Source organism: Nocardia sp. NBC_01730 (assembly GCF_035920445.1).
Classification (GTDB): Bacteria; Actinomycetota; Actinomycetes; order Mycobacteriales; family Mycobacteriaceae; genus Nocardia.
In genome coordinates this window covers 633,903-691,573 of sequence record NZ_CP109162.1, presented here as the reverse complement: position 1 = coordinate 691,573, position 57,671 = coordinate 633,903, and the positions used below count along the sequence as shown (strand labels likewise).

Sequence of the window (57,671 nt, the reverse complement as noted above, 5' to 3'; positions counted from 1 at the left end):
TTCGACTTCGATGGCACCCTGCTGCAGGGATTCCGTCGGGGCCTTTCCGGTCCGTTGATGCCGTCGCGAACCATGAGATCCCGGACTCTGATCTGGTCGCTGCTGGCCGGACTTTCGGGTGGGAAGACCTCCGCATACCTCGACCGCATCCACCGACTGATATCCCAGGTATGGCGTGGCCGCACGGAGCAAGATTTCGAGGAGATCGAGGATCGACTGTTCACCCGTTTCATTGCCGGGCACCTGTATCCGGAAGTCTTGCAATTGATTCGGGCACACCACGCGGCCGGCCACACACTCGTGATCGCGACGGCAGCGGTGCGTTTTCAGATTCGTTCCACGGCACGGGAACTCGGCATCGATCGGGTTCTATGCACCGAAACGGCTGTTTCCGACGGGATGCTGACCGGCGCTGTCGACGGCGAACTGTTAGCGGGCCAGCGCAAGGCCGACGCTGTGCGGAGGTTCGCGACCGCCAATGGCATAGAACTCGCACACAGCTACGGCTACTCCAACGGAGAGTCGGATATTCCGCTGCTGTCGCTCGTCGGCAATTCGATCGCGGTGAATCCCGACCGCCGACTGTCCGCCGTAGCGGGCCGTCGAGGCTGGCGAGTACTGCGATTGCGTCCACGCTGTACCGCAGAACCCCACCGCATAGCACGAACTGCCCTCGGGCTGCTCGCTATCCTTGGTGCGGCAGCTGCCGCGGCGGTATGCTCGCTTCGTCGTGACCGACAGTCTGCGATCGACAGAATGTATGTATGGGTATCAACCGCTGCGCTCGGCTGTGCCGGAGTGCGAGTGCGAATAGCCGGCTCCGAGCATACCCGTGCGCACCGGCCAGCGGTCTTCATTTTCAACCATCAAAGCCAAATCGACGCCCTGATCGTCCCCTATGTGCTCCGGGCTGCGTTCACCGGGGTCGTCGCAATGAAGGCTCGCCGCTACCCAATATTCGGTCCCCTGCTGCGATTCGTCGGAGTCATCTTTGTCGACCGGTCCGCACCCAACCGAGCCAAGCGGACACTGGAACCCCTCGTTGCTGACCTGCAGTCGGGTAGATCGGTCGCGATAGCGCCCGAAGGCCGCGTGTCACCCACCCCGCACCTGCTGCCCTTCAAGAAGGGAGCATTCCAACTCGCAGCCCGATCAGGCGCTCCTATCGTCCCGATCGTCATCCGAAATTCCGGTGAAATCCTTTGGCGCAGTTCGGCATTTGTCCATCCCGGAACCATCGACGTAGCCATACTCGAACCAATCGACGTCAGCTCATGGAAACCGGACACCTACAACCAGAACATCGAAGAGATCCGCCACCTGTACGACGAAACGCTCACCCACTGGCAAGCCAGAGTGGACCACCAAGACTCCACCGGGGTGCCGGAATACCCTCAGGCGCTGAGGCATTTCGGGTAGCAGAACCTGAATCCGGCCTTTCCACTGACATTATGGGGCAACGTCGAATTTCCGGATTGAACCGCGGTCATGTCGGCCGTGATGTATACAGTCGGTGAAGGTGAGGACATGTTGGACTCGAAAGCGGGAGTGCGGTGCCCTTGATACTCGGTGGCACCCTCGTGGTGGTGGTCGTTATCCGGCAACGCCGCACCGTCCTGGAACACTGGCATCTCTCAGTCGGCGGGCGTGAAAGCCCGGACTCGTGCGCAGCGTTGATCACCGAAGCATCGAACTGACCGAATGCATCAGACCGTATAGCGTCTACAGCACTTTCAGTTGCGGGAAGGCGAGCATGTCGTCGAAGATGTTGAACGCGATCGGGTCCACGGTCACGGTGCCGGCGTCTCCCGTGAAGTATTCGGATATCTCGTTCTGCAGTGCGTGTACTTCGTCGAGTTCGGACGGCAGCGGCTTCACCAGCCGATAGCCCATTGTCGAATGAAAGCGGTAGGCGCCGAATCCTGTGCGGCTGAGCCCAAGCAGATCGGTGACCTGGTTCCGGAACCGGTTCAGTGCATCGGCGGTGGTGATGTCGATCGGTGCGAGAGCCACGATGAATCCCGTGGCCATGTCGCGCAGACCGTCGGCTCGCATCGTCACGGTGCGCGGAACGTCCAGCCGCGCGGACTCGAGGCGCCGCAGAAACGGGATACTCGTGTCAACCGTCGACGTCGCGCGTGCCATCCACGTCGGCCAGACGGCCGTACCCAGTTGGTTTTGGTTGACGCCGTCGAGCACTGTCATGTGGAAGCTGTCGTGCGGAGTGAGAACGTAATGCCGGGCGAATCGGCTGGCCCGCAACCGATCCTGCGCCCGAATCTGAGCGCGGAGGAACGCCGAGTTTCGCGGAATCGGTGATGCGAAGGTGTTGCCGGTAAACCGTTGCGCGTTGCCGTGGATGTCCCATTTCTCGCCGGGACCGGCGGCAGTCAACGGCTCGCGCCCGTCGACCGGCAACGGCGCAGCGGGCAACGTAGGGACGATCCCTGAGCCGGCTCCATGCAGCACCCCGCGACGACGGCAGCCATCGCGGACACACCAGCCACGCTCAAAACCGCCCGGCGTTTCATGTATTCGCTCCTGATTATCTGCTCGAGCCGAACTCGATCTACCGGTGACCGGTCCGCCCCGATGGGCTGGATTCAACTGGCCGCGACAGTTTCATCCGGCAGACCGAAAACATGCGAGCCGACTACGTTGCGAAGTTGCTCATCGGTCCGGGAATCAATCCAGGACGTCGCGATCTCGTAACCACAGTCGAAGAGTTGTCCCGGCTGCCGCGCGGTGGCCTGGAGTGCGGAGCCGTACGGTTGGTGGGCGAAAATGGTCGACTCGCGCAAGGACCTGTCATGGAACGGGCGCGGGCGATTGGGAATCGGAGGCAGGGACGGGTGGAGGAGCGGAAAGATCAATCCACCCCGGCTGTTGTATGGTTGCGGTCCGTAGAGGTCCATAACCAATGCGGGATGCGGGGAGAAGACTTCGTGCGGAACGCGGTACTGGCAACCGCCGTCGAAGACGTCCTCGAGCCCCGCGGCCGCGGGCAGAGCTCCCGGGATGCGAGTCGCAGCAACCAGCACGTCGGCAACCGGCAGGTCGGTCAGGCCCAACGTCGGTAGGTCGCGCGGCAGCAGCAGTGTGCCGTGTTTTGCCGAGTAGACGGGAATGATCAACGACGATGCCGTCTCATGCGGTCGCAGTCCGGGCGGCTGCGATGTGAGAGCGAAGTCGGCGAATGTGCGGTCGCCGACGACGGCATAGGCGAGTTCGCGAACTCGAGCTTCGGGGTATAGCGCACGCCGTGTCAGCAGCGCACGAAAGCTTTTCTTGCCCAGCACATTCTCTTCGGGGTAATCGACCGCAATCCGCCGTGCCTCGTCGCGAGTCATACCCAGAGCCGCTGCCGCACCGCCGATCGCGCCTCCGCTCACACCTACCACAACCGGCTGCAACGGGGCGACCGCCAACTCTTGCCGACTGCCCTGCACTCGCCGGGCAGCGAGGGCATCCACTGCACCGATGGTCATCCCCGCCATCAAGCTGAGGCTGCGACCGGCCACTCCGGCGACAATCCGCACCACCGGACCTTGCTGAGTCAATGACTTACCTTCCGCTGTTCGGTCAATGCAGGCCCACGGCCGACTTGATCCAGTGCCAGCCGAACCGGTCCTGCTCCGCATGCCGCTGCGATGAACGGGCCGCTGCCAGGGCGGTTCGAAGACCGTGCCGCTCGCCGACGATCGGTCGGACCCGTGCCAGCCGGACACATCCCGCGTCGAAGGGAGCGAGAACGCGAGGAATTTTCGTTCCGAGCTCGTCTCCGGTGCGTCGTCGGAGGTGCGACGTAGGAACCGGTCCGGCAGCGCGAGCTTGTAGATGGTGCGGGAGGTCAGCCAGAACTGTTTGGGCAGTGAGCCGGTCGTATAGGGAATGTCGTACTTGTCGCACAGCGCGCGAACACGATCGGCGATCTCGGCGTAGCGATTGCTGGGCAGGTCGAGGAACAAGTGATGCTCGATTTGGTAGCATAGGTTTCCGCTCATGAACGCCAGCGCCGGCCCGGCCTCGAAGTTCGCGGTCCCGAGCAACTGCCGTAGATACCACTGGCCGCGAGTCTCGCCCACGAGCTCTCCGGACGTGAATTTCTCGGCTCCGTCGGGGAAGTGGCCGCACATGATCACTACAAAGGACCACAGATTCCGGGCCAGAAGCGCCGCCGCGTTGGCCGAGAGCGTGCGCCGGAAGGCCCTACCCGTCAGCGCGGGATAGATCAGTAGATCTTTACCGATCTGACGGCCGAACTTCCGCGCCAGCTCCCTGTTCGGTGTCGACAGCTGATGTCGGCCTGGCGTGTCGGAGAGTCTTCGGGTGATAGCCCAGTCGTGCACGGCGATCGCCCATTCGAGGAATGCTGCGATGCCTATAGCCGTCACAGGTTGGACGAGATGAACCGGGCGCCATGGTTCGTCGCGGGTCATTCGCAGGACAGCGAAACCCAGATCTTCATCCATGCCGTACACATTGGTGTACTTGTGATGGATGTGATTGTGTGCATTCTTCCATTGCGACGAAGGGCTGGCAAAATCCCACTCCCATGAGCTGGAATGGATTTCCGGATCGTTCATCCAGTCCCACTGGCCGTGGCTGATATTGTGCCCTAGCTCCATCATCTCGATGATCTTGGCAACGGCCAGCAGCGCTGTGCCCACCAGCCATGCCGGTCTGCGCTTGCTCGCGGAAAGCATGGCACGTGCAGCCACTTCGAGGATCCGCTGCGCCTTGATGACGCGCGTTACGTAGGCGGCGTCCTGCGCCCCGAGCGATCGTTCGACGTCTCGACGGACCGCATCCAGCTCGGCGGCAAAAGATTCGACATCCGACTCGGCCAGGTGAGCAAACGTCTTGATATCGGTTATCGCCACGAGTGTCCTTGTTCGGCTCTCTTACAAAGCATTTGAATACCCATAAACTTGATCCAGCATCGACCACTCACCGACACCGAGCAAGTCGGCTGGAGATCTTTTACACGCACCTGAGAAATACCTCCGCCGAAATCCGGGAGAGCCTTTTCGGCGTAGCACGCTACGGAGCGCGCACCCAGGACGAGAGCCTCCGTGGAGTCGAGCTCACGCAGCAGCATTGCGATCTCGTAATTGCCAGCGCAGGCAGTCGGCCGATTCTGGCCGATGCAGTCGTTATCGCCACCCCGGTATCGCCCAGCGGGCGCGGGCACCGTGCGACAAATACGACCTGCCCCACACCGCCGCGCTATTTGCCAAACACGCACGTGCGCACGCTGTCACGAACACCGTCGACGTTTCGGTCCGCCTTGCGCAGCAGCCGCTGCATGCCGTCCGGGGCAAACCTACCGGTGTGTTCGGCCGTGTCCATCCGATCTGCGTCGAGACCCGGCAGACGTCCCTGCATGAACTCACGCGCCCGAGCCCGTGGCTCGGAACGCGTGATATTGCATTACTACTTGCCGCAGGTCTTCGTGATGTGGTCCCCGATGTTCTTCGCGGACTGGGCCATTTTGGCGGTGCTGTCCTGAGCGGAGGTCTGCTTCTTCTGCATCTGCTCGAGGGACGATGACGGATCAGAGGGGTCGATACCGAAGTTCAGCGCATCGAGGGCGGCCTCGTGAGAATCGGCGAAAGTCTCCCAATCCGCTTTGATGTCAGCGGGGGCGACTTCGGCGATCTCCCGCGCCTTGATGACAAGCTCATCCGAGCCCTGCTGCGCGGTGAGATCGCCCAGATCCTTGACCGCGGCGCAATATGCGGAGATATCCGAACCGGCGCTCTCGGACGATGCCGAATTCCCACTTCCGGACGACGGCGAGTCCTGGCCGCATCCGGACAGCGCTCCGATACCGATGACAAGGGCGGCGAGAATGGTGACAGTATGACGCATGAATGCGAATCCTTCCGATTACCTGTCGTATTTCTTCATCACGGCGTCGTACGCCTGCGCGACCGTCGCGCCGGCGCCGAGTTTGTTGCATTCACCGTCCACCAGTGCCGCCGCGGTGTTGAACCGGCCGTCGAATTTGCTACCGGGCTGCACCAGGTGCTGTTGCAACAGCGCCGCCTGCTCCGGGCGCTTCATCTTCAACCACACCGAGCACTTGGTGCTCGCGTCACCGGATGCCGACGTGTCACTCGGCGAGGAGTCACTGGACGGCGGCCTGTCGGTGGACGAGTTGCCCCGGTTCAGTTCATCCACGAGCTTGGCGACCCGCACCGTATCGCCCGCGTTCCTCTTCTTGGCCACCTTGCAGCCGGCGTCGACTTTGCGCACAACCGTGGTGGGCTTCGCCCCGTACTTGTGCCCGGGCCGTTCCGCCAGCAGATCCTTGATGGTGGACACCCTGTCACTCAGCTTCTGGCTCGAATACTCCGCGCAGCTGATGCTCTCCACAGCGGACGGCGCTGCTGTGGCCGGCGCCGTATACACGAGCATCGACAGCACGCCCCCCGCGAACATGGCGGCCGCGATCGTACGTTTCATTGAGAATTCCTTCCGATGAGAATTGGCAAGAGCCCATGGATCACGCTCTTTTCCGTCTTCCTCCCTGCGACGGCCCTGGCAGGCTAACCCGGAAAAGGCCTGATGACATCCCTGGATCACATAATTTACAGTCGTTTGAGATATCGCGGCGAATCCGAGGCGGATTGAGACCCCTCGAAGGTTCGGACCACGCTGAGCATTTTCGCTGGCCCACCACCAGATTGCTGACCGCCGCCGCATGAATATCAGCCCCTTTCTCCCTTCCCCGGGCCACATCCCGGGCACCGGAGCCGGCGCCGAGCCGAGCCGAGCCGAGCCGAGCCGACGTATCCGATCGGACAACGGAAACCCACAGAATGTCACGCCCAGTCGTCATATTTGACGATCGCTTGAGATTTCTCCCATCGGATCCGGCGCGTGCCCCGAGTCGCGATAGCGAATGCGCATGTTCAAAAGGCTGTAAATAAATTCTTCCACCCTTGCTGCGGCAGATGCGGAAACGCCATAATCCCAGAAGCGGACGCAGGTCGGCAGGAACTTCCGGTTCGAATGCGAGCCGATGCCCTCCGACCGCGAGGATGAAACGGGCGTACAAGAATCCGCCGGTGCCGGTGACCGCCCACGACGAGTCGGCGACGCTGGTGTTTGATGATGACTGCGCGTGCGGTCCCCGCCACGTCGTAGATGGTGTAGCTGAGGCGGAAGCCGGGTTTACGGTCGGACTCGATCCGCCCGCCGGTGAGCCGTCGGGTTGATCGAGGTGGAGGACGCCGGTCTCGACCAGGACCCCGCTGTCCGCAGCGGCAAAGGCAATCAGGTGGCGCTGCGCCTTGCTACCCAACCAGACACGATGAGTTGAAGACCACATTCAAAGCCCTGCGTCGAATCAGCCTGTACCACTGGAGAACCGGAGCCATCGTCGCCACCGCGCTCGTGCTGCTCCACATCGAACACAGCCGAGCCACATGGATCCGTTCCATCGACGCAACCACCGCCACCCGGCTTCCTAAAACCGGACCATCGGCAACCAAATGACCACATGCAGTCCATGCGGAACCGCGGCCGTAACCGTGAGTCGCCCCTGATGCCGCTGCGCCAAGGCCGCCGCGATCGGCAGACCGAGTCCGGACCCGCCCGGCAGCGCCGACTTACCACGGAAGAACCGGGTGGTGAGTTTGTCGATTTCGTCTTCCGCGACACCGACCCCGTTGTCGAACACCGATATGGTCGCCCCCTCGGGATCCGCCCATACCGACACCCACGTCCGGGCGCCCTCGCCGGCATAGCGGCACGAATTGCTCAGCACCACATCGAGAATCCGCACCATCGCATCCTCGGGCACCGCCACCACGACCGACGGCGGCGGCGTGTTCGCGGACAGGCTCATGCCGGCACGCTCATAGGCCGCCTCCCATACCTCTACCTGTTCCGCGAGGATCTGCCCCACATTGCTGCGACTCGGCCAATCCCCATCGGCACGGACCGGGTTGAAGCCATCAGACGTCTCCGCGGCTGCCAGCCGCAGCAGGCCGTCGAGGATCGCGGCGAGGCGGTCGACCTGGGAACTGGCCCGCCGGAACGAATTCTCGGCCTTCGCCGGAATCACGGCATGCAGCGCCTCCAATCGAATGGAGAGCACTGCCAGCGGATTCCGGATCGCATGCGAGGTATCCGCGACCAGCTGGCGCTGCGACTCCACGGAATCGGATACCGTCTGTGCCATCGTGTCGAACGACTCCGCCAGATCGCGTATCTCCGGCGGCCCACCATACCTCGGCGTCATCGATGTGGGGGGTGTGCGCACATCCGATCTCGGCAGAGTTTCGGTCAGCGCCACAACCGCCCGCGACAACCTCCCCAGTGGACGCAGAATCCAACGGCTCAGCACCAGCGCCAGACCGGCGCACAGTGCCAACGACGTCCAGGCAGCGACCGCGATCAACGACCACCGGTCGGCGACATCCTGTTGCGCGCGCCGCGCCGACGCCTCGACCAGCACCGCGCCCTCGATGTCCATGCCGACCCCGATCGGGCGGGCGATCAGCATCGTCTTCGGATCCCACGTCAGCAGGCGCTGCGGCGGCTGTGTCGAATACTGGTTGCTGCGCGCCTCGGCCAGTAGGCCGACCGTCTCTGGATCATCGGCGTCCACTCCGGTGTTGGCGTACACGACACCGCCGGCGTCGACCACAAGCACGCTCTCGTCGTATAGGCGGTGGCGGCGCTGCAACTCGGCATCCAGATACTGCCGGTCACCGGTCGCCATGGCCTGGCTGGCGAGCTCGGCGAACCATTCGGCGTCCATGTAGCGGCTGAACCACAGTTGCTGAGTACGCGATGTGGATACGGCAGCTCCCAATGGCACCGCGAATCCGAACACCGCCAGCCCCGCGAATACCAGCAGGATCACCAGCAGCCGTCGTCGCAAAACTCACCCCGCACTCATCGTTCTCACCGATACCCGAAACCCCGGCGTTTGCGCTCCGCATGGAACCCCTGGTCGGTGAGCACTTCGACCAGTGCATCGCCGACCTCGTCATCGTCGTCGACTATGGCAAGTCGCACCCGCTGATCTTCCCGCACCACATGAGCGGAATGCGAGTCTTCCGGGAAATCGTTTGCCTGATGTTTACTCACCTGGAATCCACCGCCGAGTTGGTACGAAATCGGAGCGCCCAACCCCCGACTGGCCTCTAGAGGCACGTTTTCGACCATTGCTCTTAAATATTTCCCGGCGGCTGATTTCGCAATGAAATTGCGAAGACTTTACAGCCACTTGATATTTCCAACTCATCGCGATACGACCGATCGAGCTATTTTTACCGGCCGAATCCGAAATCCAGGACAGGGTTTACCTTGACCAACCGGCACTCGATGGTCTGTCGTGTCCGGCGACGGACATCGTGACGTTGAAGGTGCCCTTGCCACGGTCGACATCGACTGCGCCGAGGGTCGCCCTGACATCGGGCATGTCCGCGGGCCTCTCCCTGGGCGTCTCGGGTACGTCGGTGGGCGCCGCTTCGGTCGCGACCTGCTTGTCCTCCGCGCAGAGCAGGTCCGCGCACGGAACACCACCGTTCATGGCATCGACGAACTCATGTGCCACCGCATCGGCGGCGAAACCCCCGGCGTTTGGGGGTTTCCTGCTGCGACGCCGGTTGGCCCGCAAATTCGATCGCCGAAGGTGACAGCCCAGAGCCCTACGGTCAATCTGCATGAGCCGCCGAACGGCACCAACAGGGCATCCGTAGCCCCGCCCTCCGACACCCCCTTCCGCCGCCGATATGAAGTGCTCCGTCTACCTGAAGATGGAGCACAAGGAACAGGCGGGACTGCTGAAGCAGCTCATTACGCCGTCCACCAAGTTCTACAGTCTGTTCAACACCGCCGCGGTGCTGAACGACGGCGAGTCCGGCAAGAACGAAACCGTCAGCGCAGTAAGGCAGGACGTGCCGGTAGGCACGGCCGGCAATCAGCGGCACGGGACACCTCGAACAGGCTCCGCACACCGCGACGTGCGGAGCCTGTTCGACGTCCGTGACTCAGACCCGGCGCACACGGTCACGGTAGCCACTTTCATTCCGAAACTCGTTGTGTTCCCGGGATTTTGCCCCAGCAGTACTGGACTGCACAGCGAAAATCAACGAGTAACCGCACGCGCAATCTCAAAGGAATGTAAAACTGCAGCCGCGGGGTAATCGTTCCGCGATCGGCATGATTGAATCGCGATGGCGGACACCGCGATCTGTCGTCGGCGAAGAGAAGGACTTGCAGGACTCCGAATATGACTGGCCCACAACACTCCACCCCCCACAACCAACCCGGCGGATTTCCGCCGCAGCAACCCTACGGCGCGCAACCCCCGCCGCAGCCATATGGCGCCGCACAGCAGTACCCACCGCAGTACGGCGCGCCGCAAGCCTACGGACAGCCCCCGTACCCGCCGGCGCCCGGCGGGCACTACCCACCGCAGCCTGGCAAGAGCGGGGGTGCCGCAGTGCCACTGATTCTCGGCGGCGGCTTCGTGCTCATGGTCGTCATCGGCATCGTTGCCTACTTCCTGTTCTCCGGTGGCGGCATCCCCGGCACATCCAGCTCCCCACGTGAGGTGGCCGAGGCGTTCGTCAATGGCGGTGAGAACAAGAAGGACCTGATCTGCAAAGCCGATCTGGCGAAGGCCGAGGGCGCGCCGAAGCCGAGTTCCGCGCCGACCGGGGTGCCGAAGGTCGACGCGAAATCCACACTGAAGAGTGTCGATGTGCCTGAAGGAAGCGACAAGGGCACCTTCACCGTCAGCGTCTCGGTGAAAGTCGGCGGCCGCACCAACAACCAGAACGTGACCTACGACCTCGTCAAGGAGGATGGCGAATGGAAGGTATGCGGCCTGCTCAAGGGACTGAACACCGGTATCAGGTGATGGCCGGCTAACCATTCACCCGATCCCACGGTCGGTTTCGTATTCGCGCGGTTCGGCAAGCCGCACATACCATCGCCAGATGCTCGGCACCTTCGAATATTTCCGCAGTAACCCGGATTCGCCAAAGTTGACGGTTCAGTACGTCGATACGCTGATCAGCCTCGGCTACGACGATGATCGCCTCGAATTCATCGAGATCGTCGATTCGACGCTGTCGTCTATGTCGTGGATGTGCCGTCCGCGCCCACGAAGCCGCACCACCCCGGAGCAGTCGTATGTCCCGTGTGAGCCCCTGGACCAATGATTTCGGCACGGCCAACGCCATCAACGACCTCGACGACGAGCTTGCCGCCGAGCGGGCGGCGCGCCGCCGCGAGGCCAGCCGCTTCGTCTCCGAACAAGCCAAGGTCCAGCACCAGCTCGAACAGGTCGGCTCCCGGATCGACTCGGTCACCGACCAGATCAGCACCGTCCTCGAATGGACCGAACTGCGCTTCCAGCTGCTCGAATTCGACGAATACCAGGCGCGCAAGGAGATCCGCAAGGCCTTCAGGGCCCTCGCCCAGGGCCGCCCGGCCGTCCTGCCCGAGGTCGATGACGTCCCCGGCTACTGGATGCCGCCAGCCGCGCTGGCGGTCCTACCGCTGATCCTGCGCGAGCGCCACCCCGCCGCCGTCCCGGCCCGCCGTCCCGGCGCGAACCCGTTCGAGGACTTGAAGTCCGGTCTCGAGTCCGCCCGCGAGCGCGACGCGGTCCGCGCCCAGCTGTTCCACCTCGCCGTGGGCCTGTGCTTCGACCAGCCCGCGTTCATCGACGCGACCGTGCTGCGGCTGCTGTCCGAACCGGTCGGCCTCGGCCAGACCGAAGCGGGCCAAGTGGCCAAGGGATGGCGGGCCCTGTGGGAGCATGTGGCCCTCGGCGGCTTCGGCCCAGCCGCCGTCGAGCAGCTGTCCGGCCGTCTCGCCGCCCTCTTCGACCCGCCACCGTCGGCGAGGATGAGCTCGAGGTCTGGGACCGGGCGATCGAGGCGTTCGGTTCCGACGACGACGCACCGACGAAGGCCGAGGCATTCACAGCACTGCGCGCCCACCTCGCGATCGAACCCGATCACACCGAAGCCTTCGCGGCGCAGGACGACCTGTATTGGCGCACCCACCTCCAGGAGCTCATCGAGGAGCCCAGCCCCGCCGAGCGACCGCTGGTGCGGGCCATGGAGGACCTGCACATGCCTGCAGGGGAGGCGCGGCGCTCGGCTCCGAGCTGGGGCGAGGTCGCCGGGACGGTCGTGGCGCTTGTCCGCGGTGACCTGTATTGAATGCCAACGCCCCCAACGCGGACCGTGTGGTCACCTGCAACGCCTGCAGGCATCGCGCACCGTCCAATGAATGGACCGACGGTATTTCGATCACTACCGGAGCGTCCGCGAACTCCTCACGAATATACGGCCACGCCGGATCATCGACATCGGCCAGCTCCGCCAATGTTCGCATGGGACTGCCCCGACTTTGGTTGACTCGGGGGCATTCCCCGCTTGATTGGGGTGCGCACCGGGTCGTGCTCAGGGGGACTGAACTCACTGACATTCTCGTGCGGTTTAGCCACTGACATTTTCGGGTTCTGGCACGGGAAGCGTGATACCCAGGTGACGCGTCGTGCCAGATCAGATCGGGAGCAGGATGCGGCGGCGGAGTAAATCGAGTTCGGCTAGCCCGAACATGCTGTTCTCCTGAGATCGGCTCATTACTGCCACTCGCGTGCCGGCAGCGGCGAATCCCTCGACAATTCCGAGGTTGATTCCGCTCGTGCCGCCGGCGACGAATACATTCGTATCGCTGAGGTCAATAGCTACTGAGGTTTCGCCCGAAGGCGTGGACGGGGCCGGCTGGTGTGGCAGATGTCTGGTTCTGAGGGCTCGGTGCACGGTTGTGTCCGCGTGGCATGTCGCCACCGATGGGGCCGACCGTGGTTGCCTCCGGACTGGGGGCGGCGGCAACTTCCGCCGCCGCAGTGGACCTGCGGTGTCCACGGTGGAGAACCGCGGCTGGTTCAGTAGCAGTGTGTGCATGGTTGGTACCCCGACCCAGATCGTGAGCTGCGCTGTGTGGAACAGGTCGGCGGCGGCAGCGGCCTCGAACGTCGGCAGCAGCACGGTGCGGGCGCAGGTGACCAGAGCGGCGACTACGCAACAGGTGATGCCACTGACGTGGTTGAGCGGTACGGCGACCCGCAGCGTGTCGCCTGGGCCGAGCCGCGGCGACCCGGTCCGACCATGCATCCATCTCCGCGAACCCGATCTTCCGGTCATCCGCGATCCAGCCCACAGCATCTGCGGCAGTGGTCGCCGCCCTGCGGAGGACGTCGTGAATACGCTCCACGGAAGCACTCCTCTCGTTACGCGTTCGACACGAGGTGGGCGGTCAGAAAGTCGATCTGATCGGCAACGATCTGCTCGACGGCCGGTGGATGGTAGACCGTGAAGTGGTCGGCGTCGTAATGCTTCAGGACGGCCCGTGGTGCAGTGGCGGCCACCCGCCCCGCGATGGCGGGGTCGATCAGATTCTCTTGCTCGCAGGCGCACACCAGCAGCGGGCAGCGCACGCGTGGTGCGGAGGATGCGGCGTTGTAGAACAACATGCCCAGTCCCGAGGCCGCCGTGATCCGGTTGTCGAAGCGGTAACCGGGTGGTGTCACCGACTGCCACCCTTCAAGGGCGCCGGGCTGGTTCACGAACGCCAGATCCCCGGGCTTTCCGACCAATGGGACGTAACGGCGCGCCCGACCGAGGGCGGCGCGGACCAGGTCGGAGGCGATCGGCACCGTGAACCGCAGCAGGTGCCGTATCCCCGCCCGTGACACGACGGCACGCCCGCTGAAGACCGGACACTGAACCACCGCGGCACGAAGGTCATCGTGGCGTGCGGCTGCCGCCAGGACGTGGCTGGCACCGAAGGAGGTGGCCCACAGCGCGATCCGGTGTGAGTCCAGTTCGGGGCGGGAGCGAGCGAAGGCCAGGGCGGCGTCGACATCCTCGGCGTAACGTCGCTGACTCACCAGCTGGCGCGGCCGGCCACCCGATTCTCCGAGGTGGCGGAAGTCGAAGGCCACCACGGCAAGACCCGCTTCGGAGAACCACTTCTCGTACTGGGCGAGCATCATTTCGTGGGTTGCGCCACCGCCGTGGACGAGCACCACAACCGGATGCGGACCTGGGCCGTCCGGCAGGGTCAGCCACACCGCGCACTGGTCGCGGCCGGAAGTGAAGGTGGTGTGAATGGTCATGACACCTCGATATAGGTACATTGTACGTGAACGAACTCAGTTAAACACGTACCTTGTACTTAATCAAGGAGGAGTATGCCCGCCCCCAGAAAGTTCACGCGCGAGCAGCTACAGGTCGCCGCACTGGCCTTGGTCGACGACCAAGGCCTGTCCGGCTTGACCATGCGCAGCCTCGCGGCGGCACTGGGCACCGGTCCGATGACGATCTACAACTACGTCGATGGACGTGAGGGTTTGGAGCAGCTCGTCACCGAGGCCGTGATGGCCGAAGCACTCTGGGACGCCGCTCCCTCCAGTGACTGGGGTGACGAGGTTCTCACCGTCGCCGAGGGAATGTGGCGCGCCGTGCGCGCACACCCCCACGCGATCCCACTGATTCTCACCCGGCGCAGCCTCGACCTGGCGACACTCCGGCCGACCGAAGCCCTATTGCAGGCACTCGCGCGTAGCGGTAGATCCGGGACTGAATTGCTGGTGGCGTTCCGCGTGGTGTCCGGCTTCATCACCGGATACTCGCAAGCCGAACTCGTAGGCCCCCTCTCCGTGGCGCGCGATGAGAACCTCACGACGATCACCGACCGGATCGCGGCTTTGCCGTCCGAGCAGTTCCCCAAGCTCATCGAGATCGCGCTGGCCGCCGTCTCGAGCGACCCAGCCGCAGAATTCCGCGCCGGGGTGCGCATAATCCTGACAGGACTCAGGGCGTAGGCGTCGCGCCCGCCAACGGTTGCGGTACCAGGATCCTGCCGGACCTACGTTCCGATATGTATCGGGTGGATTTGGTTGGGGTCTTGTTTCCACATCTTGCCGGTGTGCGGATGGAGGGTGTTCGGGATGAGGACGGTGGCGTCGGTATCTACGCCAGAGTGCGAGCGGGCTGGGCCGAGTGTTCTGGTTGCGGCGGGGTGTCGGCATCGGTACATAGTCGCTACGAGCGGCGGTTGGCTGATTTGCCGGTCGGTGGGCGGCCGATGTGGGCGGACCCGGGCACGCGCATGCGCTCGAACTCGTAGGTGTCGAAGGCTTGAACCACAAGGAAATCCAGCGGCACCACCCGTTGACGCCGGACTTGGCCCAAGCGTCGTTCGGGTTGTCCTCACAGCGCACCGCCCCTGAGCGGGATACGAGCGCATAGTTCCAGCATGCAAGCCGAAGGACGAGCGCCATCGAACGCGGTGCTCGAGAGGTGATGTCGGAGGAACCGGAAAGGTGCTGGCGGGTCGGTTTCGAGACGAACGTATTCCTCGGCTCCAGCGGAAAGTCCGACCTCCTCACCCCCGACTTCCTGGTGATTCGTTGCCTCGATTCGCCGTACCAAGACGTTCGCGGCGAGGACGTGCTGCTGGCCGGAGAGGTCTTGTCCCCGTCGAACACCCAGACCGATATCGAGGCGAAGAAAGGGCGCTACGCCAGCGCCGACATCCCCTGGTACTGGGAGGTCACCCTGGCCCGTGAGGAGAGCGCCATCGCCATCGTCCGCGAGTACGCGCTCGAGACCGCTCCCGGACTGCTCCCGGCAGGGGTTCATCCGCTGCGCCCGGCCAATTACCTGCTTACTGGCGAATGGACACCCGACAACCTGAACGGCGTCGAAACCGAGTTTCCCTTCCCCCTCCACATTCCGTGGGCCGAACTCGAATTCTGAACTGGGCGCTGACCATCACCCTCGACCACCTGACCGCCGCCTTCCACGACACCGTCGCGAAACACGGGCGGCTGTCGACCGCGGGGCCTGAAATCCTGAATTCCTCTCACGGCTGGTGGATGAACGATGGCTCAGCCACCAGCGGTCGATCATCACCCAACTCCAGCATACCGACCCACGGCGGACTGCCCTCGATTCGGCCGGCCGCACGCAACTTTGCCAACGTCTACGTCTATTGGGAATGCCATTGAGCGAGCCGCCCAATCGGCAAGTAGCAGGCTCAGGCGATCGGCAAATTCGTTGGGTGACAACAGATGTTGATCATATTCGCCAGGTGGGGGCGCGTCCGGATTTCTCACCGATTGGCGAGTAGTTCGTCGCGGCGGCGGATGACACGCAGGCCATTCACCTCACCGATACCGTCGACGTCCTCCGCCAAAATCATGATGGCGATCAGCACGAACCCGATCAACCAACGCCCCACAGTCCGCCAAAATCCCGGGCGGCCACCGTCGCTGACCCGGACGACCCGCAAACCAAACAGCAGTTTGCCAAAACTACCGCGCAGCAGACGCGTTCCGACCACATGATTGACGAACGATATCGGTAGCAGGAAGCCCAGAAGGAGCGGAAGGCCTACCAGCTCGCGCGGGGAGTAGTCGAACAGCCCCCACACCACACCGAGACTTGCGAGCGGTACCAGCAGCAGATCCACTGTCGCAGCCAGTACCAGCCGCCCCTCCCCCACCTCCTCGGGCACCCACACCGGCTGCGGTGTGTATTGGTGGGGGTTCGGGTACGCCCCATGGCCATAGGCATTCACGCTGTCAGATTCTGGCACAACAGCAAACCGCGAACTCTTCCCTCCCCGAATTGTTTACACTCCCTTGAGATTCGGAACTGGGGTATGAGACCCGGCGGCAGTCGGCCAACGGGTTTACCGATGGATCAACCCGATCTCGCACAGGTACAGATACCAGGAGTCGCGTTCCCACCAGGGCGACTTCTGCCGCTCCGGTGGACCGAAGGTCAGTGGATATTTCGGCCCCAACGCCACTGTATCGATCAGTTCGGGTATGTCGGCGCATTCGAATACGACGCCGGAATCCCAGCGATGTTTGAAGTACAGGTACCAGTAAATCATCACTGTGCCGGAGTCCGCATCCATGACCAATGCCTGTTCGTCGACTGAACCGATACTGAGCCAGTTCCGATCGTCGATCGGTTCGCCGAGTGAGTCGACCACCGACGTAGGACGGATCTGGCCCTGTCGGTGGATCCACAGGCTCCCGAAGGTGGCGCCGTTCGTCAGTCGCCAGAAGTCGCCGAGACCCCCGGCCCACTCGCCGTCCGGCTCCACACAGTCATCGAGCGAGAGCGGCCCATCGGCGGAGAACTCGCCGTACTCTTCGTTGCCGTCCTCCCACTCGTCCCAGCGCCGCTCCATCTCCCCGACGGCGTCGAGCTCTCGTAACAAGGCGATCTTGCCGACCATCCCCTCGAGGTGACTCACCATTCGCATCCTTTCACCCGGCTTCGAGTTCACAGCTTCACGCTTCGAGCCGAGGCCGAACCCGAAAACTTGAGAATCGTACCCCCGCTTCGGCTGGAATCGCGAGATCAAGCGACTGTAAAAGATCGGCCAGAAATTGAAGGGCTGGCGACCTCATAGCCCGCCCCGGCGAGGCCGTAGTAGCTGCGCCCATAAAACACTCCGACCGGGTTCCTGGAAATATTTTACAGTCCCTTTGGCACAGGGCGGGCGCAATCGGACTGACTGTAATGGCTTTGAAGAAACGGGGGGCTCGTGCAATGCTCAACGAATGGTAGATTCCGGCGGCCGCCGGCGCAGTGATTCAAGGTGTGCCGTCAAGGATCCCTAACACGCTATATGAAGGAGAAGAATGAGCGACCTCGACGATATCCGCGACATTCTCGGATTCGAACCATATCGCGGCGCGCCGATCGACTGGGAGGCAGCCAGTCAGGCTCTCGGAGCAAGAATACCCAGCGACTTCCGTGAATTGATCAACGCCACAGGTGCAGGCAAGATCGGCTACGACACACTCTTGTTGCAGCCGTTCGCCATCAACACGAACTACGATCAGATACGCCGCCACCACGAATGGATTCGTGATCTGGAGATCATCTGGGAAGAAGAAAAAGACTTCGACCCCGAAGACCAGACCAAACCCTTGATCTTCAACGAACCCGACATCCGTCCCATCCTGTGGGGTGCCTCGGGTTTGGGTTTCAACCTGTATTGGGTCGCCCGGAACGACACCGACCCCTCCACGTGGCAGATCGCGGTGGAACCGGCGCGCGGCGGGCAGTGGGAATTCCACCCAGGGACGGCGACAAACCTGCTGCTACGCCTGTTGCGCGGAGAGGCGGCCTCCCTGTACTTGCGTAGCTTGTGCACTGCCGAACAGCATTTCTTCACTCCTGACATGTGACGACAGTCACGACCGCTCGGGGCCGGAACAGGCATCCCGGTCACCTGATCAGCGACTACACCACATCCGCCCGATTCTCGACGACCCCGCCCACGCACCAACGGCCATCCAGCATGCCGTCAAAATTCGCGGACACTCGATCTTGAAACAAGCCACCATTGCCATAGATATCAACGGACAAGCGCCGACCATATCTATCTTTCGATCATCGATCATGAAGTCCGGGTCAAGAATTGGGTCACAGCGCACGATGCCGGTATCATCAGGCATAGTGACGCGCATGTTTGCCGGACTTTTCGACATCGATTGGTCGTCGATGCATCACGCCTACGGCTCGGCCGAAGAGGTCCCCGCGCTGCTGATGGCGCTCGGCTCTGCGAAGGCGAAAGAACGACACGAAGCCTTGAACAGGTTCTACGGCGCCGTTCACCATCAGGGCGATGTGTACCGGTGTACAACGGCGAGTCTGCCGTTCCTGTTCGAGTTGGCCGTAGAAGTTGCGGCTCCCGATCATGCTCCGATCGTCGTGTTGCTGGTCAGCATCGGGGCCGCACCCGTCGAACAGTGCGACGTCGCTTACATCGATTGTGCCGGAGATTTTCTGGATTACCCCGCTGCGGCAGCAGCGATCCGTGAGCGCGCCGAGGTGTTCGTTGCATCGCTGCCGAGACCGACCTTCGGATGCGTCAGGCGGCGATACCGGGGCTGGCGCTGTTCGTCGATGATGTACACCGCGCCCTGGCACAAATGCGCGACCGGCGTGCCGCCGAGCCCGGGCTGGCGGAGCGCCTGCCAGTCGTAGAGGCAATGGCCACGCTGGCCCTTTGCCTGCCGACGGTGGCGACCGAGGCGTCAGCCTGGTTCGACGCGCTCATCACCGACGCCTCCGCAAACCCGGCTCGCTGCTCTGGCCCAGCGGTCCCGCTGTGCCCCCGAGCAGATCGGCCCGGACCTCGCCGCCGCCGCGATCGGCCTGCTGCGCCAAATCGCCTGCGCCACCGCGGCGACTGAGGCTGGGCCAGGCGGGATCGTCGGCCTCGATTGCGGCCATCGAATTCGGCGGCCGCGCGATCGATGAATTGTCACGGTCTGCCGAACTGGATCGGGTAACGCACCTGCCCCACCTGGTGGACAAGTTACGTGCACAAGCGCGTCGGCTGGACAACGCCGGCCGGCGCGACGAGGCCGTCGAGGTGGCCGAGGAGGCCGTGGCCCGGGCCCAGGATCTGCTGGCCCTCGATCCAGACCAGTACCGGCCGAACCTGAGCTGGGCACTGACCTGCGCCGCCAGCATCCACTTCAGTTCCCGGCGGGCCGAGGCGGCGGATCTGCGATCACGGCAGGCGTTGGACCTGATCGAGGATCTCGCGGGAACCGGCGGATACACCGCGGCCCTGGCCAATGCCCTGCACAATCGGGCCCTGGCCCTCAATCTCCGCGACGACTACGCGCTGTCCATGGAGTCGTCCGCACGGGCGGCAACGTTATACGAGGAACTGGCCGCCGGTAAGGTCGACCATCGGGCCTCCTGGGCCAATGTACTGTGCACGCGCGCTATCAGTGCCGAAAAACTGCGCGATTTCGATACCGCGCTCGACTGTGTCACCAGGGCCGAGCAGATCTACTCACGACTGGCCGAACGGAATCCGGCGAAGTATTCGGCCGATCTCGCCTACGCGCTGAATCGGCTGGCCTCGATTCACCAGAGTATGGGTACCGCGCAGATAGCGGCGCTGGCCGCCCGGTCGCTGGAGATCTGCGCCTCGCTGCCTGAGGGTCAGGAACGTGACGATCTGCAGACCTCGGCGCTGAATGCCCTGATCCGGAACCTGACCGGCACCGGACAACCACGGGAGGCACTCACCCATTCGACGGTGCTGCTCGAAGTGCAGGAGCGGATGGTGGCGCGCGATCCGGCAGAAACCATCGAACTCGTCATCGCGCTTGGCAATCACACTCTGTGCCTGTCGCAGCTTGGCCGTAAACACGAGGCGCTCGAATATGCCCGCCGCGCCGTCGATCTCGTCCGGCCGCTGGCCGAATCCGAGCCGGGCCCAAACCTGGTCACGATGGCCTCGGCACTGGGCCGGCACGCGACGCAACTCGCCGAGACCGGCCGGGCCGACCGGGCGATCGAGGTGTCGGCCGAGGCCGTCGCCTGCTACGAGCAACTACTGACCGACCACCGCGACCTGCACCTGCGCTCCGCCGCCATGTGCTTGGACAATTACGCGCTGTGGCTGGACAGGGCCGGCCGCACCGAGGAGGGGTTCGCGGCGGCCACGCGCAGTCTGGCAATGTTCGAGGAACTACTCGAGCGCGGTGGCGATCGCGCCCATCTCGGCACCTGCTTGCTGAACCATGCCAGCCGTCTCCAGCATCAGGAGCGCAATACCGAAGCCCTCGGTTACGCCACGCGCGCGCTCGAGCTGTTCGAAGTGTTGGCGCCCGAGAACCCGGGCGCCCATGCCCCCAGCCTGGCCCGGGCACTGCACCTGCAGTCCACCGCACTCGACGGCCTCGGTCGCCACGACGAAGCGCTACCACCGCAGCAGCGGGCCGTACGAATCTGCGCGGCACGAGCCGCGCACGATCGACAGCCCAACCTGACCTTCCTGGCCAAGACCACCTGCGGGCTCGGGAAACGACTCGCCCAAGCCGGACAGTGGCCGCGAGCGCGCGACCAGCTGCGCACCGGGGTGTGGCTGTGGGAGCAACTGACCGAATTCGACACCCGGCTACACTTGAACGGACTCGCCTCGGTACTGAGCGACAACGCCCGACTCTGCCTCGATCACGACGAATGGGCCGAGGCGGCCGCATATTTCGAGCGCGCGGCAACCGCATACCAGGAGTTGGTCACCCGTGATCAGCACGCGCACCTGGCGGATCTGGGCTGGGCGGTCGAGGGCCATGCGTACGCCCTACAGAAGCTCGGACGGCGCCGCCACGCCTCGGCGCAAGCCGATCGCACACTGTCCATCTGGCGGCGGGCCGTAGCGGAGTTTCCCGCGGAGCTCCTGCCGAGACTGGCCGCCGGTGAAGCATGGGCAGCGCGGTTCCGGCTCGACAACGACGAATTCGAACGCGCGGCTGGACATATGGAACACGCTGTCCGCCACTACTGTTCACTCATCGATGCCGAGCGCGACGACCTGGTGGTGACGTTGAAGATCGCGCTGCACCGGTACGCACGAACCCTGCACCGGGTGCGGCTGTGCGCGCGGGCCGCCACAGCAATGGAGGACGCGGTGTACTTGGCACGTCAGCTGTTCGAAACCGACGCTGCTCAACACCATTTCCGCTTGGCCGATACCCTGCGTGATCAAACGTGGCTGTATTCGGAATGCCGGCCGGCGCCGCGACGCGGTCGCCGCGGGCCGCGAGGCGCTCGACGTATTGACCGATCTCATCGCCTCCGACGACGACGATCGCCGCTGGACCCTGGCCGACTATCTCGACTCCCAGGCCGACAGCCTCGCCGAGGTGGGGAAGCTGACCGAATGCCTGGAACTCAACGCTCGCGCAGTGGCGCTCTGGGAGCAGCTTGCGATCGAAAGGGAGGCGGCGGCAGTCGAGTTGGCGTGGTCGCTGTGGCACCGAGCCCGCTGGCTGGCCGCACGCGACGGGGACGCCGCGACACTACCCATCTCGCAGCGCGCCATCGAAATACTTCAGCGAACGTCCGAGAATCGACCGGGCAACGCCAAGTACCTGGCGGACGCACTAGTGGATCACGGCCTGCACCTCGCTCGCGCCGGATGGCACCCGCAGGCACTCGACCACAACAGCCGGGCGCTGGTGTTGTGGGAGGCTTTGGCCGCGGACAAACCCCGGGAACACATTCCGGGACTCGCCGTTTGTCTGCGGCGGCGCTCCACCCATCTGGTCGAATCGTTCGATATCGAAGCCGCTCTCGAAGCTTCATCGCGCGCAATAGCATTGACCGAGCAGGCGGTCGAATGGACCCGACGGCGCCACCTACCGGACCTGGCGGCCTGCTGCCACGAGGCCGCACTGCTGTGGCGCGACCGCGACTCCAATCGGGCACGCACCCTGGCGTTGCGCGCCGTCGGGCTGTACTCGGAATCTATCCGGAACGAGCCGGATATCCTCGACGATCGGCTGGCACAGGCGCGGACCACGGCAGCGCTGATCGAGAACGATGATCGACCGTGATCATTCGGGGATAGGAAAGGACGCCCTCGTCGGCATCGGCATCGGCATCGGCATCGGCATCGGCATCGGCATCGGCATCGGCATCGATGGGCAGCCATACCGACTTCGGCAGCGGCCGATTCGGCGTACAGCGCCGCAGCTCGCTGTGCCAGGGAGCGGGACTCGTTCGGATCGCAGTCACGCAGCAATTGTGCGGTCTCGTCGCAGAGCGCCACCAGGTCCGACAGGTTGGCCGCACACGCAGTTGATTTGTAACTCCGATCGGCGAAATGCTGTCACGAGCGCGGTTTCAGCTTCGTGGTCGGCAGATTCGATGAACGGTGTCCTCGGCGTCGGCCTGGCGGTCGGCAAACGCATCCGGCTCCGCGGCAGCCAATTCCGCGTACAGCGTGACTGCACGCCCGGCAAGGTCACGGGCTTCCGCGGGATCGCGATCACGCAGCAACAGCGCCGCCTCGCGAGATGTGGCGGCCAACTCCGGCAGGTAACGCAGGCGCATCCACGCGACGGCTTCCTCCGCCAATCCCAGTGCCCGCCGGGAACAGTCGATGGCGGCATCATCCGCACCGGCCGCCATCAGGTGAGTAGCGTGCCAGCGCAGGCAATCGCCGAGGCCGGGCCCGTGCTGGCGGGGTTCGTCCTCGACGAGGCTCTCCCACAACCGCAGCGCACGGGAACTGTGGTCCAGCGCATCGGCGTTGCGCCCGGCACGCGCGAGATGGCGGGCGTGATCTACCAGTGATCCGGCGAAGTCGGCACCGTTGTGCGGCTGTTGCTCCCACGCCTGTTCGTATAGGTCGACAGCCTGCCGCGACAGTGTCAGCACAGTGCGATCGTCGACTCCGAGCTCGGCCTCCCAGCGTGCCCGATGCCACAGTGCCCATGCCAGCTCGCGGGATGCGTCGTCGTACTCCTCGACCAACTCCGCCCACAGCGGTACGGCCTCGTCGAGGTTGTGCAGAGCATCGGCCAGCAGACCCATATCCGCGAGGGCATCGGCGAGGGCAACGCGGAATTCGGCGAGCTGCCAATACGGGTCCTCGGCACTGGACTCGGGATTGTCCGCCACCTCTTCCTCCAGCAGCTCCAGCGCCTCCCGCGCCGCGGCGAAGGCCTCCGGGCGCCGACCAGCTTCCGAGCAGCACGATGCCAGATCACGCAGTAGATCGGCCATACGGAATCGGTATGCGGCACGATCGCTTTCGAATAGTGCGCGCATCAGTCGAACCGGTTCCGCCAACCGCGTCACCGCCTGCTCCCAATATCCCGTTTCGCACAGAGTCGTCGCGTACCGGTGGTGCGCATCGATCAAGTCCGGCACCAGGTCATCAGCTCCGCCCGAGATGAGCGAATGGTACTGGCCGACACTGCATTCCAGCTGTTCATGCGCGGCCTCGGGTTCACCGTTGTGCAGCCGAATCCGCGCCGCCCACGCCGCGCAGGCGGCCAGCGACGGCAACGACCACTGCGGATCCTTCGCGACCGCATTACGCCAAATCGACAGGGCACGTTGGATTTCCGCCGCAGTCCGGTCGCGCTGACCGAGTTGACACCGCGCCCACGCATGCTGCTGTACCGCCTCCACCCATCGGGAGCGGTACTGCTCGGGATCGCGGGTGATCAGCTCCTCGCAGGCCGATACGGCGCGTTCGAGGTACGCGGCGGCCTCCTCCCATTCGTGCTCCGCACCGCAGAAACGGGCATGTTCGCCGAGGACGTGCACCAGATCCGGTAGGTGCAATTCGGCATCACCGTCGACAAGTTCCTGCCACAGTCGCACGCCGGCCCGCGAATGGTCGCGCGCCCGCGGCCAGTCGCCGGCGTTGATCAGCCGGCAGGCGAGATTGTATGTGGTCGTGGCCAACTGCTCCAGTACCGACCGCCGATCGTATGCCGCCTCGGCGGCAAAGATGCGGACGGCTCGCTCCTGAGCCACGACCGCATCGTCGTGACGGCCGAGATGATCCAGGGCGTACGACCGATTGTGCAGTGCCCGGGCCAGATCCAGCGCTCGGGAATCCGGTGGCTCGCAAGCCAATTGCTCGAATATCGCGACCGCGCGATCGGCCTGTTCGAGTGCCTCCGCACTGCGTCCGAAATCGGTGAGCAGTCCGGCGCTGTTGAGCAGGCTTGCACCCAGAGACGGCCGATGGGTGCGCCCGTCGATCGCTGCCAGTTCTTCGAGCATGGCTATGCCGCGCCCCGCGATGTCGATACCGTCCGCGCCGCGGCCCACCGCGTCCAGCCGCTGGGCGTGATGGTCCAGGCACCGGGCGGCAGCCTCGAGATACCGGGCTCGATCGTCCTCCAGTAGCCGATCGAACCGGCCGACGGCGTCGGCAGACACCTCGACGGCGTGCTCGTGCCGACGTGTGTCTGCCAGACATTGCGCGTATCGGTCCAAGGCGGACGCGAGATGCTCCCGATAGGGGACGGGATTCGACTCCGACAGCTGTCGAAACAGCTCGAGCGACCGCCGCGCGTACTCGACGGCCTCGAGTGGTCGAGCGCTATCGGCAAGGTACACAGCGTGATTGCCCAGCGCGACCGCGAGCTCAGCGGATTCGCCCGCTGGGTCGCGGGCGGCCATCCGCTCCCGCAACTCCAGCAGCAATGTCGAATGGTCGAGGGCCTCCGACGGCCGGCCATCCTGCATCAGCGACCGCGCCAACGCGTGCAATGCCGCCGCCCGATGCTCATCCTGGTCGGGTCCGGATGCCAATCGGTCGCAGATCTCCAGGGCCGCCATGGCCGCGGCCCGCGCATGATGGCGATTGCCGATATCGATCTGGATCGCCGCCACCTTGCCGAGCGCATACGCGAGCTCCGCGGTGTGCACTTCCGGATCGCGCTCGGCAAGCTCCGCGTAGATCGTCTCCGCGCGAGTGGCGTATCCCAGCGCTGCATCGAGATCGCCGAGACGCGCCAGTGTGGTGGCACGCGTACACAGTATGTTGGCCAATGATGCGCGATCGCTGTCGTCGTCACCGGATTCGACCAGCTCCTCGCATAGTGCGACGGCCCGAGCCAACAGCGCTGTCGATTGCCGATAGTCGTCGAGCTGGTTGAGTACCAGGGCGCGGTTGTGCAGTGCGTCGGCCAGCGCCGCGGTCGCGTTGTCCGGTACTGCCGCGGCGACCTGCTCGATCACCTCGATCGCCGCGCGGGAACTGGAATCCGCGCGCTCGTCGTACACGTGCAGATGTGCCAGAGTGGCGCAGGTCAGCGCCCAGCCCAGCCACGGCCGGTACTGCTCCGGGTCGATCGCGACCAGTTTCCCGGCCTGCTCGACCGCTCGTTCCCAGAGATCGGACGCCTCGACGCCGCGACCGGCCGCACTCAGCCGATCCGCTTGGGCGCGAAGCGCATTCACCGACTCCGGCAGATGCCGCTGGTACTGCCGGGCCAGCCGGGACCATTCGTGAACCGCTCCTGCACCGAACTCGATGGCTGCGTCCGGATCGTCGAACTCATCCGCCGCCGCGGCAATCCCGTCGAAGCCGTTCGCCACGGCGGTCGCACACTTCGTGCCCGGCCGATCGCGGATGCGCTGCCGAAGCTCGACGAAACGCCACCACGCCGCCACCGCCTCGGGACGGCGACCGACACAGTGCAAATCGCAGCCGTACCCGCGCATCGCCTCGGCCAGGTGGGCAATCACGGACTCATCCGTCGCGGCGGCCGCCTCTGCCATCGACACGACCCGCTCGGATACGGTCACCGCCTCGGTATACAGGGTGTGCCGCCGTAGCAGCCGAGTGAGATCCGACAGCGCATACAAGGTGGCGGCAGGAGCGATCGCGGTGGCGTACTGGCGCAGCCGCTCTCCGCGATGCTGTTCCCATTTCCGCACCACGGACTCGAATCCACCGCGTTCAGCCAGGGCGATATGTTCCGACCACGATCGGTCCAGAGCGCCGAGCTCCGAGAGACCCCTGACCTCCGCCAACTCTTCGTAGAGACGAACGCCGCGCTCGGACAGCTCGGCGGCGGCCGCATACCCATCCACCGACTCCACGAAACCGGCGGCCGTCATATGAGCCTCGGCAAGCGCGGCTAGGTAGGCGACCCGGTCGACCGTGACCAGTTCGGTGTAGATCTCGATCAGCCGCCGGCCCGCCGCCGCACCGCGGGTGGTCACCTCGGCCTCGTCGTCCGGATCATGCAGCGCGGCCTCGGCAAGGACAGCCACCAGCTCCCCCAGCACCTCGGCCACCCGCGACAGACCCTGAACCCGATCGATGGCCTGGTCGTCGCAGAGCGCTATGGCCGCGGTAAGCAGATCCGCGGCGACCAGGGAGCATTCCTCCTCGTGTTCGCGCGCCGCTCGCCGTCGCAGCCTCTGGACACGTTGCGAAGGCCGTGGATCTTTGGCCCATTCGCCCTGCGCGGCCCGTACGAGTGCCCGGTGCAGCGGTTGCAGCTCCGGCTCGAATGCGGCGGTATCGATTACCATTGCCGCCGCGCGCGCCACCAGCGGATGGTCCGCCCAGAGATCCAGCGCGGCAACCAGATCCGAGACCACGGTGGTGTCCGCATCCCGCGACACCTCCCACACCGCATCAGCCACCAGCAGGCGCAGCTCGTCGGCGAATTCTTCGGGCGACTGGGGAAAGCCCGCCGCCGGGACAGCAACCACAGGTTGCCTCAACGTCCGGTCGAAGGCACGACAGCGCCTCGATCCGCTCGGCGTCGCTCGTCGCAGCGGTGCACAGTGCGCGGAGCCAGCCGACGCAACCCAGCCAATCCTGCCCTCTTCACCCGATGCATTGTGCCAGGAGGCGCACTCGACGGTTCGGTCGTGGACGGTGAAATATCGACCGCCACAGGAGTTTACCTGCAGCTGACATTCGTGACCCCCGATATTCGAGAACGGTGCGCTGCTGCAGATCGGGCGAGAATCGCGACAGCCGCGCGGCATACCGGCTCGCTGCGAGGTTGATCGCTGACAGCTCAACGGATCGTAAAATCGACCTTCGGTGGGTGCGTGGGTCAGAACCGATCGGCAATGATCTCTTCGGATCTGATCAAAGCGATGAAGAATGAGGTAGTTTCGTGCGAAACACTGTGCGGCGCACCGCAGCCGCGACGGCCGCAGTGGCGGGAATGGTGCTGGCCGGAGGGATGCTCACATTCACCACCCCAGCCGTGGCTCATGCCGAGGACTGCGTGGAGAAGGCGGAGAACAAGCCTGCGGGTCACCTGGTCTCGCCGATCAACGACGGCTGGTTCGAGACGACCGCCGCGTGCGGAGGCAGCATCAAGGTAAATTCTTTGTCGAAGAGCGCCACGAATGCCAAGGTTCAGGTGTGTTATCGGGACGACAACTCCGGTGACAAGAAACTGCGCCCCGGCAGCAAGTGCGGTGAATTCACGACGCTCGAGAAGGATAAATGGCTCACGGTGGCGGAAGGCGTCAAACCGGGCACTAAGTACCGCTTCGAAGTCAGAAGTGTCAACAACAATGACGATTCCGTGCGTAACGCCGACGCCCCGTACTTGCGTAAGGGGTAACGACCCAAAGGCCGCGGCTGACCGAGGTAGCACGCAACTACGCCTCCGTGGCCGGGTGGCAGTACCCGGCCACGGAAGCGTGATCCGCTCGAGGGTTTTTGCCAGCGAGTCGCCGGACCATGTCGGGTCTCCCGAGCAGCCTGTCTCTGACCATTCCGGCAATTCCCTGGTGATTTGAGCTTCTCGACGACGGGAGCCAGGACGAATCCGGCGTGATTCGATATTTGACGATTCCTTGAGCTCTTCTGTGCAGCCTGCAACGTACTTGTACCGATAGCCTTTGCCGAGTTCGATCATCGCCTCGTAAGGAGACCAACCGTGCCTGGACCATTGTCGCGTCGTGATCTCCTCAGGATCGGCAGTGGCGCGATGGTCACGGGCGCTGTCATGCCCTTGGTTCGCAATACGATCGCACCGGATCTCGCTCACGCGGCCGGATGGCACTCGCAGCTTGTATACCCGGATGCCGGCGGTCGGCTCGTCTACAAAGAGGATTCGCGGGGTAAGACGATCCCCGACTTCAGCTGGGCCGGGTATCGCAATGGTGAAGTGCCGCTGCCTTCCGTGCCGGTCGTCAAGGAGATCGGCCCGATCAGCGGTGACAACACCGCACACATTCAGGACGCTCTCAACGAGGTCGGCGCGATGCCGCTGGGCGCGAACGGTTTCCGGGGTGCGCTTCGCCTCGCAGCCGGCCATTACAAGGTCGCCGGCACAATCGTAATGCAGCACGACGGGGTGGTGCTGCGTGGAGCCGGTCAATGGGACGACGACTCGGCGAACACGGTGATCACCGGGACTGGCGGAGGCTCGGCCACCGAGGTCCTACGGGTGGGCGGCGCGGACGCCGGATGGCGGTCGAAGGTGCCCGGCACCGAAACCGGCATCACGTCCAGTCTCGTCGAGGCGGGGGAGAACCGGATGACCCTGGCATCGACGGCCAACCTGAAGGTCGGTGACAACATCATCATCGACCATCCCCACACTCAGGAGTGGACCGACGCGATCAAGGGTGGGGGCGTGATAAAGGATCCGCCTTGGGAACCCAATACCTTGCCCATCATGTACAACAGGTACATCAAGGAGATCGTCGGCAATGACATTGTCATCTGCGCCCCTGTCTTCAATAACCTCCGGCGGTCTCAGTCGCAATGCTCCGTCTGGGTCTGGAACAGGAAGGGGTTGGTCCGCAATGTCGGAGTGGAGAATCTCCGTATCGACATGAACGATCCATCGGAGTTCAGCGAGGATCATCCGCAGAACTGCGTCCACATCAACTGGACCGAGGACGCATGGGTCAAGGACGCCACACTGCTGCACTTCTCGAGGGCGGCGGTTGCAGTAACGCATAGTTCTCGGGTCACCGTCCAGGGCGTTCGGGCTCGCGAACCGCGCTCAGTGATCGAAGGCAGGAAGCGATACAGTTTCAGCGCGAATATCTACGCCCAGCAGGTCCTTTTCCGCGACGTGGAGGCCAATAAGGCCCGGCATGCCTTCATTGCTGCCGGAATGAGTACGTGCTCAGGAAACGTGTGGCTCAATGGGACCAGCGAGGATGGCCTCAACGAGTCCGGCGGCCATAACCGATGGAGCCAGGGGCTGCTGTACGACAACGTGAAGGAACTGCGCAGCCGGAGCGAGTGGGATTGGGTTCTCTCTCTGCACAATCGAGGCGACAAGGGCAATGGCGATGGCCATGGTTGGTCCTCGGTGCTCAGTGTGGCGTGGAATTGCACGGTGGACAATGGCAAAAAGGTGTGTGTACAGGCTCCGCCGACCTCCCAGAACTTCGCGATCGGCACAACGGGCGCAGTCACCGGCGAGAACTGGTACACCGGCTATGAAACCGGGTATGAGGAAGGGACCAATAGGCCAGGGCTGTTACCCGGCTCCCTATACGAGGCGCAACTCGCCGATCGGCTTCGAAACACGTAGCTGAACGATCACGGTGTCGGCCACGCACGGCCGATGAACGCCACAATCCGCGTCGCCGGTCGCGCCGCAACCGGTATGTGGTGATTTGTCAGGCCGCGGCGGGAATGGTGTGCAGTGCGCGAATCGGTGACAGCAGGACGGGCACCACGGCCAGGGTTCCTCCCGCCGCCGCCAGCCACAGCACACCGCGCAGTCCGATAGGCCCGGCCAGTACCCCACCGAGAGCGGCGCCGAGTGCGATGGCACCATAATTCACGACACGAAAGGTCGCCGTCATCCGGCCGAGCACCTGGGGTTCGGTCACCGACTGACGGAGGCTGACCTGATTGATATTGGCCACGGCTACACCCGCTCCCACCAGCGCGAGACCGGTGGCAAGCACCGGTGGAGCCATCGGCCCGGCAGGTGCCACCGCCAGAATCGACAGAGCGGCACCGGCCAGGAGTACTCCACCCACTATGACCCGCCCGATCCCGGCGCGGTTCGTCACCCGGCGGTTGAGCAGCGAGCCGGCGAGCATCCCCGCGTTGCCGGCACCGAGCACGATGCCCAGAGCCACCGGCGACACATGCAGCTCACGAATGCAGTGCAGCACCAGCACCGCCTGGCACATGCCAAAGAACCCGAACGAATTCCCTACACCGGTCGCCAACAGCAGCGGCCGCAACAGCGGATCGGCGAAGACAGCCCGCAATCCGGTCACGATCTCGGCGATCATCCCGGAATCGGTGTTCCGCGGCGGTAGCGGATCCGGGTGGCGGATCAGTAGCAGTGCCAGTGCCGAGAATACGTAGCTCACCGCATCGGCCACTATCGCGAACGGTGCGGTGATCCACTGTACGAGTATGCCGCCGATACCGGGTCCAGTCAGATCACCCGCCGTGCGTGACAACTGCAGTTTCGTATTTCCCTCGATCAGGCGCCGGGCGCCGACCAGCGTCGGAAGATATGCCTGCGAGGCCAGGTCGAAGAATACGCTCATCATCCCGACGACAATGGCGGCGGGAAACAGCAGCCACACGTGCAGCACACCGGTCGCCGCGGCGATCGGCACCGTCAGGAGGACACCGAAGCGCACCATATCGGCAACGATCATCACCCGCCTACGCCGGAGCCGGTCCACCCATACACCCGCCGGCAGGCCGATGATCAGGTACGGGGCATAGTGTGCGGCAGCGAGCAGACCCACCTGGAACGCCGATGTCCCGAGCAGCCCGATGGCGGTCAAAGGAAGCGCCAGTTCGGTGATTCGGGTGCCGACTACGCTGATCGTCTGGGCACCCCACAGTTTCAGGAAATCGGGATGCCGGCGCAGCACACCGGACGGCGAGGGGACGGTAGCGGTACTCATCTGCTGGATCACAGGCCTGCCGCCCCCGGCACGGCCGGTGCCGGCACGACTGCCTGCGGTAGGTCGCGCTGTCCGACGAAGGCGCCGGTCAACAGGATGCTCCCGGCGGACGCTACCAGGCCGAGCATGATCCACAGCGCGGCTCTCGTACCCAGCCAAGTACCGAGCATCGCCCCGGCCAGCGCGCCGGCCGGGGCTGTCCCGGTCAGCAGGACCCGGGTCGTCGCGGTTACCCTGCCGAGCATTCCAGCCGGGGCATACGACTGCCGGAAGCTGGCGACGACGACGTTGCTCATCGCGACGGCGGTAATGCATACCAGCATGCCGATGACATAGAACACCACTCCGACCCCGGGTGACGTGAGCGGCACCAGCAGAACGGGAGGGCTCAGGACCAAGCCGCAAAGGAGAAGGCTACGGGCCGTTCCGAAACCGGCGGCAATACGCCTGGCCAGCAGTGCACCGAGAATGGCGCCGACTCCCCCGGTGGTGAGCAGGAGTCCGGCCAGACCGGGCCCCACACCCACCTCGCGGACGAGGAACAGCATGATCAGCGCGTCGTATCCGGCCAGCCCGAAATTCGACACTGTGGTCCAACTGGTGATGGGTCGGAGATACGGATCCTTTGCGACGAACCCGATACCCTCGGCAATGCTCCGCCGCAGCGGCTGCCGGGGCTCACTCGGCGAAGGACGTACCCGGCTGTCCGATCGCCGACCACGTACGTCGCGAACGCGCACCAGGCAGGCGACCGATACCAGAAAGCTCGCCGCATTGGCCAGCAATGCCGTTGCCGCGCCGATGGCCTGGGCGAGTAGGCCGCCCAGGCCGATGCCGGCCAGGTGAGCAACACTCTCGCTGCCACGGAGCTTCGCATTTCCTTCCATCAGGTCGGCGGCGTCCACCACCGCCGGGACCATGACCTGATAGGCGGTATCGAAGAACACGGCGGCCGTTCCCGAGAGGAATGCGACCGCGAGAACATGCTCGATGGTCAGCAGGTATCTGAGTACCGCAAGCAGGCCGACCTGGAAGGGCGTCGCGTCCAACACCGTCACCGCCAGCAGTGACATGACCACAACAGCCAGTGAGTTTCCGATCTGGTTGACCGATTCGCCGAACCAGAACAGCCGGAAGTCGCGCTGACGCCATAGTGCTCCGAGGCGCCTCCCGGACCCGTGCGACCACATATGCCACCGACCTTTCCACACCCATCAGCCGTCCTGCGCCGGATCCGCGCCGTTCGGCGCGAAGAATCGGCAGCGAGCTACCGGCCGTCGCCAGCGAGTGCGGGCAATGTGTGGATTCCCCTGCCGGTCGGCAACACCGGAACACCGGTACGGCTGAGAAAGAAGGTCTCCAAGCCCGGAACGAGTACGGTGACGACCGGGACTGCCGATTCCACGGAGTTCCACCGCAGGTAATAGCCTGACAGGCCAGCCTTTCCCAGAGCGTGAGCCACGGTCTCGAGCTGGGACTCCACCGACACTGGTGGCGGATCCCACCATCCCGACGGCCGATGCGGTACCGGTTGGCTCTTCCCCGAAAGATGGGTGCCATCGAGCGTCATGCAGCGCTCGAGCACAGGCCAGGATTCGAGACGGGCAAGTTTGCGGTGCAGCTGAGCCAGGCGTTCGGGCTGCTCGGAATGAGTCACATGAGTCTGGAGAAGTTCGCCAAGGGCACGTTCGACCGCGTAACCGGGTGTCGTGGATGCGCCCGCACCGCCGGACACCACATAGGTGGAACGCGACGGCAGTGCGCAGTAGGACGGCACCCCGATATCTGTCGTGATCTCACAGATCAGTGGGGAGGATCCCATGGCGTGCTCGATCTGTTCGCACATCTGCCGAAGGTCGTGCGGAAGGTCGACCGGGTCGACGGTCCGGGCAACCGAATCCGCGGAGGTACACCAGTCCAGGAGGGACAGGGAAAAGGCGTCGCCTTCGATGACCTCCAGCAGCGCGTGCAGCAGCGCCTCCGGCTCCGACACACCCGCAGCCGTACCGAAATTCGTCGCATAGCGCAAATACGAGTGATAACCGACGTCTTCGCCGGGTACGGGATACTGCAAAAACCAGGGGAATCGCGCGAATGCCGGATACCACAGTGCATCGCTGCCCGTATGAATCGGATCGAACCGCAAACAAGCGATCCGCGCATCCGGGAATTCGGCGGCAAGCCGAGGAATGAGGGCATCTCCATGCAGTGCGGGCTGATCCGCTATTCGCTTCGCCGGAATCAACCGCATCCTATCGGCATTACCCCGTAACGCGTCGAATCCGGACTTGTGGCAGAAGTTCTCCCAGGCCTCGAATAGTGCACTGGCGTGGGCCTGCGGTCCGGCTCCGCGCCCCGAAGCATCGGCCACCACGCTGCTGTCCCGGGTGCGGAGCAGGCATCGAACGACACTTGTCCGCGTTTCGGACCGGGTGATCAGCTGTACCGAAAGAGCTTCGCGATCCAACTCCTCGCGCAGTACACCGACTGCGCTTTCCGGCGCCATATGGCGAGTGTTCAATACCCGCAACGGCCCACTCCCTCCGTCGATCCCGACTAGAATCGGCCACCGGATGGTGCTCGGGCGGTTTACACCGCCCGAGCACCATGCGATGAACGTCAGCGATCGGCTGTCACGAAACCGAAAGCGCGGTCAAGGCTTGCCGCCTCGTCTGCCGAAATTTGAAACTCTTCCAGCGGCAGACCTTCTTGGTCCTTGGGGCCGTGGTTCTCGGGACCGGATGCCATGTTCCACTCCTTATGCTTGTACCGACCAGAATCACCTGCTACTGATCACGAAAGTGACCGTAAATAGATTGTGATTTTATTCTTCAACCGTCAAGTGCCGAGCGGCACGGAACAGCCGATTTTACGAAGATTTGAGAGGGTGGATTCACGGTACTTCCCAATCGTCCCGAGTCAGAAAATATGAATCCCCCCGGTGAGTCCGGAGACTTTCTGGTTTGAGAGTTCAGCGGTTTGCTGAGGTCTCTTGTTGACTGTAGTAGAGGGCTTCGAGTTCGGCTGGTGGTATGTCGCCGCAGTACTCGTAGAGTCGGCGGTGGTTGTACCAGTCGACCCACTCCAGGGTGGCGATCTCGACGTGTTCTACTGTGCGCCAAGGTTTTCGGGGTTTGATCAGTTCGGTTTTGTAGAGCCCGTTGATCGACTCGGCAAGCGCGTTGTCGTAGCTGTCGCCGGTCGAGCCGATCGAGGGGTCGATACTGGCTTCGATCAGTCGGTCGGTGAAGGCGATCGATGTGTATTGGGCGCCGCGGTCGTGGTGGTGTATCAATCCGGACAGGTCGGTGATCCCGTCACGGGCGCGGGTCCAGATGGCGTGTTCGATCGCGTCCAGGACCAGGGATGTGGTCATTGTGGTCGAGGTGCGCCAGCCCACGATCCGGCGCGTGTAGGCGTCGATCACGAACGCGATTCTGTGGAATCTGATTTGTCCTGTATGTGCCCAATTGTCCTGGTTAGAGGGGTGTGATCGGGAGGAGCGTTGCCGTGGGTGGGATTCCTATTTCGCGTGGCGTTTGGCCTGTCGGCGTGGTGACGTCGGCCAGTCGCTCGAGGAGCCGGTCGAGGGCGGATTGTCCGTCGTCGACCGCGGCGCGTTCGTCGTCGGTGAGCGGAATGGATGAAAGCATCCGTTGCAGGTTGTCCTTGGCTTCCAGAATCTGGGCCTTGCTGGATGCCTTCGGTGTGTAGAAATCGCAACGGGCGCAAGCCATTCGGTGTGGACATTGCTCGAAGAAGCTGTAGGTGCACCATCCGTGACCGAGGTCGTAGTACTGCCATGGTTGCCCGTTCGCGGCGGCTCCGCTGGTGACGGCGTCGCGGTCGACGAGGACTTCGATGGTGCGGACGTTGCGGGCGAAGTATCCGGCCTCGGAGTAGGCCTTGGACAAGGTGTTCGGGGTGATCTTGGCGTAGTGCTGGGTGGTGTTCGGGGTGCGGTGCCCGAGCCATGCCTGCAGCTCGAACAAGGTCATCGGTTCCTTGGCGTTGTAGAGCTGGCTCGCGATGGTGGATCGGGCGCGGTGGCTGGTGATAGTGCCGCGGACATCGGTGGTGGGGACGCCGGCCTTGCCGCAGAGCGCGGGGATGATGGTGTGGTTGATATAGGCCTTGGCGACGGGCTGCGCGCGGACCGCGAACAACATGTCGACGCGCTCGCTGGTCTTGCGGTCCAACCGTTTCGGCTGGTCGGGCCGCAGTGTCTGCCAAGCCTGGATGGCTTGGCCGACGAGCGGGTCGACGGGTTTGGTGAACGCGGTGCCGGTCTTGTGGACGGGAACGTCGAGCAAGCAGATCGCATCTTCGGCGAGGATGTCGCGGGAGTCGCCGGGGATGGGAGCGCCGTCGTGCTGCCAGCGGATGCAGCCGACGCGCAGCCGAGTGATCTCATCGCTGCGCAGCCCGGAGAACAGCCAGGTCACGGTGACCGCGCGGATCAGCTCCATCGGGTAGAAGGTGTCGGCGGAGTTGCCGGGCAGGTCGGCAGGTTCCAGGTTGAGCCCGGCCCACAGCAGTTTGGCCCACACGTCGTCGGCGATGACGCGGGGATTGGTGCCGATCAGCGCGGCGACGCTGCGCAGGAGCGTCAGCGCCCGGTTCGGGTCGAACCGGCGTGGGATCCACTCCCATTCCTGGCAGTCGCGGAAAAAGGTGCGGGTGGCCATCAGATTGTGGGCCTTGGTGCGAGGGGAGACAGGTTCACCGGTGCGACTGCCGAGCATGTCACGGCGTTGGACCCAATCGCCGACGGTCATCCGGTCGACCGCGGCGACCCACTGCGCGCAGATCGCTCGTGTCCACTGCCCGGGTTCGGTGATCTCGGGGTGCTCGACGGCCAGCCAGCGACCGGCCTTGGCCATGATGGAGCGGATGATTCTGCGGACGTGGGGTGTCAGCGTCGAGGTGGCGTGCCAGCGCTCGATCCAGTCGGCCCATCCCGGGACGGTGCCAACGATGCCAGGAGAGTGGTTGTAGCCGGTGCGAACTGGCGGGTCGCAGTGCCCCAACTCGGCGACGGCCCGTTGCAGCGCATAGAGCATCGAACCCTGGTGGCCGTCGGTCGCCGGATGGGCTCGCAGCGCGTCGAACGCCGACGTGGACAGGTCGGCGAGCCCAGGACTGTGGTTGAGCAGCAAGGCCTGGCTGAACACGCCGTGCATCCGGGTTCGGGCGCCGCCGCTGATGCGATATCCCCACCGATCGAGCACCTGCTCGGCGTCACCCATCGCCTCGGCGACTGCGGGCTTGCCGAATATCAAACAGGCCAAGTGAAGTCGGTTGAACATGCCCAGACGATGGAAGCCGGTGAACCCGCCGAGCAGATAAGCCAAGGCCACCAGGAAGGGCCGCACTGTCGACTCGGTCGGCAACGGCTGCGCGGTGGCGAACTCGCGTGCGCTGCCGCCGCAGAGCGCAGCCCACTCCCACGGAGTCCAGCCCCACCAACTTCGGCCGGTTTCGGCGCAGCGCGCCAGCACGATCGCTACCGCCTGCCTGCCGGCACGACGGAACCGGACGTCGCCGTCATGATGCAACTCGGCCACGGTCGCGTCCAGCGACTCAACCAGCCGCGTCAGTGCCCGCCAGTGCACCGCGGTCCGCCGCGGAATGCCCACGGCCTTGTTGCGCCGCAGCTGCTGCGGCCCGAGCGCGGCCAGCGCAGCGATCTCGGTGTCGCTCAACGAGATCCGGCGATCCCACCGCTTCGAGCCGGACGGCCACCGATCGGCGTCGGTGCCGACCCGCGCCCGATGAGGGGCTGCGTTCATACCGGCATGTCCTGTCCGCCTCCGGTGCGCCCAGCGCCGGTGAGCATTTCGAGGCGCCAGGCGTGGATCTGTGCCATGGAGGAATTCAGTTTCTCCGACAGGTCCCGGCCTGACAGGTGGATGTAGGCCAGAGTCGAGTCGGTGCTGCGATGCCCGGCGAATGTGGCGATCGTATGCAGCTCCCAGCCCATTCTCGCCAGGTCGGTCAGGCACAGGTGCCGGGTGGTATGGGTCGAGAAGTTCGGCACTCCGGCAGCTAATGCGATGCGCCGCACCACTTTCGACCATGTCCACAACGTCAGCGGCTCAGAGTGATTGCGGCGCGATTCGGACAGAAATAACCCACCCCGAGCTCGGCTCATCGTCGCCCGATGCTGCAGATACTGCGCCAACAGCACCCCGGTGGACGCCGAATAGGGAACCACACGCTCCCGGCGGGTCTTGGTCTTCTCCGCCCGCACCCGCAACATGCGGTGCGCGGGATCGAGATCATCGCTGCGCAGCGAACACAGCTCTTCCCGGCGCAGCGCGGCGTCGTAAGCCAGCGCGAGCATCACCCGGTTCCGGATCGGCTCCTCGGCGAAGGTCTCCAGCAGACGCAGCCATTCCGCCTCGCTGGGAATCCACGGCAGCTTCACCATCCGCGGCACCAGCGCACGCCCACGACCGCCGAACCGCCCGGAAGGCGTATACCTGCCCCGCCCAACGGGATTCGACTCCCGAACCCCTTCCTCGACAAGGAAATCGAAAAACAGCCGCACCGGAACCAGACGCTGCTGCAGCGTCGCGTTGGCCAAACCCGCCCCCGAATCCAGCGCTACCACATTCGCGCCGCGCCGGCTCGGACGCGCTGTCAACTCCCGCACGAACACCGCCACGTCAGCCCGCGTCGCGGTCACCGGATCGATCCCATCCCGCTCGCACACCTGCAGAAACTCCGCCAGGCCCCGCGCATACGCATCGATGGTGCGCGGCGCACGGCCCAGATCAGCCCACACTTGTAGCCACTCGGCCGCGCGTTCGTGCCGCCGCAACACCGGCCACCGGTCGACCACCCTCATCCAGTTGCTCGATCCACCTCCCTAATTCGTGGTCACGGCCGCAGGGGATCGGGTGGCTACCGGTGAGATTCCACGTAACTTATACATACACCCATCCCGCCCATGTCGAGACGTATGTGAAATCGGCTACCCACAACATATTCGGGGCCGTCGGGTTGAATTTTCGTTGCACCAGATCCTCGGCACGCCGACCTTGCGGGTCGGCGGTAGTAGTGCGTTTGACCTTTCCTCGACGGGCGCCTTGTAGGCCCAGCTTCTTCATCAGTCGTTCGACGGTGCAGCGTGCCACCCCGATGTCCTCTCGTCGTAATTGCAGCCACACTTTGCGGGCCCCGTACACCGAGTAGTTCTCGGCGTGGACACGGGTGATCTCGGCGGCGAGGCGCTCGTCGCGGATCGCGCGTTTCGATTCCGGGCGGTCGCGGGTGTCGTAGTAGCTGGACGGCGCGATCGGGCAGCCGTGCTCGGTGAGCACTCTGCAGATCGGCTCGACGCCGAACTCCTGTTTGTGGGTGTCGATGTAGTCGACGATCACTTGTTTCGGCGGTCGAGCTGCGCCGCGAAGAAAGTCGATGCGGATTGCAGAATTTCGTTGGCGCGCTTCAGTTCTCGATTCTCGGCCCGCAATCGGCGCATCTCTGCTGCCATATCGGTGGTCACACCCGGTCGCTGTCCCGCGTCGACCTGGTCCTTGCGGATCCAGTTCCGCAGGGTCTCGGCCGACCCGATACCGAGCTCGCTCGCGACCGAGGCGATCGCCGCCCACTCCGAGGGGTGCTGCGACCGGACTTCGGCGACCATGCGCACGGCCCGTTCACGCAGCTCCGGCAGACGGCGATTGATATCCGGTGCGGGGGTTATGGAATCGACAATTCGAGGGTGACGGCGTATCCGAGGGCTTCCAACTGACGGATCGCGTTGGCCTTGGCCGCGCCGGGCCGGCGGATGGTGAAGTAGTTCGCACCAAGGTCTCGATAGAAGGCGCCGGTGGTGAGCATGCTGTGCGCCGACACGAGCATCGCTCGTTCGACGGCGACGAGGGCTTTCATCGGTCCGCGTCTTGCGCAGATGCGCCGATACTTGGCGGCGAAGTAGGTGTCCTTGGTGCGGGCAGCGGCGAGGGCGGCGACGCCGAGAGCGCCTTTGAGATTGCGGTTGCCATCGCGGGTCTTTGTGGATTTGACCCGGCCCGCGGATTCGTTGGCACCGGGGCAGGCCCCAGCCCAGGAGGCAAGATGCCCAGAGGTGGGGAATACGTCCATGTCGCCGCCGGTCTCGGCGAGGAAGATCTCGGCCACCGTTGTCGACCAGCCCGGGATACTGCACAACAGATCCCGAGCGGTCCTCAAAGACGATGGCAGCGCTGCGGTGATTCTGGCGTCCAGATCGTCAAGCGCAGCGGTGTAGTAGTCGATGAGGTCCAGATACATCCGGACGAGGTGACCGTGATGGGGCGTGAACCGCCCGGTCAGCGCCTCGATCAACACCGGAATCTTCGCCCGCATTCGGCGTTTGGCTAGATCGGCCATAGCCACCGGGTCCGCCTTGCCCTCGATCAACGCTTCGAGCATCGCCCGGCCCGAGACCCCCATGATGTCGGTGGCGACCGACGACAGCTTGATCCCGGCATCCTCGAGGATCTTTTCCAGCCGGTTGACCTGGCGAGTGCGATCGCGAGTCAGGTCGGTGCGTGCCCTGGTCAGATCACGCAACCGTCGAATCCGCGGCGGAGGGACCAGCGAAGCGCGCAGCAATCCGTGCGCACCGAGATCGGCGATCCACGCGGCATCGCTGACATCGGTCTTGCGGCCCGGACGATTACGCGCATCACGCGGGTTGACCAGCATCACGTTCAACACGTCTTCGAGCAGGTAGTAGAACGGCTTCCAGTAGTCGCCGGTCGACTCCATCACCACGCACGTGACCTTCTCCGCGATCAGATGCTCACGCAACGCCAGGATCTCGTTGCTCATCGCGCCCCATGTCGCCACCGTCGACTTCGTCGCCCGACTCCCCGAACCCTGAACCCGGACACAGACTTTCGCGTCCTTCTTCCGGACACAGACTTTCGCGTCCTTCTTCCGGACACAGACTTTCGCGTCCTTCTTCGAGATGTCGATGCCCGCACACCGTGAATGCACCACTTCCATCCTGACCACCCTTCCCGCCTGCGCCTGAAATCCGTTGTCGGCGTGCGTGTCACGGGGAGGCGAGTAAAGTACAGGACTTCCCTACACGTGCTCGAGGCAACAATCCACGGTTCCCGCAACAGGACGAGAAACCGCCCTACCTCCACCACCACGTTCCCAAACAGGCTCACAGCACCAAAGGAAAACCGGGGTCGACCGCGACACGCACCCACCCAGTCTGCCGTTCGCAACACCGCTGGAAGGCCAGATCAGCACACGATTTCCTATTCCATGGAGGCCGCGAAGCGGCCTGAGTCGTTCCCAAGGAACGAAGTCTCCAGACAAGCCGGGGGGATTCAATACGCCGCAACCCCATCCGCATCCACGAAATGGCCGTGTCGCGCGTGGGAGGAACGGTACAGGCTAACCACAGCTACCGGCTCAGCGTAGGCCGGGCAGTTGCCACGGCCGAGAGGCTCAGGATTCGTCGGTCCCACCGCGTTCCGCTCCGTTCCCGGTCGCCCCAGACTGCTCGGCCTCGTGGCCCGGAGTTCGCAGCAGCGGTCCCACCGCCGTCGGGCAGCGTGCCGGACCGGGTGTCATCGCGGCCGGGCTCCAGGAATGTAGCTCAGTCGTGGCAGCTCGAAAGGATTGAGCAGCAATACAAGTGTTCGGTCTTCCATCTGCTCGTTCGCCAGCGCGCTTTTCGTCGCAGTGGACTCCGGATCCTGCGCCACGACCGTGCCACTCTGCAGGCGAGTACCGAAATACTCTCTGGCGGGTTCGAATTCGTCGCGGTCGGTGACGCGCGTGCTGCCCCGGTGGTAGATCGGGAACAGATCGTAGGTGGAGGTGACGTAGCGCTGCCGACCGTCCGCACCGGTCGATGACCAGGATGCCACCCAGCCGCTCGACGTCATCGGGCGTGAGCGGAACGTCGGTTTTCCTGGGAAGTCGTCCAGTGCGGCGCATCGTTCACGAAGCGGACGGCGATCTTCCGTCGGCAGGCCCGCAGTCCCGCATGATCCCTGATCCGCCGCACGGTGATGCCACCCAGCCACGCACCGGTCGAGCGACTTCTACCTGATCGGTGCACGTGCCGAAGCGACGTTCACAGCTGTCGGGACTACCAGCGAAGAGGGCGTCTTCGAATGCGGATCGATGCGGGCGATGAACTTCACGACGAGTTCGTCCTCCGTGCGCGACCGGACATCAGGCTAGGCTCGCTGTACATGACCAGTTCAGCGATGGTGACAGTGGACAGGATCCTGGGTGACGGAAAATTCGCCGAGCTGGGGATGCTGGGGCCGGTGGTCACGCGGGACGAAATTACCGTGGCGGCCGGCGATGTCGGCCCGCTTCGATGGGACGTCGGCAACCAAGCGGCGGTCCCGTGGGCTGGTTGCCGAGTCGGGGTTTACGGGCCGGATGGGCGCTGTCGGCATCTGGTGCCGACGGGATATCCGGTCCACTCGATCGACATCCATCCGACATTGGCTCTCGTCGCGATCGGCGTTGGACACTACGACGGCGGCCACTACTACAGGGGTGAGCTACTGCTGCTCGATGTGGACTCGGGGCAGCTGACCCGTGCCCTCGAAGATGAACGCGAGGTCCGGCGGCTGTGGTGGGACGGCGAGCAGACGCTGCGGATGATCCTCGCCCCGTTCACGGACCGCGATATCGAGCAGCCCTGGACCCGCGGGTTCACTGTCGGTGTCGAGCGATACGACTGGTCCACTGTCCCGGAGCGCTCGATTGGTCGCGCCGAGCTGTCTGGCCCCGAGGTCGACTGCGAGGACATGGGTCGGCGAACAAACTTGGACCGGACCTCACGCCGGCAGGTGTGGGACATGGCTCGACTGCGCGACGGGCGTGTACTGGCAGCATTGGGCGGTGTGCGGCTGGAGTCATGGCTGCCCTCGGGGAAGCGCGAGTGGGCAGTTCCCACGCAGTCTGTTGGCCGGCAGATCCACGTCTGTGCTGATCAGCAATCGGCATGGACCAATGTGGCCTCCGATCAGGTCTGGACCAGTTCGGGTTTGATCGATCCGATCTCATCGGTGGCCAGGGTGTCGCTGGCTGATGGGCACGGGCTCGAAACGCTGGACCTGGAGTTCCCAGTGGTCGCCGCGATGGATGCGGAAGGCTGGCTGGCGCTGCGCAATTTGAAGTATGCCGCGGGCTCCACGGCGGTGGTACTGGTAGGGCCGGACAATCAATCCGGGCTCGCGGTGACGCTCGGGCGGCTCGATGCCCTCAACTACTCATTCCAGGTCCGTCACGCACCCACGCTCTACTTCGTCGACGACATCAGTGACGAATACTGGAGCTTTACCGCCCGAATAGTCGCGGTAGACGCGAGATCCGGCACCGTGACGCCGTTGTTTCCGTTGGCGTGGGATGCGCAGCCCGATGGCCGCTTCTGTGGTGGTCCCGCGATCCAGGTGCGCGACGGTCTCATTTACGCGGGCAGCATCTCGAGCAGTCGGGCACCGTTGCCAGGTAACCGATTCGTGGTCCGGCGTCGCTTACCCGATGGGGCACCGCAGTGGGTCTTCACCGCCGAGGATTCCATTACCGCACTGGACGGCGACGACGTGACGGTATTCGTCGCGCTGTACTCCGGCGAACTGATAGCACTGGATGCCGTCACAGGCGAAGTGCATTGGCGTCAACATCTGACGATCCGCGAAATACCCTTAGTAGCAATGTCATTGGTGGCAGACGCGGGCCGCCTACTGATCGGCACTCTCGATGGCCGAATCCTGGACTGCACTGTCCGACGACAGTGCGCCTCCTCTTGATCGGTCGATGGCGATAAGGGCCGGCGGCGCCACCGTGCAGGATCAGCCGGTCACCTTCTCAAGCGCCTTCGTCGACATCTGCATCAGTGGTTGGGTGAACTTGTTCTGCCCCAAACGCTCATAGTGATACGTGATACCGATGAGCACGTTGTGATAGATGAACCATATTTCACCCTGGCTGATGTTGTTATTGCTGCTCTTGACTTCACGGAATCGATCGTCATCGGTGCCGGGGACTCCGACCGCGTTACCCGGCTTGCGTCCCAGCTCGCTCTTGGCTTTCTGCACACCGGATTGGTTCTGATTCGCCCTGAGCAGCTTGGTGGTCACGATGACCCAAACAGCCGGCTGCCCTTGGGCACGGTGGGTTTTCTGGTTGGAGAAGCTGCACTGCGCCGATTTCTCGTAAGCCCGGTCACCACCGATGATGTCGGTCGGCTCGGTGGTGAACGTGCCCGGAATGAACGGAGCCAGTTCGGCCTCGGTGAATATGCCGCACCCCATCGGCGCGTCGGCGAGATCCAGCGATGCGTCTACCGCGGGCTTCTTGTTCGAATCCTCCTGGAAGAACAGGAAATAGGCACCCGCGGCAGCGCCGGCCAGCACCACCAGCACGAACACCAGCACGAGTGCGATCAGGCCGCCGCGCCCCTTGCGTGGCTGCTGTTGCGGCGGCCACGGCTGACCGTACTGCGGATGCGGCTGGCCGCCCTGCGGCGGGAACTGCGCCGGAGCTCCGGGGAATGATTGACTACCCTGCGGGAACGGCTGCCCCTGGGCCGGGAACTGTGCCGGGTCTACTGGGTACGGCTGTCCACCCGCCGAGACCTGGCCCTCCGGGAACAGTTGGCCGCCCACTGGGATCTGCTGTCCCGGCGGGAACTGCTGACCACCTTCCGGGAATGGTTGCCCCTGAGGGGGATACGACTGACCACCGTCGGGAGGCAGCCTGGGCTGCCCTTCGGGAGGCGCGGGCGTCTGTTGCCCATGCGGCGGTTGCCCCGGTCAAGTCCAAACGGGTGGTGTATCGGGGTGATTGCCGCGTGACCCTGTTCGGTCAGGCGGTCAGCGCTGGGGTGGGGTCCTCCTGTTCGGTGGGGTCGGCGAGGCCGCGGGAGCGGGCGAGGACGTCGAGTCCGAGGTAGCGGCGGCCCTCGATCCATTCGTCATGTTGCTCGGCCAAGACGGCGCCGACGAGGCGGATGATGGCTTGACGGTCGGGGAAGATGCCGACGACGTCTGTGCGCCTGCGGATTTCCTTGTTCAACCGTTCCTGGGGGTTATTGCTCCAGATCTGGCGCCAGATCTGTTTGGGGAACGCGGTGAACGACAGCAGGTCAGCGCGGGCGGCGTCGAGGTGGGCGGCCACCTTCGGCAGCTTCTCGGTCAGTGCATCGAGCATGCGATCATATTGTGCGGCAACCGATTCGGTGTCTGCCTCGTCGAATACCGAGTGCAGCAGGGTCCGCACCCACGGCCACGACGATTTCGGGGTGACCGACATCAGGTTCACCGTGTAATGCGTACGACACCGCTGCCAGGCAGCTCCGGGCAATGTCGCGCCGATCGCGGCGACCAACCCGGCGTGGGCGTCGGAAGTGACCAGGCTGACTCCGGACAGGCCGCGGGCGACCAGGTCGCGGAAGAACGCCAGCCAGCCCGCACCGTCCTCGCCGCTGGTGACCTGGATGCCGAGGATCTCCCGGTAGCCGTCGGCGTTGACACCGGTCGCGACCAGGGCGTGCACGTTGACCACGCGGCCGCTCTCGCGGACCTTGAGCACCAGCGCGTCCGCGGCGACGAACGTGTACGGGCCTTGGTCGAGTGGGCGGGTACGGAACGCTTCGACCTGGGCGTCGAGCTCGGCGGCCATAATCGACACCTGGGACTTGGAAAGCTTTGTCACACCGAGTGATTCGACGAGTTTCTCCATGCGTCGGGTGGACACGCCGAGCAGGTAGCAGGTCGCCACCACCGAGGTGAGGGCGCGTTCGGCGCGTTTGCGGCGCTCGAGCAGCCAGTCCGGGAAATAGGAGCCCGAGCGCAGCTTCGGGATCGCGATGTCGATCGTGCCGACACGAGTGTCGAAGTCGCGGTGGCGGTACCCGTTTCGTGAATTGACCCGATCGTCGGAGCGTTCGCCGTAGCCGGCGCCGCACATCGTGTCGGCTTCAGCGCTCATCAGTGCCTGGATGAACGTGGACATCATGTCGCGCAGCAGATCCGGGCTCGCGACGGCGAGTTGGTCCGACAGCATCTTGGACGGGTCGATAGGCTGGACAGAGGTCATCGCGTGAAACTTTCTTCCTTCAGTGACTTGGTAGGTCTGTTGAAGGATCACGCGGTGACCACCCTTCACTCGGCTACGACACGCCCAGACTTTGCTGGCGTCCGGCCGTACACCATCCTGCTGGACTCAACCCGGTGCCCCGCCTCCCTTCCGCAACGAGGGCGGCATCCCTTCCTGCGTGGCGGCGGGTTGCTCCCCCGGCGCCGGGGTGTGTTCCGGCACTCCGGGCTGAGACATGAAACCTCCTGACGGCGCCACGAGCTGGGCGGACCCGGCCCCGGCTCGGGAATGCATCGGTCGCCAGATTATGGTCCCTGGCCTGTACCGAGACAAGCCGGCCGAGTATTTCTTACAGTCCATTGACCTTGCGCGCGGGGGATCGGATTCCCGCCGTTGGACACCGCCACCCACCGACGGCGGGCCGACACTGAAAACCCTGCGCGAGGTGTTGAACCGGCTGTCGGAGCTGGCATTCCCGGGCCCCGGTGTCGGCACGAACCTCGGCGCGGGTAATGCCTGGGATGGACGAGCGTCGCACGGAGGTCGACGGTTGGCAGGCGACGTGGCGGATCGACCACCACCGCATTCGAATGATGCTGGTACGCAATATGTCCGAACTGCAGCCACTCCTGGCCGCCGCACCGGACCTGGCGCAGATGCGCGGCAGTACCGCCGCTTGCGCGAGAGCTCGCCGCCTCCATGGTGAGTCCTATCCCTCGTTGAGGAAACGCCGCACGAAGTCGACCGTGACCTCGACGCGGAACCTTGTCCGCTGATCGGATGCGGGATCGACCAGTTGGGCCGCGCCCTCGGCCCATTCGATTCGGCGGACCTGCCCCCGGAAGATCTCAGCCTCGACCCAACCGCTGCCGATCTGGTCGACGACCCTGATCTCGCGTTCCAGTCGCGCCGCGTCTGCGAGCATGCGGCTACCCGACTTGCTCGCCCGCAGGCCGGTTCTGGGGTTCTCGTACCTCATACGGACGAACGGCTGCGGCTTCCGCTGGTAGTTCTTCGGATCGAGCATTTTGGGGAACCGGGCCTGCCGCGCGGCATCCGGGTGAATTCGGTGGCACCGGGATACATCTGGGCCGACAGCGTCAAATTCTACTTCGCCTATCTGGCGCAGGAGCGCGCCGTCTCGCCGGAACAGGTGTACGACGAGGTCGCGGCGGGGCTCAAGCATTTCGTCGAGGCAGCGTGGACCCCTGCGCGCTTCCTCGCATCCAGTGTCCTTGCACCACAACGAATCCGCCGCTACTTCGACCGCCGTAGCGCCGCCGATGACTCCGGACCGCTGACTGCGTCGCGAATCGTGTTCTCCCGCAGCGTCGGCTCGCCAGGCATCGCACCGAGATAGGACGGGCGGTGTACGAGGAGATCGCGGTACGTCGGGGCAACTCCGAGACGCCCGGCGAGGACATACTGGCCATGCTGATGTCAGCCCGTGACGAGACCGGAGCCGGGCTGAGCGATCAGGCACTCCACGACGAAATCCTGACATTGCTGGTCGCCGGGCACGAGACCACGGCAACCACACTGGCCTGGGGATTGCATCACCTGATGGAGACACCGGCGGTAGGTCAACGGCTACACCGAGAACTGGAAGCCGCGTTTCCCGACGGCATGGTCGCACCCGAACGTGTCCGTGATCTCGAGTACCTGCAGGCGGTCGTGAACGAGATCCTGCGGATCATCCCCATCGCGGTGGCGGTGCCCCGGCGCTTGATCCGGCCCGCGCAGATCGCTGGATACGACCTACCGGCCGGCACCCTGGTCGCGGCAAGCATCTATCTGGCACACCGGAGCGAGCGAAACTGGGAATACCCCGATGACTTCGTTCCCGAGCGCTTCCTCACCGGCCGCACCTCTCCTTTCGCCTTCCTGCCGTTCGGTGGGGCCCACGGCGCTGCGTAGGCGCGGCATTCGCGCACTATCAGATCGCCGTCATGTTGGCCCAGCTATGGCTGCACTGGCGCCTTGAGCCGGTAGCCGGATTCCGGGTGCGGCCCTACATGCGCGGTGTCACCGTGGCCCCATCTCCCCGCATGCCCGCACTCACCCACCGTCGTAGGGCTCCACTTCACGCCACCGAGGGCAAAGTCGGCCTTCGTGTTTCGAAGATCGAAGCCGAGCAGACATAGGGATGTCGTCGGTATCCGGATCGAGTCCCCCAGATCAGGCGCAGCGGCTGGCTCGGCATCAGCGGGGCCCCTTCGAGTTGTAGAGCGCGGCAAAGCCGGTCCTGCTGGAGAGAGCGCTTCTCAGGGCTGGGAGTCGATCAGGCGAGACTACTGTGGTGGCGGGCACGATGTGGCGATGGCGGAACTGAGTGCCGATGTAGCCTGGAACTACGTGTACTGCCAGGGATGGAATCGAGATCTGCAAAGGTTCGTCGGTCTGTTGGATTCCGATACCGCATGCGCGAGAAATAAAGCCGGCGAACAGTATTCGGTAACACTGTTGCGTGGTGGTGTGCCTCGTGTCGTGATCGATATCGCCTGGTCCGCCCATTATCTGGGGGTATGGACGCTCGATGAGGCACTGCGGCGGGATTCCCATGTCGATTACCGCCGGCTTCGCGCTGAGCAGCTTTTCCCTGTCCGCGAACGGGTCTGGCGTTACGCGGAGGGTCAGCGGGATGGGGATGATGATGTCTGGGAGCAGGAGGTGTCCCGAAAGGCGAATGGTTGGATGTCGACGTCGAAGAGGCCGCGTGGACGTCTAGGAGGGAGTAGCCGGACTGCCGGCCAGGAGGATGACACCGATATCTGGCGGGAGGTTCCCGCGTTCGGGGACTGGAGGTGGGCGTTGCCCGACGAGGAGGCTGGCCCGGTGGGCACTGCTGCCGAGCACACCGGAGAGTATGAAGCTGTGTCGGCGGGCAGCCCGTGGCGCCCGCCGACGCCGTACCGAAATCTCTATCTCGACGATTTGATGCTGGAGGGCGCGACCGTTCTGATGGAGGGGGCCCAGCCCAGGGTCGTGGCCCACCGGTTGCGGGGCATGGTCGACATGCCTACTGGGCAGGTGATTACGTGCGAACTCAGATGGTTGGATTACAGCGAACCATTCACCGACACAATCGAACCCGGCCGGTACGAGGTCCACGATGTCCTCCTGACCGATCCGGATAGCGAAAGCGACTGGTGGCCGCGGGCAGGATTTCTGCTACGGGTGTCCGAGGCCCCGGTGGTGTCCTGGGAGATGGCACTGCGCGCCGGCGAAGATCCCCGGACGCTGAGCGACGGTGATTTCTACGGATTCAGCGGAAGTCAGGGGTGCTTTGTCGATGCGGAACCCTTACGAACAGCAGACCATCAGATCAACCCCGACCGGGGCAGGGAGCAGTCATACGCTCTCCGGAAGTGGGCAAGGATGGCGAAACGCGGTGAGCTACACGAGCATCCACACTCTCAGTGGAGCGACGCCCTAGAACGCGGTCTGGACGATCGGGACGGTATCCGCCTACCCGGCACGAATTTCAATATGATCGCCTACAACTGCTACTATCCCGATGGCCGCTATCCGACCTGGATCGGTCGCGCCACCGACGGTGCGACCGTCTGCTTCCTGACCGACATGCGGACTACGCACCCGGTGATCGCAACTGACCATTGATGATCCGGAGGAGCGCTGCGTGCAAGCCGCCTCGGTGCGGATCGCCCCGCCCCGCACCGACACGTGATCACGCACCCGCCGATACGACACATCGGTTATACCGTGCTCGTAGGAGAAGGAGATGAATGAGCGACCTCGACGATATCCGCGATATCCTGGGAATCCAGCCATACCGCGGTGCGCCGACCGACTGGGAAGCTGCCAGCCAGGCCCTGGGAGTGAGCATCCCCGGCGATTTCCGGGCGTTGGTCAATGCGTTGGGTCCGGGCCTGATCGGCAATGACACGATCCTTTTGCAGCCGTACGCGACTGATGAGAACTACGATCAGGTGCTGATCCACCAGGAGCGCATGCGCGGACTGGAGACCATCTGGGAAGAGGAAACCCACGATCCTCCGGAACTCCGAAACAAACCCACGATATTCGACGAACCCGGCGTTCGCCCCGTCCTGTGGGCCTACTCCGGCCTGGGCTTCTACCTCCACTGGGTCGCCAGGCCCGATACCGACCCCGCCTCGTGGCAGATCGCGTTCGAATCCGCCCGCGGCGAAGACTGGGAATTCCACCCGGGCACGGCGACGAGTTTCCTACTGCGCCTGCTGCGCGGCCAGGAGCCCAGCAAGTACTTGGATTACCTGCAGCACCCCGAACAGCATTCCTTCACTCCTGCCAGGTGAAAGCGGTCCCGAGCGTCCGGGGCCGGAGCGCGCATGCCGGTCTTCGGTGATGTCCGCTCCATCACCGACGTGCGGGATTGGTTCGTCGCCGCGCGCAAAGTCGTTCAGAAGATCGTGAGCGGCGGCGGCGACAGCGGGTATCGCGTAGATCGACCAGCTCATGCCGGCGATCGTACCCAGACTCCACCTGGCACCTTCAGCTCATACCGCTTGTCGGGGCTCTGGTCGGACGAACTTCATGAACCAGTGTCCGCGGATGTTGTCTGATGCAGTGAAGAAGGGATGGTGCGGGTCGGTCATCTGGCGGAACAGGAACTCCGAGGCCGTGCACCCGAAACAGCTGCCCTTGCCGAGGCTGTCGACGGCGTAGATGGGCCACCGGTCGGGATCGGGTCCCTCGGTGATCCAGAAGAACGTCTCTTGGTGTTCGTTGCTCGACCAGGGGATCACCCCGCCCGGGGCCGGAAAGGGTGGATGTTCGTCTCCCGGCGCCAGGGCACTACCGGCGTAGTACCGGGCATGCCAGTTCAGTTCCTCCGGAGCGAAGACCTCAAAGAACACGTCGAACAGGCCATCGCAGCCGAACGTGTCGACGATTTGCTTGTAGTCGCTCGGCAGAGAAGTACCCACGCGAGACTCGACCGCCAGCCAGTCGGGCGAGATCACGGGCGGCGCTGCCCCTCCGGTGATCGCGACCAGCCGTTCCACCCAGGACATCTCCGTGGGCAGCTCGTCCGGGCGCGGCATGTTCCGCTCCGTGACCGCCATGACCAGTCCATCGTCTGGGCCCCGCCCGAGCACCACCGCCCGCTTGCCCCACACCCAAACGTGCGTCCAGCCGACCTGCTCCCTGAAGGGCGGTAACTCGACGGTTGGGGCAAACGGGCTCCCGTACCTCTTGGTGAGCGTCTTCACCAGACCGTCCATGTCCACGCCGCTGGAGACCGGCAGGCATGCGTGCCCGCCAGTATGCCCGGGCTCGTCGCATGTCAGGTCACCGGCATCTATTCGCATGGAGTGGTCCACGGTCGCCGCCAGCTGATCACTATCCATAGCGAGAATTCAAGCACCCACCATTGATGGAATCAATGTGGCCAGCGTGGCCCAGATAATCCGCTACATCAATGGATTGTAAAAAGTCGGCCGTTCCGTGCCCGATGAGTTTTATTCGGATCGGCGATGCCGATACTGTGATAAGAAACCAACGTCACGACGGTTGGGCCCATGTCCTCGATAGTGAATAGGGCGGACAACGATATAAAGAAATGCGAGCTGTGCACAACCGAGCCACCTACCCTCGGCCATCTGACCGCCGCCTTCCACGATGCCCATTGCACTGTCGCGAAAAATGGGCGACTGTCCGCCGCTGGCCACAAGATCCTGGACCCCGGCGAAAAGCTGGTCGCCGCGGCGGCGGTAGTGCGATAGCTCGTCGGCTACCTCGGTGGCATCGCGGCGATTCAGTACTTCACCGCAGTCAATTCCGTTCCCTGGGAAATGATCCCGATCGCCCTCCCCCGCGACGGGTCGGCGGATGGCGGCGCGCCGACGGCGCTGGAATCTCAAACGGATGTAAAAAGTGGTCGGCGAACGCGATTCGGCGATAACGCTGCTCTACGTTGAAACGGTAGCCAGGACGTAACACAATACTGCTCGAGCTATCAACTACATCAATTATCCGAATGCGCAATGAGATTGGGAAACAATGGAAACATGGGCACCAAGGCGGTCGGTTCCATCGCCGCCGTTCTGCTGATCGGCACCGGGCTGAGCGTCGTGACTGCCGCACCCGCGAACGCGGCCGGGACTTGCGACTATTCCTACCGGTCCGAGGACAGCAGAAACCGGGTCGGGACGTTTCCGGGACCCAGCAACTGCTCGCTGCGCCAGGGCAACTCGAATGATGCCGTCAAAGCCCGCCAGATCACGTTGTGGAAGTGCTATGGCCAGAATATTTCTCGTGACGGCGATTTCGGTCCCAACACAAAATCCGCTTTGATCCATGCCCAGAGGGAGGCGGGTGCCGGCGCTGACGGCGTCTTCGGGCCCGAAACCTTCAGTAAGCTGAAATGGGCGTTCTTTGAAGGAACCGAGGCCAGCTGCCACCGGTACGGCCACGGCTGATACTGCAATCGCCTACCGTGCGCTCCCGCGCCTTGAGTTTTAAGTACCCCGCAATGTTCTTTAGGGCGGCATCCGTCCGTGGCATCGTGGGAACTGAGCATGGAGGAGTCCAGGATGGCTGCCGACCCGACTATGGCCGACGAGCCGTCGCACCTCGATGAATGGTTCGACCATATCAGCGTGGTCGCCGGTCTGTTGGAGGACCTGCTGCCCGACGACATCGTGCTGGATTATTCGATGGAGTCGTTGTTTCCGCTGGAGGGGGCTATTCAGGCCTCGGGCCTCGACGAGATGGGGTCGTCGTTCACCGGCGCCGTGGCCGCCTATCTCGGCGAAACCCTTATCGGGGTCGCGAACGGCCGCTGGGACTGGGACGACACACCGGGCAGCCCCACATTCGGGCAGCCGCTGGTGTTTGCCGACGACGCGCTCGGTCTGCCGCCGGTGGCGCCGGTCGATCTCGTCGAGAAGTCCGGCGGCGACAGTTTCGAGGAGATATACACGGTCTGGGCGGAAGCCGCACAGGCCCACGCGGCAGCACATCCCGGATTGCAGCCGATCCGGGAACCCACTCCCGGCCGGGACCGAGTTGCGCCGGAAGGACTGGAGTGGTTCGAAGGCAAATACCTCGAGGCCTGGCTGGTCGAATGCGACCGCGAGTTCGGGAACTGGGTCGCGCGCTTCGGCGCAGGCCACACGTGGGACTTCTCGCTCGACAGCGTCGATGCCCTTGTGCAGCAGATGTATCGGATCACTCCCACACCGGAGCAGTTCCAGGATCCGGCGAATGCGGCGTTCGCCGACGGTGCCTCGTGGTACCTGGGGGAGATCCTGCGTCGCGCGGCACCGTCGCACTGGGGCATTCGGCACGGTCGCGAGGCGCGCGAGGACTTCGACGTGACCAAGGAATCTGGCCGCAGCCTCAGCTGGTCACCGGCCGTCGCGCTGCATGACGTTGTGCAAGACGGTCACCCCCTGAACCTGCTGCGCCGGATCGAGTCCTGGGCTCCTCGAAAAGTGCCGGAGGCGATCCCTCCCCTCACCGAATGTGTGTGGACCGGAACGGACTGGCTCACGCCGTCGCAAATGTGGGGACACTTCTTCGCGTCACGCCTCGAGTCGCTCCGCGAGGTGGGCATCCCACTGGACCACTCCGCTGATTCGCTACGCCGGTTCGAGGAGTTGCTGCTCGACGCCGGTCCAGATCCAGAGCTGGATGCAGCGGTCGCCGGCTATCTCGGCGAGACCCTGCTCCTTGTCGGTGGTGGCAAGTGGTCGGGCACAACGGTTGAGATGGTTGGCGGTCCGGGTCTGGTCAGCGTGGCGACGATCGACCTGGTGTTGCTGGCTCGCCGGATGCGGGACGGGGTGACATTCACCCGGGTGTATTCGGCGTGGGAGCGTCGCGCAGGCGAGCTGCGGACGAGAAGCCGAGACTGGCGTCCGGTGAGGTCACAGGCCCCCCGCCCGGTCCCCGCACCAGCGGTCGTGCAGACCTGGTGTGCCGAGCGCGAGCACGAGTTCCCGGACTGGGTCGCGCGTTACGGCGCGGACCGCACCTGGGACTTCTCCCGAGAATCGCTGGAGGCACTGACGTCGGTCATCTTCGACGTCACCCCGACACGCGGGGAACTGTTCAGCCCGGACAATGCCACATTCCTCGCGGGTGCCTTCTGGTATTTCGGTGAAGTCCTGCGCCGCGCCAGACCGTCACACTGGCGCTACATCCAATACCTCAGGAAACCTCAACCGGACGACCCGCTCCAGTGTCTCGAGATCGCCATGCTCGACTCTTATGACAGCCTGCAGAGCATCGTCTATCTCAGTCCCCGCGTGAAGCCCGCCGTCTTCTTCGATCTGATGCTCGGTCAGAACGACCGCGACCGACTGAACAGCAAATACGGCAGCTGGGTGAACGGCACCCGAGCGGACCGGGCGAAGAAGGCCATGGACCGACGACAACGCAAGAAGTCCCGGCGCAAGCAGTCCGATGCCGACTACCTTGCCTCCTGGCTGTCCGATCGCGAACGCGGCTTTCCCGATTGGATCGCCCGATACGGCGTGGGTCACACCTGGGACTTCTCGCCCGAATCACTCGACACGCTGGAGGATCTCATTCTCGAGGTGACCCCGTTGCCGGAGCAGTTGCTCGAGGACAAGGCCCATGCGGACTTCCTCGACGGCGCGGCCTGGTACTGCGGTGAGGTCTTCCGGCAGGTCCGGCCGTTGCAATGGCAGTACGCCCGGAAGGCAGGCATCGACTGCTACCTGGTATCGGCGTCCGGCGGTCCCGGCTACCGAGCACCGGTCGATACTCTCGCCGAGATCTATCTGCACTACGACCGTGGAGCGCTTCGTCGCATCCTCGGCCGATGAAGGCTTGGGAGCATCCTGATCCCGGCACTGTTCCACTTCCAGCTCAATAGGCCCGCCTGGCCCGAAAGCCAGCTTGGGAGAACTACGTGTTCGCCGACGCCGTGGTTGTCGTGCTGCTGAACCGAAAGACGATGCTCAGCCGCGACGAGGCGGTCACGGAGGTGTTGATGCCGGGCAAACGAGCAGCTCCTCGAAGTATTGTCGTACCATAACTTGTACGACTTGATAGGATACGCTCATGGCCAAAGCCCTACCTATATCGAACGTGCGCCAGAACCTGTTCGGCTTGGTGCAGCAGGTCAATGATGACCACGACACCGTGACAGTCGTGTCCAAGACCGGTGAGAACGCGGTCCTGGTAGCGGAGAGCGACTGGAATTCGTTGATGGAAACTCTCTACGTGCTGCGCACCCATGGCGGTGTCACCTTGCTCCAATCCGCCGAGGACGCCCGATCCGGACGAACCGAAGCCCATGAGTTGATCGATCCGGACGCCGACTGATGACGGACCGCAAACTCACCTTCACCGCGCAAGGCTGGAAGTCCTACAAGGCATGGCTCACCACGAATCGCGACGTGCTCAAAGGCGCGAACAAGATGATCGACGCAGCACTTCATGATCCGTTCACGGGCATCGGCAAGCCCGAGCCGCTGAAGCACCAACTGGCCGGACACTGGTCACGCCGCATCAGCCACGAGCATCGGTTGATCTATCTGGTCACCGACACCGAAATCGTTGTGGTGCAGGTGGGGTCACATTACGAGGATTGAGCCCGCACGTCGATCCGGGTCGGCACCGTGGACTGCCGAACCGAAGTCTGCGGCCAGGGCCAGGAGAATCCACCACCAAGGCTCCGAATGCGCGGGTCATTGGCCTGGCTCGATGACCAGACCGTCGAAACCCTGTACCTGTCGGCGGTCACCGTCGGCGAGATCCGCTACAGCATCGCGACCATGCCCGCTGGACGACGGCGCATCGCAGACGGCATGATCGCCGCCACGGCGGCCGCCGTGGGCTTTGCGGTCGCAACCCGCGTGGTACCTCGCCCGGTACGTAGACGAGGCCCACGGCGGCGAAGAAGCCATCATCCTCCGCGACGGGAAACCGATAGCAGCGTTGGTCCCGCTCGAAATGGTCGAGGCATTCGACAAAGCCGAAGACGAATTGCTCGCCCGCGAAGCAATTCGGCGACTCGACGAAAGAAGTGAACGCGTCACAATGGCCCGAGTGATAGCGGACATCTTCGGGGAAAAGCAGTAAATGAAGTATCCGGTTCGACTGCTCTACGGCCGACGCACTCCCGGCGCGAGCGCACCGATCGGCATGGCCATGACCTCCGGCGGCATATCACCGACAGCTATACCTTCGTCGGCCATCACCCCGGATACCGCCCACGCGCGTTCCTCACCCGGTATGAATCGGACAATCGGCACCCCGCCGGGCTCGTGGTCCTCCATGAGTCGCAATTTGAGCTCGGATCCCTTGGCATCCTTCGGATCCCACTGGCGAAGCGCGCCATGCTCGACCGGGAGACCATGCACCAGTCTCAGCCGGGTCAGTATCCGCTCGTAGGTGGACGGATCGTCGATGGGGATCATGTCCGGGGGCAGCAGCAGTTCGTAGAGGTCGGTGTCGGGTCCGACGGGTTCGCTCTCTCCCACCAGACGCACAACCTGGTTCTCGTCGATGGTCAGATCCGGCCTCGCGCATGCGGCACGCCACTCGCTCATGCGCCGTTCGTAACGGGTGAACAATCTGTTCCGAGCGGCCGGGTCGGTGGGGAGCACCGGCGGCAGCATCGGTTCACCGGCCAGGACGAGCCCGATCAAACTCGGCCGACGACCGAGTGCGACATCCTCGTTCGAGGACGACTTGTCTTTGACACTCTGCGGTTTCGGCCGGGTGAGCCCGAATCGCAGCTGCCCGGTTGCCCACGGGTTCATTGGCCGGACACCGATGACGACGCCCTCGATGTCGGCGGCACGCTGGAGGTCCCGCGCCAATTCCCAGGTCACGCCGTAATAGCATTCGAGCTCCGCGGCATTGAGCACGCCCAGGGGATAGTCGTAGTCCACCTGCGACCGCCAGTGCGCCGCCATCGTCCGCAGCTCCGCCGCGGGGGGAAGGTCGGTCACCGCTGTCGGGATCAGTTGCTCGACCTCCGGCCATGCGGTGCCTGTGACCATCCCATGGTCTTGGATTTCTTCCAGAAGACGCACGGCGTCGGCGATCTCATCCTCCGTAGGCGGTGCGAGCCCTTCTGGAAGCACCGTCTGACGTAGCGTTGCCGCGAACTCGTCAGGATCGATCTCCAGCAACGGTTCCAGCACCTCGGGCAGCAGTGGCTGCCGCAGACCCATCTGGACGAAATCGGCCCATTGCGCGTATCGCGGCTCTGCGCCGTCGTCGGCCGGAATGAATGGCACATAGGGAAAGGTGGGCGTCCGCTGGTCAGCGCCCATGTTCATCGACAACCCGCCGCAGGCCCGCGTGAGACAGAACAGCACGAACATCTGCTGTCGATACACAGGATCGAGGAAGCGCGCCAGGGGCGCTGGATCGGTCGTTCCGCCAGCCCGCAGATTGGGCGGAAGCGCACCGGCGGGCAGCTCGGTGAGCACTCCCCACGCCGCCGAATCCGACGAATAATACGGCGTCGCAACGGGTGTCACGCCATAGCCGAGCAGGTTATGGTCCACTCGATGCATGCCGACATCCCGCATCGCCAGGGGCGCGAAAGCCGGCGGCAACTCCTCGCCGCGGGCGGCGAGCGGGGTGAACAGGTAGGACTTGCCAGGATTGTCCGCGAACCGCATGATCCGATGCGCGTCACTGCGGCCGGAACTGAGCCAGCCGACCTCGATAGGTTCACCGCGGTGCAGGGCCCGTTCGCCCGTCGTCATCGGCTGAGCCGACAGCTCTGCGTTTCTGCGCTCCGACTCCGGCCGCCAATTGGCGAACAGACGGTCCATCTGCACCATGGCACGGTGATGCAGGTCCCGGACCTCCTCGGTCTCCAGTTCCCACTCCTGCGCCAGTTCTCGAGGAAAACGGTTGGCGAACAGCCACCCGGCCATGAAATCGACTGCCTCCTCGTCGATTTCATCGAGTTCGAGCAGACACTCTCGCCACTTTCCCGTGCGATCGAGAGCATTTCGGCAGACTTCGTCCCACGCAGTTCGTTCGTCCACCGACGGAGTGCTGCCGCCGGTGAGGTCGGTGAACAGGTGGACGAACGGGTTGTTCCACACCGAGCCTTCCTCGATCGCGGACCTGACAGTCGCCTCCGACTCGGCGTCGCGGGCCAGCCCAAATACCAGCAATTCCAGCATCATTCGCAGATCCGCCGGATAGCCGCGCAGGACGACACGAATCTGGTCATGGCCGAATTGATCGATCAGTGTGGCGACAACGTGCTCCGCGAACCTCGCATTCACGGTCAGGGTGGTGCTCGACGGAAGGTATGTGAACACGGTCGCGGCGAAGTACGCGGGGAACGTATCCGCGTTCCCGGCTAGGAATGCCTGGAATCGCTCCCGATCTTCC

49 protein-coding genes, 3 pseudogenes and 1 other annotated feature (2 of these 53 cut by a window edge) are annotated in these 57,671 nt (G+C 64.0%); of the genes and pseudogenes, 23 read left to right on the top strand and 29 right to left on the bottom strand.

The genetic code is table 11. The features are described from left to right. Positions 1-1,419, top strand: partial view of an HAD-IB family hydrolase gene (locus tag OHB12_RS02770; RefSeq protein ID WP_327115837.1) — the 3' portion only. Its footprint begins 90 nt before the window's first position; the window shows 1,419 of its 1,509 coding nt (coding positions 91-1,509); its start codon lies off the left edge, out of view; it ends in the stop codon at positions 1,417-1,419. Positions 1,420-1,722: 303 nt separating this feature from the next. Here the strand turns inward: OHB12_RS02770 and OHB12_RS02765 are convergent, their stop codons facing one another. The 4 genes from OHB12_RS02765 to OHB12_RS02750 form a co-directional block, all read right to left on the bottom strand. Next, on the bottom strand, positions 1,723-2,433 hold the full coding sequence (locus OHB12_RS02765) for a DUF1868 domain-containing protein (protein WP_327115835.1): 711 nt from the start codon (positions 2,431-2,433) through the stop codon (positions 1,723-1,725). Positions 2,434-2,603: 170 nt separating this feature from the next. Further along, positions 2,604-4,883, bottom strand: coding sequence for a fatty acid desaturase family protein (locus tag OHB12_RS02760; protein ID WP_327115833.1), 2,280 nt, complete (start codon positions 4,881-4,883; stop codon positions 2,604-2,606). Positions 4,884-5,436: 553 nt separating this feature from the next. Beyond that, positions 5,437-5,874 carry a hypothetical protein gene (locus tag OHB12_RS02755; protein WP_327115831.1) on the bottom strand — a complete coding sequence of 146 codons (438 nt, stop codon included), beginning with the start codon at positions 5,872-5,874 and terminating at the stop codon, positions 5,437-5,439. An 18-nt stretch (positions 5,875-5,892) separates the two neighbouring features. Further along, the gene (locus OHB12_RS02750) at positions 5,893-6,471 is read right to left on the bottom strand and encodes a hypothetical protein (protein WP_327115829.1); all 579 of its coding nucleotides are present in this window, start codon (positions 6,469-6,471) and stop codon (positions 5,893-5,895) included. A gap of 855 nt (positions 6,472-7,326) precedes the next feature. Between OHB12_RS02750 and OHB12_RS02745 the strand changes: the two are divergent. Continuing rightward, a pseudogene (locus tag OHB12_RS02745) lies at positions 7,327-7,437 on the top strand (IS5/IS1182 family transposase); the annotation flags it as partial. A 40-nt stretch (positions 7,438-7,477) separates the two neighbouring features. On the opposite strand, the gene OHB12_RS02740 reads toward OHB12_RS02745, so the two are convergent. The 3 genes from OHB12_RS02740 to OHB12_RS02730 form a co-directional block, all read right to left on the bottom strand. After that, a complete protein-coding gene (locus OHB12_RS02740) occupies positions 7,478-8,899 on the bottom strand; it encodes a sensor histidine kinase (protein WP_327115827.1) in 1,422 nt (473 codons plus the stop codon). 23 nt (positions 8,900-8,922) lie between these two features. Next, positions 8,923-9,108 carry a hypothetical protein gene (locus OHB12_RS02735; RefSeq protein WP_327115825.1) on the bottom strand — a complete coding sequence of 62 codons (186 nt, stop codon included), beginning with the start codon at positions 9,106-9,108 and terminating at the stop codon, positions 8,923-8,925. Between the two features lie 214 nt (positions 9,109-9,322). Further along, positions 9,323-9,577, bottom strand: coding sequence for a hypothetical protein (locus OHB12_RS02730; RefSeq protein ID WP_327115823.1), 255 nt, complete (start codon positions 9,575-9,577; stop codon positions 9,323-9,325). 202 nt (positions 9,578-9,779) lie between these two features. Between OHB12_RS02730 and OHB12_RS02725 the strand changes: the two genes are divergently transcribed. The 3 genes from OHB12_RS02725 to OHB12_RS02715 all read left to right on the top strand — a co-directional run bounded on the left by OHB12_RS02725 (position 9,780) and on the right by OHB12_RS02715 (position 11,192). Next, positions 9,780-10,169, top strand: a complete 390-nt coding sequence (locus tag OHB12_RS02725) for a hypothetical protein (protein ID WP_327115821.1) — start codon at positions 9,780-9,782, stop codon at positions 10,167-10,169. A gap of 86 nt (positions 10,170-10,255) precedes the next feature. Then, positions 10,256-10,888 (top strand): Rv0361 family membrane protein, encoded by a 633-nt coding sequence (locus OHB12_RS02720; RefSeq protein ID WP_327115819.1) that lies wholly within the window; start codon positions 10,256-10,258, stop codon positions 10,886-10,888. Positions 10,889-10,967: 79 nt separating this feature from the next. Continuing rightward, positions 10,968-11,192: a hypothetical protein gene (locus tag OHB12_RS02715; protein WP_327115817.1), complete on the top strand. Its 225-nt coding sequence runs from the start codon at positions 10,968-10,970 to the stop codon at positions 11,190-11,192. Positions 11,193-11,526: 334 nt separating this feature from the next. Here OHB12_RS02715 and OHB12_RS36015 read toward each other — a convergent pair whose 3' ends face one another. From OHB12_RS36015 to OHB12_RS02700, 4 genes are all read right to left on the bottom strand, one after another. Then, on the bottom strand, positions 11,527-11,796 hold the full coding sequence (locus OHB12_RS36015) for a hypothetical protein (protein ID WP_442799948.1): 270 nt from the start codon (positions 11,794-11,796) through the stop codon (positions 11,527-11,529). A gap of 258 nt (positions 11,797-12,054) precedes the next feature. Further along, positions 12,055-12,378, bottom strand: a complete 324-nt coding sequence (locus OHB12_RS36010; RefSeq protein ID WP_442799946.1) for a DUF2625 family protein — start codon at positions 12,376-12,378, stop codon at positions 12,055-12,057. 170 nt (positions 12,379-12,548) lie between these two features. Beyond that, positions 12,549-13,163, bottom strand: coding sequence for an AMP-binding protein (locus OHB12_RS02705; RefSeq protein ID WP_327115815.1), 615 nt, complete (start codon positions 13,161-13,163; stop codon positions 12,549-12,551). Positions 13,164-13,279: 116 nt separating this feature from the next. Beyond that, positions 13,280-14,167 (bottom strand): alpha/beta hydrolase, encoded by an 888-nt coding sequence (locus OHB12_RS02700; RefSeq protein WP_327115814.1) that lies wholly within the window; start codon positions 14,165-14,167, stop codon positions 13,280-13,282. 75 nt (positions 14,168-14,242) lie between these two features. On the opposite strand from OHB12_RS02700, the gene OHB12_RS02695 reads away from it, so the two are divergent. The 3 genes from OHB12_RS02695 to OHB12_RS02690 all read left to right on the top strand — a co-directional run bounded on the left by OHB12_RS02695 (position 14,243) and on the right by OHB12_RS02690 (position 15,812). Next, a complete protein-coding gene (locus tag OHB12_RS02695) occupies positions 14,243-14,875 on the top strand; it encodes a TetR/AcrR family transcriptional regulator (protein WP_327115813.1) in 633 nt (210 codons plus the stop codon). 56 nt (positions 14,876-14,931) lie between these two features. Further along, positions 14,932-15,180 carry a transposase family protein gene (locus OHB12_RS36005; RefSeq protein WP_442799945.1) on the top strand — a complete coding sequence of 83 codons (249 nt, stop codon included), beginning with the start codon at positions 14,932-14,934 and terminating at the stop codon, positions 15,178-15,180. A gap of 176 nt (positions 15,181-15,356) precedes the next feature. After that, positions 15,357-15,812: a Uma2 family endonuclease gene (locus tag OHB12_RS02690; RefSeq protein ID WP_327115812.1), complete on the top strand. Its 456-nt coding sequence runs from the start codon at positions 15,357-15,359 to the stop codon at positions 15,810-15,812. A gap of 355 nt (positions 15,813-16,167) precedes the next feature. Here the strand turns inward: OHB12_RS02690 and OHB12_RS02685 are convergent, their stop codons facing one another. Beyond that, on the bottom strand, positions 16,168-16,560 hold the full coding sequence (locus tag OHB12_RS02685; protein ID WP_327120845.1) for an RDD family protein: 393 nt from the start codon (positions 16,558-16,560) through the stop codon (positions 16,168-16,170). 189 nt (positions 16,561-16,749) lie between these two features. After that, complete coding sequence (locus OHB12_RS02680) at positions 16,750-17,328, bottom strand: hypothetical protein (protein ID WP_327115810.1); 579 nt, start codon at positions 17,326-17,328, stop codon at positions 16,750-16,752. 388 nt (positions 17,329-17,716) lie between these two features. Here OHB12_RS02680 and OHB12_RS02675 point away from each other — a divergent pair, with 388 nt between their 5' ends. The 3 genes from OHB12_RS02675 to OHB12_RS02665 all read left to right on the top strand — a co-directional run bounded on the left by OHB12_RS02675 (position 17,717) and on the right by OHB12_RS02665 (position 22,437). Then, entirely contained in the window at positions 17,717-18,268 is a 552-nt protein-coding gene (locus OHB12_RS02675; protein WP_327115808.1) for a hypothetical protein, read from the top strand. Positions 18,269-18,482: 214 nt separating this feature from the next. Then, a complete protein-coding gene (locus tag OHB12_RS02670) occupies positions 18,483-19,070 on the top strand; it encodes a hypothetical protein (protein WP_327115806.1) in 588 nt (195 codons plus the stop codon). A 277-nt stretch (positions 19,071-19,347) separates the two neighbouring features. Next, positions 19,348-22,437, top strand: coding sequence for a hypothetical protein (locus tag OHB12_RS02665; protein ID WP_327115804.1), 3,090 nt, complete (start codon positions 19,348-19,350; stop codon positions 22,435-22,437). A 299-nt stretch (positions 22,438-22,736) separates the two neighbouring features. Here the strand turns inward: OHB12_RS02665 and OHB12_RS02660 are convergent, their stop codons facing one another. Next, on the bottom strand, positions 22,737-27,368 hold the full coding sequence (locus OHB12_RS02660; protein ID WP_327115802.1) for a tetratricopeptide repeat protein: 4,632 nt from the start codon (positions 27,366-27,368) through the stop codon (positions 22,737-22,739). A 134-nt stretch (positions 27,369-27,502) separates the two neighbouring features. Between OHB12_RS02660 and OHB12_RS02655 the strand changes: the two genes are divergently transcribed. Both OHB12_RS02655 and OHB12_RS02650 read left to right on the top strand, forming a co-directional pair. Next, on the top strand, positions 27,503-27,961 hold the full coding sequence (locus tag OHB12_RS02655; protein ID WP_327115800.1) for a hypothetical protein: 459 nt from the start codon (positions 27,503-27,505) through the stop codon (positions 27,959-27,961). 330 nt (positions 27,962-28,291) lie between these two features. Beyond that, entirely contained in the window at positions 28,292-29,896 is a 1,605-nt protein-coding gene (locus OHB12_RS02650; protein WP_327115798.1) for a hypothetical protein, read from the top strand. Between the two features lie 88 nt (positions 29,897-29,984). Here the strand turns inward: OHB12_RS02650 and OHB12_RS02645 are convergent, their stop codons facing one another. The 10 genes and pseudogenes from OHB12_RS02645 to OHB12_RS02600 form a co-directional block, all read right to left on the bottom strand. Beyond that, positions 29,985-31,247 carry an MFS transporter gene (locus tag OHB12_RS02645; RefSeq protein ID WP_327115794.1) on the bottom strand — a complete coding sequence of 421 codons (1,263 nt, stop codon included), beginning with the start codon at positions 31,245-31,247 and terminating at the stop codon, positions 29,985-29,987. A gap of 8 nt (positions 31,248-31,255) precedes the next feature. Continuing rightward, positions 31,256-32,437, bottom strand: a complete 1,182-nt coding sequence (locus OHB12_RS02640) for an MFS transporter (protein ID WP_327115792.1) — start codon at positions 32,435-32,437, stop codon at positions 31,256-31,258. A gap of 77 nt (positions 32,438-32,514) precedes the next feature. Continuing rightward, positions 32,515-33,753 (bottom strand): YcaO-like family protein, encoded by a 1,239-nt coding sequence (locus tag OHB12_RS02635; RefSeq protein ID WP_327115790.1) that lies wholly within the window; start codon positions 33,751-33,753, stop codon positions 32,515-32,517. Between the two features lie 113 nt (positions 33,754-33,866). Beyond that, positions 33,867-33,995: a hypothetical protein gene (locus OHB12_RS02630; protein WP_327115788.1), complete on the bottom strand. Its 129-nt coding sequence runs from the start codon at positions 33,993-33,995 to the stop codon at positions 33,867-33,869. A gap of 223 nt (positions 33,996-34,218) precedes the next feature. Then, positions 34,219-34,683, bottom strand: a pseudogene (locus OHB12_RS02625) (DDE-type integrase/transposase/recombinase); the annotation flags it as partial. Between the two features lie 43 nt (positions 34,684-34,726). Beyond that, positions 34,727-37,039, bottom strand: a complete 2,313-nt coding sequence (locus OHB12_RS02620) for a tyrosine-type recombinase/integrase (protein WP_327115786.1) — start codon at positions 37,037-37,039, stop codon at positions 34,727-34,729. Then, positions 37,036-38,100, bottom strand: coding sequence for a tyrosine-type recombinase/integrase (locus tag OHB12_RS02615; protein ID WP_327115784.1), 1,065 nt, complete (start codon positions 38,098-38,100; stop codon positions 37,036-37,038). The genes OHB12_RS02620 and OHB12_RS02615 overlap by 4 nt, the downstream gene beginning before the upstream one ends. A gap of 82 nt (positions 38,101-38,182) precedes the next feature. After that, a pseudogene (locus OHB12_RS02610) lies at positions 38,183-38,901 on the bottom strand (IS3 family transposase); the annotation flags it as partial. Then, positions 38,543-38,671, bottom strand: a sequence feature (AL1L pseudoknot). (Overlaps the previous pseudogene by 129 nt.) Before the next feature lie 56 nt (positions 38,902-38,957). Continuing rightward, a complete protein-coding gene (locus tag OHB12_RS02605) occupies positions 38,958-40,250 on the bottom strand; it encodes an IS110 family transposase (RefSeq protein ID WP_327115781.1) in 1,293 nt (430 codons plus the stop codon). A gap of 578 nt (positions 40,251-40,828) precedes the next feature. Further along, complete coding sequence (locus OHB12_RS02600) at positions 40,829-41,131, bottom strand: hypothetical protein (RefSeq protein WP_327115779.1); 303 nt, start codon at positions 41,129-41,131, stop codon at positions 40,829-40,831. Between the two features lie 330 nt (positions 41,132-41,461). Here OHB12_RS02600 and OHB12_RS02595 point away from each other — a divergent pair, with 330 nt between their 5' ends. After that, the gene (locus tag OHB12_RS02595; protein WP_327115777.1) at positions 41,462-43,036 is read left to right on the top strand and encodes an outer membrane protein assembly factor BamB family protein; all 1,575 of its coding nucleotides are present in this window, start codon (positions 41,462-41,464) and stop codon (positions 43,034-43,036) included. Between the two features lie 42 nt (positions 43,037-43,078). Here OHB12_RS02595 and OHB12_RS02590 read toward each other — a convergent pair whose 3' ends face one another. The 3 genes from OHB12_RS02590 to OHB12_RS02580 form a co-directional block, all read right to left on the bottom strand. Next, positions 43,079-43,894, bottom strand: coding sequence for a hypothetical protein (locus OHB12_RS02590; protein WP_327115775.1), 816 nt, complete (start codon positions 43,892-43,894; stop codon positions 43,079-43,081). A 199-nt stretch (positions 43,895-44,093) separates the two neighbouring features. Next, positions 44,094-45,326, bottom strand: coding sequence for an IS256 family transposase (locus OHB12_RS02585; RefSeq protein WP_327115774.1), 1,233 nt, complete (start codon positions 45,324-45,326; stop codon positions 44,094-44,096). Between the two features lie 709 nt (positions 45,327-46,035). Further along, complete coding sequence (locus OHB12_RS02580) at positions 46,036-46,353, bottom strand: hypothetical protein (RefSeq protein ID WP_327115772.1); 318 nt, start codon at positions 46,351-46,353, stop codon at positions 46,036-46,038. Positions 46,354-46,395: 42 nt separating this feature from the next. Here OHB12_RS02580 and OHB12_RS02575 point away from each other — a divergent pair, with 42 nt between their 5' ends. From OHB12_RS02575 to OHB12_RS02560, 4 genes are all read left to right on the top strand, one after another. Beyond that, the gene (locus OHB12_RS02575) at positions 46,396-46,686 is read left to right on the top strand and encodes a hypothetical protein (RefSeq protein WP_327115770.1); all 291 of its coding nucleotides are present in this window, start codon (positions 46,396-46,398) and stop codon (positions 46,684-46,686) included. A gap of 8 nt (positions 46,687-46,694) precedes the next feature. Then, positions 46,695-47,243: a cytochrome P450 gene (locus OHB12_RS02570; RefSeq protein ID WP_327115768.1), complete on the top strand. Its 549-nt coding sequence runs from the start codon at positions 46,695-46,697 to the stop codon at positions 47,241-47,243. A gap of 402 nt (positions 47,244-47,645) precedes the next feature. Next, positions 47,646-48,947, top strand: coding sequence for a DUF4241 domain-containing protein (locus tag OHB12_RS02565; protein ID WP_327115766.1), 1,302 nt, complete (start codon positions 47,646-47,648; stop codon positions 48,945-48,947). Positions 48,948-49,072: 125 nt separating this feature from the next. Continuing rightward, the gene (locus OHB12_RS02560; protein ID WP_327115764.1) at positions 49,073-49,624 is read left to right on the top strand and encodes a hypothetical protein; all 552 of its coding nucleotides are present in this window, start codon (positions 49,073-49,075) and stop codon (positions 49,622-49,624) included. A 201-nt stretch (positions 49,625-49,825) separates the two neighbouring features. Here the strand turns inward: OHB12_RS02560 and OHB12_RS02555 are convergent, their stop codons facing one another. Continuing rightward, positions 49,826-50,677 (bottom strand): hypothetical protein, encoded by an 852-nt coding sequence (locus tag OHB12_RS02555; RefSeq protein WP_327115762.1) that lies wholly within the window; start codon positions 50,675-50,677, stop codon positions 49,826-49,828. A gap of 660 nt (positions 50,678-51,337) precedes the next feature. Here OHB12_RS02555 and OHB12_RS02550 point away from each other — a divergent pair. From OHB12_RS02550 to OHB12_RS36000, 5 genes are all read left to right on the top strand, one after another. Further along, positions 51,338-51,748 (top strand): peptidoglycan-binding domain-containing protein, encoded by a 411-nt coding sequence (locus tag OHB12_RS02550; RefSeq protein ID WP_327115760.1) that lies wholly within the window; start codon positions 51,338-51,340, stop codon positions 51,746-51,748. A 114-nt stretch (positions 51,749-51,862) separates the two neighbouring features. Continuing rightward, entirely contained in the window at positions 51,863-54,124 is a 2,262-nt protein-coding gene (locus OHB12_RS02545) for a hypothetical protein (protein WP_327115758.1), read from the top strand. A gap of 238 nt (positions 54,125-54,362) precedes the next feature. Further along, positions 54,363-54,626 (top strand): type II toxin-antitoxin system Phd/YefM family antitoxin, encoded by a 264-nt coding sequence (locus tag OHB12_RS02540; RefSeq protein ID WP_327115756.1) that lies wholly within the window; start codon positions 54,363-54,365, stop codon positions 54,624-54,626. After that, positions 54,626-54,895 carry a Txe/YoeB family addiction module toxin gene (locus OHB12_RS02535; RefSeq protein WP_327115754.1) on the top strand — a complete coding sequence of 90 codons (270 nt, stop codon included), beginning with the start codon at positions 54,626-54,628 and terminating at the stop codon, positions 54,893-54,895. The genes OHB12_RS02540 and OHB12_RS02535 overlap by 1 nt, the downstream gene beginning before the upstream one ends. A 247-nt stretch (positions 54,896-55,142) precedes the next feature. Beyond that, the gene (locus OHB12_RS36000; protein WP_406274084.1) at positions 55,143-55,385 is read left to right on the top strand and encodes a type II toxin-antitoxin system Phd/YefM family antitoxin; all 243 of its coding nucleotides are present in this window, start codon (positions 55,143-55,145) and stop codon (positions 55,383-55,385) included. Positions 55,386-55,408: 23 nt separating this feature from the next. Here OHB12_RS36000 and OHB12_RS02530 read toward each other — a convergent pair whose 3' ends face one another. Continuing rightward, a protein-coding gene (locus tag OHB12_RS02530) for a hypothetical protein (protein ID WP_327115752.1) crosses the window boundary here: on the bottom strand, positions 55,409-57,671 show its 3' end. It continues 7,832 nt past the right edge of the window; 2,263 of the gene's 10,095 nt are visible here — the last part of the coding sequence; its start codon lies off the right edge, out of view — the gene reads right to left on this strand; the stop codon is at positions 55,409-55,411.

Excerpts from the sequence above, each read along its gene's own strand:
- OHB12_RS02595 (WP_327115777.1), top strand. The coding sequence starts at position 41,462 with ATGACCAGTTCAGCGATGGTGACAGTGGACAGGATCCTGGGTGACGGA.
- OHB12_RS36010 (WP_442799946.1), bottom strand. The coding sequence starts at position 12,378 with ATGCGAACATTGGCGGAGCTGGCCGATGTCGATGATCCGGCGTGGCCG.
- OHB12_RS02555 (WP_327115762.1), bottom strand. The coding sequence starts at position 50,677 with ATGGATAGTGATCAGCTGGCGGCGACCGTGGACCACTCCATGCGAATA.
- OHB12_RS02720 (WP_327115819.1), top strand. The coding sequence starts at position 10,256 with ATGACTGGCCCACAACACTCCACCCCCCACAACCAACCCGGCGGATTT.
- OHB12_RS02585 (WP_327115774.1), bottom strand. The coding sequence starts at position 45,326 with ATGACCTCTGTCCAGCCTATCGACCCGTCCAAGATGCTGTCGGACCAA.
- OHB12_RS02680 (WP_327115810.1), bottom strand. The coding sequence starts at position 17,328 with ATGGTGAGTCACCTCGAGGGGATGGTCGGCAAGATCGCCTTGTTACGA.
- OHB12_RS02535 (WP_327115754.1), top strand. The coding sequence starts at position 54,626 with ATGACGGACCGCAAACTCACCTTCACCGCGCAAGGCTGGAAGTCCTAC.
- OHB12_RS02695 (WP_327115813.1), top strand. The coding sequence starts at position 14,243 with ATGCCCGCCCCCAGAAAGTTCACGCGCGAGCAGCTACAGGTCGCCGCA.
- OHB12_RS36015 (WP_442799948.1), bottom strand. The coding sequence starts at position 11,796 with ATGCTCCCACAGGGCCCGCCATCCCTTGGCCACTTGGCCCGCTTCGGT.
- OHB12_RS02700 (WP_327115814.1), bottom strand. The coding sequence starts at position 14,167 with ATGACCATTCACACCACCTTCACTTCCGGCCGCGACCAGTGCGCGGTG.
- OHB12_RS02605 (WP_327115781.1), bottom strand. The coding sequence starts at position 40,250 with ATGGAAGTGGTGCATTCACGGTGTGCGGGCATCGACATCTCGAAGAAG.
- OHB12_RS02645 (WP_327115794.1), bottom strand. The coding sequence starts at position 31,247 with ATGAGTACCGCTACCGTCCCCTCGCCGTCCGGTGTGCTGCGCCGGCAT.
- OHB12_RS02615 (WP_327115784.1), bottom strand. The coding sequence starts at position 38,100 with ATGAGGGTGGTCGACCGGTGGCCGGTGTTGCGGCGGCACGAACGCGCG.
- OHB12_RS02635 (WP_327115790.1), bottom strand. The coding sequence starts at position 33,753 with ATGGCGCCGGAAAGCGCAGTCGGTGTACTGCGCGAGGAGTTGGATCGC.
- OHB12_RS02690 (WP_327115812.1), top strand. The coding sequence starts at position 15,357 with ATGTCGGAGGAACCGGAAAGGTGCTGGCGGGTCGGTTTCGAGACGAAC.
- OHB12_RS02565 (WP_327115766.1), top strand. The coding sequence starts at position 47,646 with ATGGCGGAACTGAGTGCCGATGTAGCCTGGAACTACGTGTACTGCCAG.
- OHB12_RS02750 (WP_327115829.1), bottom strand. The coding sequence starts at position 6,471 with ATGAAACGTACGATCGCGGCCGCCATGTTCGCGGGGGGCGTGCTGTCG.
- OHB12_RS02560 (WP_327115764.1), top strand. The coding sequence starts at position 49,073 with ATGAGCGACCTCGACGATATCCGCGATATCCTGGGAATCCAGCCATAC.
- OHB12_RS02725 (WP_327115821.1), top strand. The coding sequence starts at position 9,780 with ATGGAGCACAAGGAACAGGCGGGACTGCTGAAGCAGCTCATTACGCCG.
- OHB12_RS02540 (WP_327115756.1), top strand. The coding sequence starts at position 54,363 with ATGGCCAAAGCCCTACCTATATCGAACGTGCGCCAGAACCTGTTCGGC.
- OHB12_RS02630 (WP_327115788.1), bottom strand. The coding sequence starts at position 33,995 with ATGGCATCCGGTCCCGAGAACCACGGCCCCAAGGACCAAGAAGGTCTG.
- OHB12_RS02640 (WP_327115792.1), bottom strand. The coding sequence starts at position 32,437 with ATGTGGTCGCACGGGTCCGGGAGGCGCCTCGGAGCACTATGGCGTCAG.
- OHB12_RS02705 (WP_327115815.1), bottom strand. The coding sequence starts at position 13,163 with ATGCATGGTCGGACCGGGTCGCCGCGGCTCGGCCCAGGCGACACGCTG.
- OHB12_RS02660 (WP_327115802.1), bottom strand. The coding sequence starts at position 27,368 with ATGCCGCGCGGCTGTCGCGATTCTCGCCCGATCTGCAGCAGCGCACCG.
- OHB12_RS02675 (WP_327115808.1), top strand. The coding sequence starts at position 17,717 with ATGAGCGACCTCGACGATATCCGCGACATTCTCGGATTCGAACCATAT.
- OHB12_RS02715 (WP_327115817.1), top strand. The coding sequence starts at position 10,968 with ATGCTCGGCACCTTCGAATATTTCCGCAGTAACCCGGATTCGCCAAAG.
- OHB12_RS02580 (WP_327115772.1), bottom strand. The coding sequence starts at position 46,353 with ATGCTCGATCCGAAGAACTACCAGCGGAAGCCGCAGCCGTTCGTCCGT.
- OHB12_RS36005 (WP_442799945.1), top strand. The coding sequence starts at position 14,932 with ATGTATCGGGTGGATTTGGTTGGGGTCTTGTTTCCACATCTTGCCGGT.
- OHB12_RS02550 (WP_327115760.1), top strand. The coding sequence starts at position 51,338 with ATGGGCACCAAGGCGGTCGGTTCCATCGCCGCCGTTCTGCTGATCGGC.
- OHB12_RS02545 (WP_327115758.1), top strand. The coding sequence starts at position 51,863 with ATGGCTGCCGACCCGACTATGGCCGACGAGCCGTCGCACCTCGATGAA.
- OHB12_RS02670 (WP_327115806.1), top strand. The coding sequence starts at position 18,483 with ATGAAGTCCGGGTCAAGAATTGGGTCACAGCGCACGATGCCGGTATCA.
- OHB12_RS02620 (WP_327115786.1), bottom strand. The coding sequence starts at position 37,039 with ATGAACGCAGCCCCTCATCGGGCGCGGGTCGGCACCGACGCCGATCGG.
- OHB12_RS02755 (WP_327115831.1), bottom strand. The coding sequence starts at position 5,874 with ATGCGTCATACTGTCACCATTCTCGCCGCCCTTGTCATCGGTATCGGA.